Here is a 47081-nt window from a genome sequence, read left to right as displayed (position 1 = left end):
TGCGCTCAGACATGGGCTGCTCTTCGACCCCGCCGCCCTGCGATGCTCGGCTCGCTTTACGGCTCGATTGAAATCAAGAGCAAGGCGAAAAACCGAAGCAGGAGCAAGCGCGAAAGCCAAGGCCATAGCCATAGCCATAGCCAAAGCCGGAGCCCGAGACCGATCCGGATCAAGCACACCGCAAACAGCCCGCGCGACGCGACAGCGTCCGCCCAGCGGTACACGTGCGAAGAGAACGTTGAAGCAAAGCCGACTTCCGGCACCTATCCCCACCCGCGCGACACCGCCTAGACTTCGGACATGCCGGATCTGATCGCACGCATTCTGTATCTGCTCGCCACTGTCGTCGGCGCACTGCCGGCGCCGGTGTTGCGCGGCATCGCCGGCGCGGTTGCGGCGCTCGGGCGACTGACGGGCAGCCGCGAGAGCCGGGTCGCGCTGCGCAATCTCGAACTCGCCTATCCCGAATTGACCGACGACGAACGCGCGGCGCTGCAGCAGGCGATCCTGCGTACGACCGCGCTGCAGACGCTGGAAACGCTGCGCCTGTGGACCCGTCCGCATGCGCGCAATCTGCGGATGCTGCGCGAGCAGCACGGCGTCGGCCTGTTCGACGCGGCGCTGGCCGATGGCCGCGGCCTGATCGTCTGCGCGCCGCACTACGGCAACTGGGAACTGCTCAACCAGTGGCTGGCCGCGCGCACGCCGATCTCGATCCTCTACCGCGCGCCGGACTCGGCGGTCGGCGAGGCCTTCCTGCGTCGCGTGCGCGCCGGGGCGGGCGACCGGGTGCGCCAGGTGCGGGCCGAAGGCCCGGCCGTGCGACAGCTGTGGAAGACGCTCAAGGACGGCGGCGTGGTCGGCATCCTGCCCGACCAGCAGCCCAAGGCCGGCGACGGCGAGTTCGCGCCGTTCTTCGGCATGCCCGCACTGACGATGACGCTGGCCTCGCGCCTGGCCGAGCGCACCGGTGCGACCGTGCTGTTCGCCTATTGCGAGCGCATCGGCGACGGTCCTGACTTCGCGCTGCGCATCGAGCCCGCGCATCCCGCGATCGCCGATGCCGATCTGGTCCGCGCGACCACCGCGCTCAACGCCGGCGTCGAACACATCGCGCGGCGCGATCCGGCGCAGTACCAGTGGACCTACAAACGCTACAAGGCCCGGCCGTCCGGCTCGGGTGACGACAATCCCTATCTCGACCTCGAACGTCGACGATGAGCAGGCGCCGATGATCTCCAGCGAAGACCCCGTGTCCACACCGCCGCCACTGCCCGTCGAGCCGGCGATGCCGGCGCCGCAGGTCGAAACCGACGTCTGGCAGCCGCTGCCGCTGCGGGCGCGCACGCTGGCGACGATCGCCACCCTGATCGGCACGTTGATTCCACTCGCGATCGCGCTGGGCGTCGGGCTGATCGCCGCCGATCGCCAGCCGCTGTCGTTCGCGATCGCCGGTGGACTGCTGCTGGTGATTCCGGCATGGACGGTGTGGATCGCGCGCCGGCGCTGGCTGCGCACGCGCTGGCGGCTCGACGACGACGGCTTCGGCGTGCGCCGCGGGCACATGTGGCGCAGCGACACGCGCGTGCCCGGCAATCGCGTGCAGCATCTCGACGTGCGCCGCGGGCCGCTGGAGCGCGCATTCGGACTGGCAACGCTGATCGTGCATACCGCCGGCACCCGCAACAGCGCGCTGTCGCTGTCGGGTCTGGACTTCGAAGAGGCCGAACGCTTGCGCGACACGCTGGCCGCGCGCGCCGCCCGCGACGACGACCATGACGACGCCTGAGCCGGCCGCGCCGCAGGCGCTGCTGCCCGAGGACCACGAACGCCGCCTGCATCCGGGCTCGTGGCTGTTCGTGCTACTGCAGAACCTGCGGCAGTTCATCGTGCCGCTGGCGGCGCTGCTGTTCGCCGGCGGTCGCCGCGACGACGGCTATCCGTGGTGGCTGCCGATGATCGGCGTCGGCGCGCTGGTCGTCGTATCGGTGTGGCAATACCTGACGTTCCGCTACCGCATCGACGACGACCGGCTGATCGTGCGCAGCGGCCTGCTCGAGCGCAGCGTCCGGCAGATTCCGTACTCGCGCATCCACAACGTCGCCATCCACCAGACCCTGCTGCATCGTCTGATGGGTGTGGCCGAGGTCCGGCTGGAATCGGCCGGGGGTACCAAACCCGAGGCACAGATGCGCGTGCTGCGCATGCCCGAGGCGCTGGCACTGGAACAGCTGATCCGCGATCGCGGCCGCGCCGATGCCGTCGCCGCGACACCCGTCGCCGCGCCCGAGGGCACCACGCTGCTGGCGCTGTCGACCTGGGAAGTGGTCAAGCTCGGCCTGATCTCGAACCGCGGCCTGATCGTCGTCGCCGGTGCGCTCGCGCTGTCGTTCCAGGTCATGCCCGAGCGCGCGATGGGCCGCCTGCTGGTCGAGTACGGCCGCGAGGCCTTCGGTTACGCCAGCGGCTTCGCGACGACGTGGATGGCCAAGGGCCTGGTCCTGATGGGGGTGCTCGCGACGGCGCTGGTGCTGATCCGCGCGTTCTCGGTCCTGCTGTCGCTGCTGCGCTATCACGGCTTCCGGCTGCAGCGGCAGGGTCGGCGCCTGACCGTCGAGCGCGGCCTGCTGGGCCGCTCGCGCAGCAGCGTGCCCCGCCGGCGCATCCAGGCATGGACGCAACAAGAAGGCGTCCTGCACCGCCTCTTCGCGCGGCGCACGCTGGAGATCGACACCGCCAGCGCGCGCACCGGCGACGGCCAAGGCAACGCGAACGCGCAGCGCGGACTCGATGCCCTCGCGCCGATTGCGCGGCCGGACACCTGCGATGCGATCGTGCGCGACATCGCCCTGCTGCCGTCATGGCCGCCGCAGCACTGGCAGCCCCTGCATCCGCGCGCCTGGCAGCGGCTGATGCTCGGCGATCTGTTCGTGACCGTCGGCCTGTGCGCCGCGCTGGCCTGGTTCTTCCAGTGGTGGGGGGCGCTGGGCCTGCTGTGGCTGCCGTGGTCGATGTTCGTCGCCCGCCGTCATGCCGCGCGTGCCGGCTACGCGGTCGACGATGCCCTGGTCGCGGTGCGCGAAGGCTGGTGGTCGCGCACCTGGCGCTTCGCCGAACTCGGCAAGCTGCAGGCCGTCGAACTGCGCCAGTCGCCGCTCGACCGTCGCTTCGGCATGGCCTCGGTGTGGCTCGACACCGCCGGTGCCAATCCGCTGACCACACCGCTGCGGCTGCGCTTCCTGTCGCTCGACGATGCCGAGCGCATCCACGCGACGCTCGCGCATGCGATCGCGAGGCGACCGCTGCGCTGGTGAGTCAATGCGCCGCGATCAGCGGCGCGACTTGAAGTAGTGCGAGACCATGCCGACCCAGTGCTCGATGCGCTTGGACAGCGGCATCGGCGCCTGGAACAGCAGCCAGCTGTAGGCGCGCAGCTCCCAGAACGTCGGCGCGGGCTTGGTGCGGAATTCGGCCTTGGCCATGCGCAACCAGCGCGGCGTGACGCCGGCCTGCTGGCGATAGAACTCGAGCATGCGTTCGCTGCCGACGACGTGGCGATACACACGCAGCGGCGATGGCCCGAAGGATTTGAGCGCATTGCTGCCGTGCTCGCGATGGCCGACCAGGGTGTCGGACAGATAGACCTTGTGCGCGCCGAGGATGTCGGCGCCGTAAACGATGCAGTCGTCCGGCCGCGACAGCCAGTCGGCGGCGCGCTCGGGCGGCAGCGTGAGCAATCGCGCCATCAGGGTGCTGCGCAGGCTCACCGCCGACGTCGCCGCGCCCTGGAAGCGGTGATAGTAGGCGTTGAGCAGGATCGACAAACCGAGGTCGCGATCCGGACCGGGCTTGAACATCGGTTCGTCGAGATCGCCGAACAGCTGCATGTTCGTGTAGACGAAATCGACTTCCGGCCGCGCGGCGTAGACGTCGACGATGCGTTGCAGGTAGTCGGGATTCCAGCGGTCGTCGGAATCGAGCAGCGCGACGATGTCGCCGCGCGCCTGCGCGAAGCCGGTGATCCACGCCTGCAGCTGTCCGCCGTTGGCCTGCTCGATCACCGTGACCGTTGGATGCGTGCCGTAGTGCTGGCGCAGCAGCTCGGGCGAGCCGTCGCGGGACCCGTCGTCGACGATGATGAGTTCCAGCGCGGGTTCCGTCTGCGCGAGCACCGACTCGATCGCCTCGACGACGAACGCGGCGTAGTTGTAGCTCGAGACGAGCACGCTGACGGTGGGACGGGCGGAAGCGGTCATGGGCATCGGGGCGACGCCGCGCATGCGGCGCCGGCATCATAACAACGCGCCCCGCCGCGCCCGGACGCAGCCGGCGCGATCGGCGACAATCGCCCCATGTCGAATCCCGCACCCGCCACCACGCCGCTGCCGATTTCCGGCGTCGTCATCGCCAAGAACGAGGGCGACCGTATCGGCCGCTGCCTCGATTCGATGCGCGGCCTGTGCGCCGAGCTGATCGTCGTCGATTCCGATTCGACCGACGACACCGTCGCCGTCGCCACCGCGCGGGGCGCCAAGGTCGTGCAGCAGGACTGGCTGGGCTACGCGGCGCAGAAGACCTTCGCCAACACACTGGCCGTGCACGACTGGCTGCTGCTGCTCGATGCCGACGAATGGCTGTCGCCGGGCACCGACGAGAAGATCCGCACGTTGTTCGCGGACGGGCGTGTCGAGACCGCCGACGCCTGGCTGCTGACGCGTCGCAACTGGTTTCTCGGCCATCGCCTGCGCGGTGGTGAACCGATGGAGCGTCTGGTGCGCGCGGGCTGGCGTTATCTGCCGTCGCAGGTGCACGAACGCCCCGACCTCGAAGGCAAGACGGTCGCGAAGCTCGACGCCGACTTCGAACACGACACCTCGCGCAGCCATGGCGAGCACGTCGCCAAGCTGTCGAAGTACGCCGCGCTGTGGGCGCAGCAGCGGCGCGATGCCGGCAAACGCGCACACGCGCTCGACGGCCCGCTGCACGCGGCCGCCTATCTGCTCAAGCAGTACCTGCTGCGCGGCGCGTTTCTCGATGGCGCGCCGGGCTGGCGCTTCCACAAGGCGCAGGCCGATTACGTGCTGGAAAAGTACCGGCGGTTGCGCGATCTGTCCTGACCAGGCGCGCGCCCACGCGGGCACGGTCGCTCAGCGCTTCGGCCCGTGCACCAGACCGAACTCGGTCCACGTCAGCCGTCCGGCGGCAACCGCATCGCGGATCGCCTGGTTGGCCGCCTTCATTTCCGGCTTCACGTAGCCACGCGCGTGATCGAGATGGATGCACACCGCCGAGAAGCGGATCTGCTTGCCGGTCACGCCGGCATTCGCGAGCCGCTCGCCGAGTTCGAGATCCTCGCCGCCGTAGGTCATGCGCTCGTCGAATCCGTTGACGCGCACGAGGTCCGCTTTCCAGCCGGACGCGTTGTTGCCCGCCCAGCGCGGCTTCGTCGGCGTGGTCGCGTTGAGCACGCGCTCCCGCCAGCCCGGGCGCGCCCAGAGTTTCAGCGAACGCTTCTTGCGCGGCAGGCCGTTGGCTTTCAGCCAGTCGAGATCGGTATGCAGGCCACGCGCGATGACGTCCCGGTCGATCTTCAGGCTCAGATCCATCGGCAGCTTGCAGTAGCCGCCGCCGAGGTAACGCCCCGGCTCGCGCAGGCGCAGATGCTGGCTGACGAAATCCGCGCGCGGCACGCAGTCGCCGTCGGAGAAGACCAGGTAATCCGACCGCGCATCCTCGATGCCGCGATTGAGGATCGTGCATTTCCGGAAGCCGGCGTCCTCGTGCCAGACGTGTCGCAGCGGATACGGCAGGTCCGGGGCGAGCGCGGCGAGCATCTCGCGCGTCGCCGGGCCGGACCCATCGTCGGCGACGATCAGTTCGAAATCCTGCCGGTCCTGCTGCGCATAGCCCCACAGACACCGCTGCAGCCAGTCGGTGTTGTTGTAGGTGCTGATGATCAGGCTGGCGGCGGGTGTCTGCATGCCGGTGATTCTAAGCGAGGGCCCGGCGGCGGGCCGGGCTCAGCGCAGGCGCTTCAGGCGCGCGTAGAAGAAGCCGTCCATGCCCGATTCGCCGGGCAGGCGCTGATGGCCGGCGCCGGTGTCGCGGCCGAAGCGCGCATCCAGCGGTTCGAGCGCGAAGTCCGGATGGCGCGCGAGGAAGGCTTCGACCTGCGCGGCGTTCTCGCGCCGCAGGATCGAACACGTCGCATACAGCAGCGTGCCGCCCGGCGCGACAACGGGGGCCAGTGCATCGAGCAGCTGCGCCTGCAGCGCGGCGAGCGCTTCGAGATCGGCAGGCCGCCGGTGCAGCAGCACATCGGGCTGCCGACGCACGATACCGGTCGCCGAACACGGCGCGTCCAGCAGCACCGCATCGAACGGGGTGCCGTCCCACCAGCGCGCGGGATCGAGCGCATCGGCGGTACGCACGCGCGCCTGCGCGTCGATGCCCAACCGCTTGAAGGTCTGCTCGATGCGCGCGACGCGCGGTGCGGCGATGTCGATCGCCAGCAGGCGCAGTGCAGGATCGCGTTCGAGCAGGTGCGCACTCTTGCCGCCGGGTGCGGCGCAGGCATCGAGCAGGCGTGCACCGGCGGCCGGCATCAGCGCATCGGCCACGCGCTGCGCGGCGCCGTCCTGGATCGACACATCGCCATCGACGAAGCCCGGCAAGGCATCGACCGGCACCGGCGTCGCGAGGCGCAAGGCGTCAGGCATGCCGTCCGGCACGTCGGCCTGCAGACCGGCCTGGATCAGCCGCGTGTAATAGGCGTCGCGCGTGCCGCGGCGGGTGTTGACCCGCAGCCACTGCGGCGCGGCGGCAGCGCTGGCGGTGAGGATCGCCTCGGCCTCCTGCGGCCAGTCGACGCGCACTTCCTGCAGCAGCCATGCGGGCCACGCGGCATCGGATGCGGCGGTCGGCAGACCGTCCTTCTGCGCGCGCCGCAGCAGCGCGTTGACGAGACCGGCTTGGTGGGCGCGGCCCAGCAGGCGCGCGGCATCGACGGTCGCGTTGAGCGCGGCGTGCGCTGGCAGGCCCATCGGATCGAGTTGGGCGAAGCCGGCATAGATCAGCGCGCGCAGCGGCGCATCGCGGGCGCCCGGCGGGCGCGGCATCCAGCGCGACAGTGCGGCCGCATAACGGCCCTGGTGTCGGATCGCGGCGAAGGCCATGGCCTCGACCAGGGCGCGGTCGCGCACGTCGTCGATGCCGGCCAGGGCCGTCGACAGTTCCGCTTTCAGCGAGCGGCCGTGATGCAGCACCGCGTCGATGACGCGGGCCGCCGCGAGCCGGGCCTGTGCGCCGTTGTCCACGTCAGGCGCCCGCGCCGCGCAGGTCGCTGCGCGCGTTGAGGAAATCGGCGACGTCGATCGCCCGGCCACCCGCCCGCTGCACGCGCTGCAGGCGCAGCGCGCCGTCGCCGCATGCGATGTCGATACCGTTGCGGCCGGCGAACAGCACGCTGCCCGGGGCCCGCCCATGCGCCAGCGGCAGCGCGGTCGCGGCGTGGATGCGCAGACGCTCGCCAGCGACTTCGGCCTCGGCCACCGGCCAGGGATCGAACGCACGCACGGTATCGGCGAGCACGCGCGCCGGCTGCGACCAGTCGAGTCGCGCTTCGGCCTTGTCGAGCTTGTGCGCGTAGGTCACGCCTACTTCCGGCTGCAACGCCGGACCGAGCTTCATGCCCGCGCGCAGCAGACCCAGACCGTCGGCCAGCACCTGCGCGCCGAGCGTGGCCAGCCGGTCGTGCAGGCGGCCGCCGGTGTCCTCGGGCGTGATCGGCGTGGTCTGACGCAGCAGCACCGGACCGGTATCGAGGCCCTTCTCCATCTGCATCAGGCACACGCCGGTCTCGGCGTCGCCGGCCTGGATCGCACGCTGGATCGGCGCGGCGCCGCGCCAGCGCGGCAGCAGCGAGGCATGCACGTTCCAGCAGCCATGGGTGGGAATGTCGAGCACCGCCTGCGGCAGCAGCAGGCCGTAGGCGACGACGATCATCAGATCGGGTTCCAGCGCGCGCAGCGTGTCGAGCACTTCGGCGCCCTTCAGGCGCTCGGGCTGGTGCACGATCAGGCCGCGCTCGACCGCCATCTGCTTGACCGGCGAGGCGGTCAGCGACCGGCCGCGGCCGGCGGGGCGATCGGGCTGGGTGTAAACGGCGACCACTTCATGGCGCGCATCGGCCGCGAGCAGCGAGGGCACGGCGAAATCCGGTGTGCCGGCGAAGACGATTTTCATGGGGCGTTGTGTCCTGGAAGGCGTCCTGCCTGGGCAGGCCGCGTAGCGCGGGGACAGCGCGCGATGACGCGGCGCGCGCAGGTCGGATCCATCGTCGCCGCGCGCGGCGGGCGGCTCAGTCTCGCTCGCCCTTGCGCAGCTTCTCGAGCTTCTTCAGCGCGCGGTCGCGCTTGAGCGGCGACAGGTAATCGATGAACAGCTTGCCGTCGAGATGATCGATCTCGTGCAGCACGCAGGTCGCCAGCAGGCCGTCGACGCTCAGTTCGAAGGGCTTGCCGTGGCGATCGAGCGCGGTGACGGTGATGCCGTCGGCGCGGGTCACGTCGGCGAACACGCCCGGAATCGACAGGCAGCCTTCGGTATGGACGCGCAGGTCCGCCGAGCGGTCGCGGATTTCCGGGTTCACGAACACCAGCGGCTGCTCGCGGCCCTCGGTCACGTCGATGACCATGAAGCGTTCGTGGGTGTCGATCTGCGTCGCCGCCAGGCCGATGCCGGGGGCTTCGTACATGGTCTGGAACATGTCGTCGAGCAGACGCTGGAACGCGGGGTCGGCGAACCGGTCGGCTGCGACCGGCTCGGCCAGCTTGCGCAGGCGGGAATGGGGGTATTCGAGGATCTCGAGCAGGGCCATGGGGTCGAAGAGCGAAGGCGGTCACAGCCGCGGGGACGAAACGACCATTGTAACGTGCCGCACACTTGCGTCCGCGCGGACCTTTCAGGCTATATTGCGCCGCTGCAAGGGGAAAAATCCAAGGGGAGCAGGTAGATGGCCGGCAAGCTTCAACGCCTTTCAAGGTCGTTCCGCACGGGCTGTGCCGTCGCGTTGCTGACCGTCACCACGTTCGCAGCTGCCCAGCAGATGCGCGGCGATCATCCCGAGACCTATGTCGTGGTCCGCGGCGACACCCTCTGGGGCATCGCAGGCCGGTTCCTCGACAAGCCGTGGCTGTGGCCGGAAATCTGGCAGGCCAACCCGCAGATCGCGAACCCGCACCTGATCTACCCGGGCGACGTGATCAGCCTGGCGTACCTCAACCGCGTGACGATGCGTCCGGGCCCGCGCCCGGTCGACGCCTCGCCGATCGGCGCGATTCCGCTGTCGGACGTCGAGCCGTTCCTCAAGAACCGCCGCATCGTGTTCGACTTCGAGACCCTGCCCTACGTGCTCGGCTACGAAGACGGCCGCCTGCGCGGCAGCGTGGACCGCAACGTCTACGTCAAGGGCTTGGACGCCGCGCGCCCGGGCGAACGCTACGCCGTGCTTCGCCCGGCCACCGAGTTCTACGGGGCGCGTCGTTCGCGTGACCTCGACTTCCGCGGCAAGCGCATCCCGGGCGAAAGCAATCTGTGGTCGCAGACCCAGCCGAAGTCGCGCCAGCAGGATGCGTTCCTCGGCTACGAGATGGTGCAGATGGGCGTCGGCACGGTCGTCCACGGCCCGACCGCGCAGAGCGACACCACCGCGCTGGCGCTGGACAACGACGGCTTCGAGGCGCGCGCCGGCGACCGTATCGTGCCGGTGAACCCGCAGCCCTACGACCTGCAGTTCTTCCCGCATCCGCCGAGCGCCGATGCGCTCGCCTCCGAGGCCCGCGTGATCGGCGTGGCCGACATGCTGGTCACCGGCGGCCCGCGCGACGTCATCGCGATCTCGGCCGGGCACCAGAACGGCGTCGACAACGGCACCGTGTTCTCGATCTGGCGCACCGGCTCGTACAACGTCGATCGCGTCGCGCACCCCAACACCTCGCGCATCACCGAGTCGCCGAACGCAGGCACCCGCCGCGACCGCCTGCCGGACGAGTACGCCGCGCACGCGATGGTCTTTCTGACCTTCGATTTCGTCAGCTACGCGCTGGTGATGGAAGGCGAGAAGCCGGCCGGCGTCGGCTACACGCTCAAGCACCCCGACGCCGAGCAGTAAGGAGCGGCCCGCTGCGCGGGCTTTCCCGACGGCATCAGACGACGGCACCTTCGGGTGCCGTTTTGATGTGCGGCCTAGGCTTCGCTCATGGACGACAATGCCGATGCGCACGCGCTGCTGCGCCTGATCCACGCCGGTGGTGCCGCGGCGCCGCGCCGCCGCCTGCTCGAACATGCCGAGGGTCCGGCCGCCGCGCTGGCAGGCGGCGCTCCGGCCTGGCGCGAGGCCGGTCTCGATGCGGCGCAGCGCGCGGCGCTGGGCGGTCCGGAAGATGCGGTCGACGACTGGCGCCGCTGGCTCGCCGGCGCCCCCGCCCGCCAGGTCATCGGCTGGCACGATCCCGATTACCCGCTGCTGCTCAAACGCATGCAGGCGCCGCCGCTGGCGTTGTTCGTCGAAGGGGATCCCTGCCGGCTGTGGCGCGCCGGCGTGGCCGTGGTCGGCAGTCGCGCGCCGACGGCAGGTGGACGCGACAACGCGGCGCAGTTCGCGCGCCGCTTCGCCCTCGATGGCCTGTCGGTGGTCAGCGGTCTGGCCAGCGGTATCGACGCGGCCGCACACATCGCGGCGCTCGATGCCGGCGGCGACACCGTCGCCGTGCTCGGCAGCGGTATCGACATGCCCTACCCGCGCTCCAATCTCCGCCTGCACGCGCGCATCGTCGAAGCCGGCACGGTCGCCAGCGAGTATCCGCCCGGCACGCCGGCGCGACGCGAGCAGTTTCCCAGCCGCAACCGCATCGTCGCCGGGCTCGCGCTCGGCACCCTCGTGGTCGAGGCCGCGCAGCGCTCGGGCGCGTTGATCACCGCGCGCCTGGCCGCAGACGCCGGGCGCGAGGTGTTCGCGATCCCCGGCTCGATCCACAACCCGATGGCGCGCGGCTGCCATCGACTGCTGCGCGACGGCGCCACTCTCGTTGAAGCGCCCGAAGAGGTGACCGGCGCCCTGTCGGCGATCGCCGGCGAACTCGCCGACGCCTTGCGCGAGCGGCTCGACGCCCCCATCCAGAGCGTCGAGACGATACTGAACACGGCTGGCGCGGGTGCCCTACCCGATCCCGACAGCGACGACCCGGACTACAACCGGTTGTGGAACGCCCTCGGGCACGACCCAACCGGTATGGATGAACTGGTCGCGCGCAGTGGATTGACGGTCGCCCGGGCGTCGGCCATGCTGCTGTCCATGGAGCTGGATGGACGTGTGGCTCTGCTGCACGGTCGGTATTCCCGAAAGTCCTGAAACGACGCGCCCAAGGGCGCAGGCCGAGGGGAAATGAAAGAAAGCATCCTGGATGTGCTGCTGTACCTGTTCGAACACTATTTCACCGAGGATGCGGACCTCGTCCGCGATCGCGACTCCCTCCAGAGCGGCTTGCTCCAGGCCGGTTTCAGCCCCGCCGAAGTCAGCAAGGCCTTCGACTGGCTCGATGCGCTGGCCGATCAGCGTCCGGCCGTGCCGGTGGTCCGCGCCAACGGTCCCACCCGTGTCTTCTCCGCGCCCGAACTCGACCGGCTGGATGTCGACTGCCGCGGGTTCCTGCTGTTCCTCGAACAGCACGGCGTGCTCGATGCCGACCAGCGCGAACTGGTCCTCGACCGGGCGATGGCGCTCGATCAGGACGAGCTGGATCTCGACGATCTGAAGTGGGTCGTGCTGATGGTGCTGTTCAATCAGCCGGGCAGCGAAGCGGCCTACGCATGGATGGAGACCCAGATGTTCGCCGACGAGCCCGAGCCGGTGCACTGACGCGGCATCCCGTCCGACGATGACACCGACAGGCGCCCACCCGGGCGCCTGTCGCGTTTCCGGCGTCTTGGGCCGCCCGCATGGCCGCTGTAGGATGAACGCGGGGAGCCGCCGGACGTCCGGCTGCAGGATCGACGATGGCGGATATCTGGTTTCATGCGACGCCCAACGGTGGGTGCAACGGCCCGATGCGCGCCGACGATCTGGTACGCCTGTTCCAGGCCGGGCGCATTCACGCTGCGACGCCGGTCTGGCACGAAGGCATGACGGAATGGGCAGCGCTGTCTTCGGTCGCGTCCACCCTGGGCGTGCCGGTCATGCCGCCACCCTTGCCGCGCGCAGCGCCTGCGTCACCGCGCCGCGGCTTGCACTGGATCTGGATCACCGTGCTCGTGCTGGCGGCACTTGCCGTACCGACACTGGCGATCATCGCGGCGATCGCCATCCCGGCCTACAACGACTACCGCACGCGTGCGGGCATCTCCGAAGTCGTGGCCGCGAGCGCGCCGCTGCGACTGGCGCTGCAGAACTCGGCAGCCCACGGGGGAACGTGTCCCATCGTCACCGGCAGCGAGGACCGAGCCGTCGTCTCGAACCCGCAGGTGGACGCCGCGATCGCCGGACTGCTCGACAGTCCCCACGTGGCGGATGTGCTGACATTGAATCGCAGCACGCTCGATCAATGCGAGTTGCTGGTGAAGCTGGAGGGTTTCGAACACGCCGCGATCGACGGAGAAGTCCTGAACTGGTCGCTCGAACCGGTCAGCGGCAACTGGACCTGCGGCACCACCGCGCCCCACCGCTATGTCCCGGAACACTGCCGGCACCGCGCCTCCCTTGCGTACGACATCCCCGCACCGCAGACAGGATCGACTCCGAAATGACCGAGTGGTACTACGCCGACACGACCAACACCCGCCAGGGCCCGATCACGACGCCGGCGCTGCTGCAGCTGCGCCAGCAGGGCACGCTCGGTGACGGGACGCTGCTGTGGCGCGACGGTCTCGATGGCTGGACGCCGCTGCATGCGCTGGCACACGAGCTGGGACTGGCGGATCCGACGACGTCGCCTATCGCGGCCACGACGACGGCGGACGGCTGGGCACTGGAGCCGGTGGCGCCTGCAGCGACAGATGTCGGAACGCCGGCAACCTCTGTCGACGACGCGTGGCACCCGGCTAGCAGTGAACGGACGTCGCCCAGCCAGCCCACAGCCGGGCCCGACGCGGCCTCACCGTACTCGCCACCGGTCGCGCCGGTCGTCCGCGCCGCGCCGGTCGTGCATGGCGGCGACGTCGTCGACGCGGGCTTCCTCAAGCGCGCGGCGGCGTTGTTCATCGATTCGCTGCTGGTCACCGCGGTCTACTACGCCATCATTCTCGCGGCGATGGTGGTGTTCGGGCTCGGCGGCACGCTCGAGCGGCTGGGATCGGACACGCCCGAGTTCGGCGTCGCCGGCATCTTCCTGGTTGCGGTGATCTATCTCGCCTGGCCGCTGGTGAGCGGGCTCTACTACGTGCTGATGGAATCCTCCGCACGCCAGGCGACGCTGGGCAAGATGGCGGTCGGCATCAAGGTCACCGGCCTCGACGGCGGCCGCATCAGCCGCGGGCGCGCGTTCGCGCGCTGGGCCTCGCACCTGCTCGCCTACGTCACGCTGTGCATCGCGTACCTGGTCGCGCTGTTCACCGAGCGCAAGCAGGGCCTGCACGACATGGTCGCCAGCACCTACGTCGTCGACCGGTGGGCCTACACCGATCATCCCGAGCTGCAGCAGCGCTCGCTGGGCACGGTGGCCATCGTGATCCTCGTGCTGTGGGCCGGCCTGCTGCTGCTCGGTGTCGGCGCGGTGGTCGTGGCCGGTATCGCCGCCTCGCTCTGACCCCACACCCCCACGCTTTCCCATCACCCGACAAGGACGTTCACCGATGATCGACTGGTATTACGCCGACGGGCGCAACACGCGCCACGGACCCGTCACCCGGCCCGCGCTATTGCAGCTCCGCCAGGACGGCATCGTCGGCGACGGCACGCTGGTCTGGCGCGACGGCTTGGCCGGTTGGCAACCGTTCCGCGAACTTTCGGACGAGCTCGGTCTCGCGCCTGCGGCCGGCATCGAAGCCTGGGCGCTGGAGCCGGTGGCGCCGGCGCTAACCGCGGCCGCGGGCGATGCGGTGGACGCGGGCTGGCGCCCGCTCACCGCCACCGGCGCCGCAGACGACGTCGGTCACACCGCTTCGCCCTACGCGCCACCGACCGCGAATGTCGCCCGGCCCGATGCCGTCACCCACGGCGGCGACGTCGTGCTGGCCGGCTTCCTCAAACGCGTCGCGGCGTATGCCATCGACGCCGTCATCGTCGGCATCGCCAGTGCCGTCATCGGCGGGCTGATCTATGAACTGCTGGGCGTCGGCGGATTCGGCCGCGGCTTCTGGATGGAACAGGCGGTCCTCAATGCGGTCTCGCTGGTGCTCTCGGCGCTGTACTTCGCGTGGTTCCACGCCGCCTACGCGATGGCGACGCCGGGCAAGATGGCCGTCGGCATCAAGGTCGTGCGCCTCGACGGGTCACGGATCTCGTTCCTGCGCGGCATCGGCCGTTACTTCGCGACCATCCTCAGCAGCCTGATCCTGATGATCGGCTTCCTGATGGCCGGCTTCACCCAGCGCAAGCAGGCGCTGCACGACATGGTCTGCGACACGCTTGTGGTCGACCGCTGGGCGTTCACCGACCGGCCCGAACTGCAGCGCCGCGAGCTGGGCACGGTGACCGTGGTGGTGCTGGTCCTGGTCGGCATCGTGACCGGCCTGGGCCTGCTGGTGCTGCTGGCGCTGGCCGGATTCGCGGCCTTTTCCTGACCGGCAGCCACGGCGGCGCTTGACACACCCCCCCGCCCGTGATTCCACTATAAAAGCAACCGACGCCCGGGGCCCGTCCCCGGGCGTCGTCATCTTCACCTTTTTTGTTGGGCCGCCCCCGGGCGTGCCCCGGATCTCGCCGCCATGGCCAAGCACCTCCTCATCGTCGAATCGCCCGCCAAGGCCAAGACGATCAACAAATATCTGGGCAAGGATTTCCACGTCCTCGCCTCCTATGGCCACGTGCGCGACCTGATTCCGAAAGAGGGCGCCGTGGACCCGTCGCAGAACTTCGCGATGCGCTACGACCTGATCGAGAAGAACGAAAAGCACGTCGAGGCGATCGCCAAGGCCGCCAAGGGCGCCGACGACATCTATCTGGCCACCGACCCGGACCGCGAGGGCGAGGCGATCAGCTGGCACATCGCGGAGATCCTGAAAGAGCGCGGCCTGCTGGAGAACAAGACCCTGCAGCGCGTGGTGTTCACCGAGATCACGCCGCGCGCGATCAAGGAAGCGATGCTCAAGCCGCGCGCGATCGCCGGCGATCTGGTCGATGCCCAGCAGGCGCGTCGCGCGCTGGACTACCTCGTCGGCTTCAACCTGTCGCCGGTGTTGTGGCGCAAGGTGCAGCGCGGGCTGTCGGCCGGCCGCGTGCAGTCGCCGGCGCTGCGCATGATCGTCGAGCGCGAGGAAGAGATCGAAGCCTTCATCGCGCGCGAGTACTGGTCGATCGACGCCGCATGCGCGCACCAGGTGCAGCCGTTTACCGCGCGCTTGACCAAGCTCGACGGACAGAAGTTCGAACAGTTCACCGTCACCGATGGCGACACCGCCGAATCGGCGCGTGCGCGCATCCAGGCCGCCGCGCAGGGCGCGCTGCACGTCACCGACGTCGGCGCGAAAGAGCGCAAGCGCCGTCCGGCCGCGCCGTTCACCACCTCGACGCTGCAGCAGGAAGGCGCGCGCAAGCTCGGCTTCACCACCCGCAAGACCATGCAGGTCGCGCAGAAGCTCTACGAGGGCGTCGCGCTCGGCGACGAAGGCACGGTCGGCCTGATCAGCTACATGCGTACCGACTCGGTGAGCCTGTCGCAGGACGCGCTCGGCGAGATCCGCGACGTCATTGCGCGCGATTACGGCACCAGCTCGCTGCCCGACCAGCCGAACGTCTACCAGACCAAATCCAAGAACGCGCAGGAAGCGCATGAAGCCGTGCGGCCGACGTCCGCGCTGCGCACGCCGACGCAGGTCGCGCGCTTCCTCAGCGACGACGAGCGCCGCCTCTACGAGCTGATCTGGAAGCGCACCGTCGCCTCGCAGATGATCCCGGCCACGCTCAACACCGTGTCGGTCGATCTGGCCGCCGGCAGCGAGCACAGCTTCCGCGCCAGCGGCACCACCGTCGTGGTCCCGGGCTTCCTCGCCGTGTACGAGGAAGGCAAGGACACCAAGGGCAAGGAAGACGAGGACGAAGGCCGCAAGCTGCCGGCGATGAAGCCCGGCGACCGCGTGCCACTGGACCGCATCATCGCCGAACAGCACTTCACCCAGCCGCCGCCGCGCTTCACCGAAGCGGCGCTGGTCAAGGCACTCGAGGAATACGGCATCGGCCGTCCGTCGACCTACGCCTCGATCATCCAGACGCTGCAGTTCCGCAAGTACGTCGAGATGGAGGGCCGCAGCTTCCGTCCGAGCGACGTCGGCCGCGCGGTGTCGAAGTTCCTGTCCAGCCACTTCACCCAGTACGTGGACTACGACTTCACCGCCAAGCTCGAAGACGAACTCGATGCGGTCAGCCGCGGCGAGGAAGACTGGATCCCGCTGATGGAGAAGTTCTGGGGTCCGTTCAAGGAACTCGTCGACGACAAGTCGGAATCGGTCGATCGCAACGAGGCCACCGGCGCGCGCGAGCTCGGCACCGATCCCAAGACCGGCAAGCCGGTCAGCGTGCGTCTGGGCCGGTTCGGACCGTACGCCGCGATCGGCAGCACCGCCGAGGACGCCGAGGACAAGCCCAAGTTCGCCTCGCTGCGTCCCGGCCAGTCCATGCACACGATCTCCCTCGAAGACGCGCTGGAGCTGTTCCTGCTGCCGCGCATCCTCGGTGAGGACAAGGACGAACAGGTCAGCGTGGGCATCGGCCGCTTCGGCGCGTTCGCCAAGCGCGGCAGTGTCTACGCGTCGCTGAAGAAGGAAGACGACCCGTACAAGGTCGACCTGGCGCGCGCGGTGTTCCTGATCGAAGAGAAGGAAGAGATCGCGCGCAACCGGATCATCAAGGAGTTCCCGGACAGCGACATCCAGGTGCTCAACGGTCGCTTCGGCCCCTACATCAGCGATGGCAAGCTCAACGGCAAGATTCCCAAGGATCGCGAGCCGGCGTCGTTGACGTTCGAGGAAGTGACCAAGCTGCTCGAAGAAACCGGCAAGCCGGTGCGCAAGGGTTTCGGCAAGAAGGCGCCGGCCAAGAAGGTCGCCGCGAAGAAGGTCGCAGCGAAGAAGGAGCCGGCCGCGAAGAAGGCCGCGACCAAGAAGGCGCCTGCGAAGAAGGCCGCCAAGAAGACCGCGAAGAAGGCGACGAAGAAGACCACGAAGTCGATCGCGCCTGCGGTCGAGCCGGCGAAGTCGCTGCTGACCGCGTCCAAGGTCGCGCCGGGCAAGAAGCGCGTGATCAAGGCAGGTGGCGACAAGCCGGTCACGGACGACGCGCCCTTCTGACCCGCCGCGCATGACCGCGCCCGTGCTCGACATTCCCGCCGCCGCCGCGTTGCTCGCGCGCGGCGGCGTGGTGGCCTATCCCACCGAAGGCGTCTGGGGTCTGGGCTGCGATCCCTTCGATCGCGACGCGGTGATGCGGCTGCTCGACATCAAGAAGCGTCCCGTCGACAAGGGCGTGATCCTGATCGCCGGCGCGCGCGCGCAGCTCGATGCAATCGTCGACTGGACACGGCTGTCCGATGACGCGCGCACGCGTGTGACCGACAGCTGGCCCGGCCCGAACACGTGGGTCGTGCCCGCGCGCGCCGACGTGCCCGCGTGGATCACCGGGGCGCACGCGAGCGTCGCGGTCCGCGTCAGTGCACATGCCGATGTCGTCGCGCTATGCGGGGGATTCGGCGGTGCGCTCGTCTCCACCAGCGCGAACCTCACCGGCGAACCCGCGGTCGCGGATCGCGAGGCGCTCGACGGGCGACTGCTCGCGCGCATCGACGGTTTGCTGGACGGCCGGACCGGCGGACGCACGGGTCCGTCGACGATCCGCGATGCATTGACCGGCGACGTGTTCCGCGCCTGAATCCGCCTTGCGGCGGCGCGTTGGTGAACGTTGCGCTGCGGTTGCATCCGCAACTGAAATCCCGCGAAAAACCGGGTTGCCGCACTGCACAAACTATGCTCTAGTCGTGACCCGGTGTGGACGCGTTGTCGCGATGCAAGGACCTTGGCGCTCCGATTCCCGCGCCGGCCATGCACCTCTCCACGGACTGCGATGACGACGATGCGGGAACTCCCGGATCGGGGCCTTTACGACCCCGCTGACGAACGCGATGCCTGCGGCTTCGGCCTGATTTCGACGATCGGCGGCGACGCCTCGCGCGAGATCGTGGACGGTGCACTGCAGGCGCTGTCCCGCATGGCCCATCGAGGCGGCATCGCCGCCGATGGCCTCTCGGGTGATGGCTGCGGCGTGCTGTTGTATGCCGCCGACGCGTTCGTCGACACGCTGGCCGCCGAAGCCGGACTCGAATTCGCAGGCACGCGCCGCGCCGCCGGCATGGTGTTCCTGCCGATCGAACCCGACGCCGCGGCGCAGTGTCGCGAGACGCTCACGCAGCTGCTGCGCGAGGTCGACGTGCGCGTCGCCGGCTGGCGCGAGGTGCCCGTCGACGAGGCCGCGCTGGGGGCACTCGCCCGCAGTTCGAAGCCGCGCGTCGAACAGGTGTTCGTGACCGCAGACGGCGACGACGCACAGGCCTTCGAGCGTGCGCTGTATCTCGCCCGCCGCCGCGCCGAACAGGCGTTGTGCGCGCACGAGAATTTCTACGTCGTCGGCCTCACCCCGGGGCTGCTCGGCTACAAGGGCATGGTGCTGCCGAGCCATCTGACCCAGCTGTTCCCGGATCTCGCACGCGCAGATCTCGCGGCCAAGACCGTCGTGTTCCATCAGCGTTTCTCGACCAATACGCTGCCGCGCTGGCCGCTGGCGCATCCGTTCCGGCGCCTGGCGCACAACGGCGAGATCAACAGCATCGAAGGCAACCGCCGCTGGGCGCAGGCGCGACGCGGCGTGTGGGCGTCGCCGCAGCTCGACATCGGCGAGTTCGAAGAAACCGTGACCATGCACGGCTCGGATTCGCAGACGCTCGACAACATGCTCGAGTGGATGCTGCTCGGCGGCATGGACCTGCTGCAGGCGATGCGCATCCTGATGCCGCCGGCCACGCAGTCGCTGGAATACAAGGACGCCGATCTCGCCGCGTTCTACGAGTACTACGCGATCAATTCCGAGCCGTGGGACGGTCCAGCCGGCGTGGTGATGTGCGACGGCCGCCATGCCGCGTGCACGCTGGACCGCAACGGCCTGCGCCCCGCGCGCTGGACGCTGTCGCAGGACGGCATCTTCGTCATCGCGTCGGAGGCCGGCGTCTGGGACGTCGCGCCCGAGCGCGTCAAGGCCAAGGGCAAGCTCGGCCCGGGCGAGATGATCGCGATCGATCTCACCACCGGCACCCTGCTCGACAACGACGCGATCGACGAGGTCAATCGCGCACGCGCGCCGTACAAGCAGTGGCTCAAGCGCGGCATGAGCTATCTGCACACCGAACTGATCGATCCCGCGCTCGCCGCCGAACCGTTCGCGCCCGACACCCTGCTCGCGTTCCAGAAACTGTTCCAGCTGACCCGCGAGGAACAGGAATCGGTGCTGCGGCCACTGGCCGAGACCGAGCAGGAAGGCATCGGCTCGATGGGCGACGACGTGCCGATGGCGGCGATCAGCCAGCGCGTGCGTCCGCTCTACGACTGTTTCCGCCAGGCGTTCGCGCAGGTCACCAATCCGCCGATCGATCCGCTGCGCGAAGGCGCGGTCATGACGCTGTCCACGCAGATCGGCCGCGAGGGCAACATCTTCCTCGACCGCGCCGAGAACGTGCACCACGTGCTGCTGAACTCGCCGGTGCTGTCGCAGCGCAAGTTGCGCCAGTTGCTGGCGCTGCCGCGGTTCGCCGAATCGAATCTGCTGCTGGATCTCTACTTCGACGCCGACACCGAAACGCTCGAAGGCGCGCTGCATCGCCTGTGCGCCGAGGCCGAGGCCGCGACCCGCGCGGGCGTCGAGATCCTGCTGCTCAGCGACCGCTATCCCAAGCGCGGCACCGTGCCCGTGCACGCGCTGCTGGCGACCGGTGCGATCCATCTGCATCTGGTGCGCGCCGGCCTGCGCTGCGACGTCAATCTGGTCATCGAAACCGGCACCGCGCGCGACCCGCACCACTTCGCGTGCCTGATCGGTTTCGGCGCGACGGCGGTCTATCCCTATCTCGCGTTCCAGACCCTGCACGCGCTCGGCCGCCGTGGGGTGCTCGCGACCAAGGTCGGCAACGAACACCTGCAGCTCGGCCGCAGCTACCGCCGTGGCATCCGCAAGGGCCTGCTGAAGATCATGTCCAAGATGGGCATCGGCAGCATCGCCAGCTATCGCGGCGCGCAGCTGTTCGAGATCGTCGGCCTGGCGCCGGAAGTCGTCGACCTGTGCTTCGAAGCGACCCCGTCGCGCATCGGCGGCGCCGGCTTCGCGCGCCTGGAAGCTGACGCGCGCCATCTCGCCGAGCAGGGCTGGGACGATGCCGCGCTGCCCGAACCCGGTGGTCTGCTGCATTACGTGCACGGCGGCGAATACCACCAGTTCAATCCGGACGTGGTGACCTCGCTGCAGCGCGCGGTGCTGACCGGCGAACGCGACGACTGGAAGCGTTATTCGGACTTCGTCGACACGCGACGGCCTGCCGCGCTGCGCGATCTGCTGCGCCCCAAGGCCGCGACGCCGATTTCGATCGACGAGGTGGAGCCGGTCGCTTCGATCGTGCGCCGCTTCGATTCGGCGGCGATGAGTCTCGGCGCGTTGTCGCCAGAAGCGCACGAAGCGCTGGCGATCGCGATGAACCGTCTCGGCGGCCGCAGCAATTCCGGCGAAGGGGGCGAGGATCCCGAGCGTTACGGCACCGATCGCCGCAGCAAGATCAAGCAGATCGCGTCGGGGCGTTTCGGCGTCACGCCGGAATACCTGATCAATGCCGAGGTGCTGCAGATCAAGGTCGCACAGGGCGCCAAGCCCGGCGAAGGCGGCCAGCTGCCCGGGAGCAAGGTCAATCCGCTGATCGCGCGTCTGCGCTACGCCAAGCCCGGCATCGGCCTGATCTCGCCGCCGCCGCATCACGACATCTACTCGATCGAGGATCTCGCGCAGCTGATCTTCGATCTGCGCCAGGTCAATCCCGACGCGCTGATCTCGGTGAAGCTGGTCAGCCATGCGGGCGTCGGCACCATCGCCGCCGGCGTGGTCAAGGCCGGCGCGGATCTGATCACGATTTCCGGCCATGACGGCGGCACCGGTGCGAGCCCGCTCGGATCGATCCGCTACGCCGGCGCGCCGTGGGAACTCGGCCTGTCGGAAGCCCGCCAGGCGCTGCAGTTCAACGACATGCGCGGCCAGGTGCTGCTGCAGACCGACGGCGGCCTGAAGACCGGTCTCGACGTCATCAAGGCCGCGATGCTGGGCGCCGACACGTTCGGCTTCGGCACCGCGCCGATGATCGCGCTGGGCTGCAAGTACCTGCGCATCTGCCATCTCAACAATTGCGCGACCGGCGTGGCCACGCAGGACGAGCGCCTGCGCGCGAACCACTACAAGGGTCTGCCCGAGCGCGTGGAGACGTTCTTCCGCAACGTCGCCGAAGACGTGCGCGAACATCTGGCCGCGCTCGGCGTGCGCTCGCTCGACGAGATCGTCGGCCGCACCGATCTGCTCGAACAGCATCTGCGCCACACCCGCGACGCGGTCGACATCGACCTGTCGATGCTGCTGCGCCGCGATCCGGACAAGCCGCTGTCGTACTGCGGCACACCGGCGCTGCAGTCACCGCCCGACGGTCTGGCCGCCGCGCTCGATGCGCGCGTGTCGAAGGCGATCGAACGCGGTGACGGCGGCGAGTTCGACTTCGAGATCCGCAACACCGACCGCAGCATCGGCACGCGTCTGTCGGGCCTGATCGCGCGTCATCATGGCAATACCGCGATGAGCGATCGCCCGGTCACGCTGCGCCTGCGCGGCACCGCCGGGCAGAGTCTCGGCGCGTTCAATGCCGGCGGCCTGCACATCGATCTCGAAGGCGAAGCCAACGACTACGTCGGCAAAGGCATGGCCGGCGGCCGCATCGTGTTGCGCCCGCCTGCGGGCAGCGTGTTCGAATCGCGCAATACGCCGATCCTCGGCAACACCTGCCTGTACGGCGCGACCGGCGGCGAGGTCTATGCCGCAGGCCGCGCAGGCGAACGCTTCGGCGTGCGCAACTCGGGCGCGGTCGCGGTCATCGAAGGCGCCGGCGATCACTGCTGCGAATACATGACCGGCGGCGCGGTCGCGGTGCTCGGCCGCATCGGCCTGAACTTCGGTGCCGGCTTCACCGGCGGCATCGCCTACGTGCTCGATCTCGATCGTGATTTCGTCGACCGCTACAACCACGAACTGATCGACATCCTGCGCGTCACGCCCGAGGCCTTCGACAACTACCGCTCGCACCTGCGCGATCTGATCGAGACCCACGCCCGCCTGACCGGCAGCGCATGGAGCGGACGCATCCTCGACGAGTTCCGCGATTTCGTCGGCAAGTTCTGGCTGGTCAAGCCGAAGGCCGCGAGCCTCGAAGCACTCGCGGAAGATCTGAGGAGAGCTGCCTGATGAAGCGCGACGTGTTCCGGTTCCTCAACGAACCGCGCGAGATGCCCGACAAGGTACCGCTCCCCCTGCGCACCGATGGCGACTGGAACGAGCTCTACGGCAGTTTCGAAGACCGCGAGGCCGCCCATCAGGCCGACCGTTGCCTCGATTGCGGCAACCCGTATTGCGAAGCCAAGTGTCCGGTGCACAACTACATTCCGAACTGGCTGAAGCTGGTGCAGGAAGGCCGCGTGCTCGAAGCCGCGGCGCTGTGCCACGAAACCAATCCGCTGCCCGAGATGTGCGGCCGCGTGTGCCCGCAGGACCGCCTGTGCGAAGGCGCGTGCACGCTCGACGACGGCTTCGGTGCGGTGACCATCGGCGCGGTCGAGAAGTACATCGTCGACACCGCGTTCGCGCAGGGCTGGCGGCCGGATCTGTCGAAGGTCGTGCCGACCGGCCAGCGCGTGGCGGTGATCGGCGCCGGGCCTGCGGGCCTGTCGTGCGCGGACCGTCTCGCGCGTGCCGGCATCGCTGCGGTGGTATTCGACCGCTACGAGCAGATCGGCGGCCTGCTGCAGTTCGGCATCCCGAGTTTCAAGCTCGACAAGTCGGTGATCGCGACGCGCCGCACGGTGCTCGAAGGCATGGGCGTCGAGTTCCGGCTCGGCGTCGAGATCGGCAAGGACGTCGTGATCGACAGCCTGCTCGAAGAATTCGATGCGGTGTTCGTCGGCACCGGCGCCTACCGCTACACCGATGGTGGCCTTCCCGGCCAGGATCTGCCCGGCGTGCTGCCGGCCCTGCCCTTCCTCGTGCACAACGGCCGTATCGTCACCGGCGGCGATACCTGGGGCCGCCCGGTCGCCGGCTGGGAAACCTCGCTGACGCTGCCGAACCTCGAAGGCAAGCGCGTCGTCGTGCTCGGCGGCGGCGATACCGGCATGGACTGCGTGCGGTCCGCGGTGCGCCTGGGCGCGGCCAGCGTGACCTGCGCGTACCGGCGCGACGAAGCCAACATGCCCGGCTCGGCGCGCGAAGTCGGCAACGCGCGCGAGGAAGGCGTGCGCTTCCTGTTCAACCGCCAGCCGCTGGGCGTCGACGCCAACGACGCCGGTGACGTCGCCGGCGTGCGCGTGGTCGAGACGAAGCTCGTTGAGCCGGATGCGAACGGCCGCCGTGCCGCGGTGCCGATCGACGGCACGGAATCGTTGCTCGACGCGGACGTCGTGATTATCGCCTTCGGCTTTTCGCCGGTGGTGCCCGAGTGGCTCACCACACACGGCGTCGAAGCCAGGGGCAACGGCCGCATCGGTGTCGGCGGTGAGCGTCGCCTGCCCTACCAGACCGCGCACCCGAAGCTGTTCGCCGGTGGCGATGCAGTGCGCGGCGCCGATCTCGTCGTCACCGCCGTGCAGGAAGGCCGCGACGCCGCAGCGAGCATCGCGCGGATGTTGCGCAAGGCCGCCCAGCCTGCCAAGGCGGCGCTCGACGCGATCTGAGGGGTCGCGGCCGCGTCAGGCTCTGGTGACCAAGCCCTCCCCCGCGTGCGGGAGAGGGTTGGGTGGGGGCAAACGGCCTGATCGCGATACACCCAGAAATAGGCGGCGTGGACGGCAAGTCCACGCCCGATGCATTCAAGCCGGCGCGCACGGTTCGCCCCCATCCCAGCCTTCCCCCGCAAGCGGGGGAAGGTGCGGATTCCGCACGCTGGCGATACGCCGTGCACGCGGGATCGGCGCGGACGGGCGCACCTCAAACGATGGAAGCGCGGATCACACCGGCGGCGTCGCCTTGCAGTGCCGATCGATGAACGCCTGGTGCGGCGGCATCGCATCCACGCAGGCGGCGAGCGTGCGGCGAACGCTGTCGATGAAGCGATGCACTTCCTCGTCGGGCACGTTGTCGACCAGCGGATGCCAGCCCTGCGGCACGATGCCCTGCCCGATCATCACCTGCACCCAGCTGATCTCGGCGAACATCTCGCTGGCATTGCGGAAGAACCGGCCGCTGTCGCGGAACAGATCGATGACGCCCTGCAGTTCCGCGGGCACGGCCATCGTGCGGCACTGGCGCCAGAACGGTGTGTCGTCGCGACGCGTCGCCTTGTAGTGCAGCACGATGAAATCGCGGATGCGCTCGAACTCGAACGCCAGCTGCGCGTTGTAGCGCTCGGCAAGCACCGGATTGAAGCCGTCGCGCGGCAGCAGTTCGAGCAGCTTCGAGATGCCCGACTGGATCAGATGGATGCTGGTCGACTCCAGCGGCTCCAGGAATCCGCTCGACAGTCCGATCGCGACGACGTTGCGGTTCCAGCACTGCTTGCGGCGCCCGGTGACGAACCGCAGCGGGCGCGGATCGCCCAGCGCCTCGCCTTCTAGATTCGCCAGCAGCGTGGCCGCGGCCTCGTCGTCGCTGACGTGCGCACTGGAATAGACGTAGCCGTTGCCGGTGCGGTGCTGCAGCGGAATGCGCCACTGCCAGCCGGCCGGACGCGCGGTCGCGCGGGTGAACGGTGCGGGCGGTCCCACGTTCGCGGTCGGTACGGCCAGCGCGCGATCGCAGGGCAGCCAGTGGGTGAAATCGTGGTATCCGGTCTCGAGCGTCTGCTCGATCAGCAGACCGCGGAAACCGGAACAGTCGACGAACAGATCGCCGTCGAGCACGGTGCCGTCCCGCAGCCGCACCGAGGTGACGAAGCCGCTCTCGGGATCCTGCGCCACGTGGTCGATCATGCCCTCGTGCCGGCGCACGCCGCGCTGTTCGGCATAGCTGCGCAGATACCGCGCGTAGAGCCCGGCATCGAAGTGGTAGGCGTAGGCGATGTTGCCGAGCGGCGAGCCCGCCGGTACGTCGGTCGCCGACACCATGAAGCGGCCGCGCTGCGCGGCCAGGGTATTGAGGGTGTAGTCGCCCAGCGGGCCCGCGCGTCCGGCGTGCCGCGCTTTGAGCCAGTACTGGTGGAACGGCAGCAGCCCGAGCGGATGTCCGATCTCGGTGCCGAAACCGTGGATGTAGCGTTCGCCGACATCGAGCCAGTCGACGAACTCGATGCCGAGCTTGAAGCTGCCCTGGGTGTTGCGCACGAAATCGGCCTCGTCGATGCGCAGCAACTGGTTGAACGCCTTGATGTGCGGCACGGTCGCTTCGCCGACACCGACGGTGCCGATCTGCTCCGACTCGACCAGCGCGATGTCGTAGGCGGGCCCGAGCACGCGCGACAGCGCGGCGGCGGTCATCCAGCCCGCGGTGCCGCCGCCGATGATGACGATGCGTTGCAGATGGTCCATTCCGGTCTCCTGTAGCGACGACGACACACAGCACGACGGGACCCGCAGGTCCCGTCGTGGTCACGCGAACGCGATGGATTGCGTCAGAACTTCGCGCCGATCTCGAACGTCACCGTACGCGGCACGTAGAGGATATCGCCGGTGCGGTTGATCGTCAGATCGGGGTTGAAGCGCCCCCCGCTGCCGAAGCCGTTGTAGGCGTAGGACGAGTAGTTCTTGAAGTCGAACGCGTTGAGCAGGTTCACGCGCGCCGACAGCTTGAAGTTGCCTGCGATGGTGAAATCCTTGCTCGCCTGGAAGTCCACCGTGCGGTAGCCCCAGATGTCGCCGCCGATGATGAACTTGCCGGCGCCCGGCGGCGTGGCCGCCACCTGCTGGCAGGTCGCGCCATCGGGATCGGTGACGCCGAAGCAGGCGATCGTGTTGATCGGCTCGGGCGTCGCCAGCACGATCTTCGCGCCGAGGGTGATGTCCCACGGACCGTCGATCGAGCCGGACGCGACGAAACGGTGCGCCGAAGCCGCATTCGACTTCACGAACGGATAGTCGTGGATCGTGGCCTTGTCGAACGCGAAGGGCTCGTCGATGTTGCGGTTCTGGCGTGCGCTGGTGTGCGTGTAGGCCAGGTTGAGGCCCCAGCCCGATTCCTCGGTGTAGGGACGCTCGGCCGACAGCAGGACCTGGCTGCTGCGCTGCTCCAGACCGTTCATGCCGATGATCGTGTTCTGGAAGCCGGGCACCGGCTCGCCCCACGGCGCGCTGCCGTTCTGGAAGTACGAGCCGTCCGGGTAGCGGTTGATCAGCGACATCGCGAAGCCGTCGTAGCTCAGCACGCGCTGGAACGTCACGTCGGTCAGCCACTCGCCGACCTGGTTGCTGATGCCCAGGCTGAACTGGTCGCTGTACGGCGTCTTGAGCTCGTTCTTGAACATGAAGAGCTCGGCGCTGCCGCTGACGCCCGGGATGCCGTTGAGCTGGTCGATCCCGTCGAGGTAGCGCTGCTCGAACGGCACGCACACGCGATCGGCGCGATAGCACTGGCCCGTCGCAGGGTTCTGGAAGTAGACGGCGACCGGCGACAGCGCGGCCTTGCTGGTCTCGAGCGCGAGCTGCTCGAACAGGTTGCGGTCGTAGGAACGCGCGGCGCCACCGTGCAGCACGGCCGTCTCGTCACCGAAGAAATCGTAGGAGAAGCCGAAGCGCGGTGCCCAGGCGTCCTTGAAGTTCTTGCGGTTGTTGCCGGTGCTGATGTAGTCGGCCACGTCGATGCCGCTGGCCAGCAGACGGTTCGCCCACGGCTGGGTGCCGGCGATATCCGGATCGTCGCCGTAGAGCGCATCGACGATGCCCTGCGAGGTCACGAAGTCGGTGTAGGCCGGGGTGTCCTCGTAGTCGTAGCGGAGACCGAGGTTGACGATCAGCTTGTCGTTGACCGCCCAGTCGTCCTGGATGAAGACGCCGTACTGCTTGGACGGCGACACCACCGTCGCACGCTGGCCGGGTGTGTTGTACGGGGCGACGAAATCCACGCGGTACGGCGTGGCCGCGACGCCGGCGGCATTGACGGCATACGAGAACTGCGGATTGATCGACGCCGCATCCTGCGAGGTCAGTTCCACATCCTTGTAGTTGAAGCCCATCTTGATGGTGTGTTCGCCACGCCATTCGAAGCTGTTGAAGGTCAACGCATTCTGCAGAAACCAGCCCTTCTGGCTCTTGTTCTGCACGCTCAGGCCGCCGGCGGGACCAGTGGCGAGGAAGGCGTATTCGTCGACGTCGGTCGAGTTCGGACGCGGCGCGAGATACTTGTAGATGATGCCGTTGCCCAGGCTCGTCGCGTTCGGATTGTTGGACGAATCCTCGGTGCCGACGATCAGCTCGTTGATCCAGTTGTCCGAGTAATGCTGCCAGCGCAGGTTGCTGCGCTTGTCGGTATTGAGCTTCTCGGTCGCCTGCTCGAGGTTGTTGATACCGCCGACGTTCGCCGTCTGGGTCTCGTCGCGGTACAGCGTGCTCAGCTCGATGCGGTCGTTGTCGCTTGCCTCGAAGGTCAGCTTGCCGAAGACCAGATCCTGTTCGAAGGGCATGTTGGCCGCGCCGTACTGGCTCGACAGGTTGGCCGGCAGCAGCCCGACGAACGGCAGCGCGTTGTTGTCGGCCTGCACGCTCTTGGGCACGATGTTCTCCTTGCCCTCGTAGGCCACGAAGAAGTGCAGGCGATCCTGCAGGATCGGGCCGCCGAACGCGAAGCCGTATTCCTTGGTCTGCGAGTCGATCTTGCCGCTGGTCCCCTCGTCGGGGCGCTCTTCGCGCAGATCCTGGTCGGTGAAGCGGTAGAACACTTCGCCTTCGAACTCGTTGGTACCGGACTTGGTCGCCGCGGTGATCGCCGCGCCGCTGATCTGGCCGTATTCGGCCTTGTAGTTTGAAGTGATGACCTTGTACTCGCCGACGGCAAGCTGCGGGAACGGATTGCCCTGCGTGTCCGCCTGGCCGGCGATGCCGCCGCTGCGCACGTAGCTCTTCTGGCCCACGCCGTCGATGTACAGGTTGCCGGCGCTCGCGTTCGATGCGCCGCCGCGGAGCTTGGTGTTTCCGTTGCCGTCGATCTCGAACACCATGCCCGGCACGACGTCCGCGAACTCGAGGAAGTTGCGCGTGGCCTGCGGCAGCTGCTGGATCTGGCGCAGGGAAATCGTGTTGCCCACTTCGGAGGTCTTGACCTCGCGCAGCACGGGCGCAGTCACGCGCACGGCGCCGATGTCGGTCACGTCACCGCCCTGGGTCGGCGTCTCGCTGGTCGTGCCGGTGAGGTTCAGCGTCGAGGTCGAAGCGACCGTCACCGTGACCGTCTGCGAGGCGCCGCCTGCGTCGACGCGGTAGGTACCCGGCGGCAGGCCCGGCAGGGTGTAGCTGCCGTTGGCATTCGTCTGCACGCGACGCGATGCACCGGTGGCGACGTTGGTCGCGGTCACCGTGGTGCCGGCTTCAGCCCCGGCCTGGGAGGAGACCTGGCCGCGCAGCGTGGCGCCGGTGGACTGGGCGAACGCAGGCGTCGCGACGACGAGACACCCCAGCAGCGCGCACGCGAGCAGACTGGGCTTGGGGGCACGCGAGGTGCGGTTGGCTTTCATGGCATCCCCTCCGAGGGATTTCCGTTACGTGATTCGAATTGTTGTTGTGGGGTCGGGACAACGGCACAGCGGCACAGCACTTGCGGCACGCCCACGCGCAACCGCGCACCGGTCTTCGCCGGCGCTTCGGTCGCGCACATGGACCTGTATGTCGACGGGACGGAGCGCGGATGCCGGGTTGCATCCACTTCCTGGCCGGATCGGCGTCCTACCGATCGCGCCTGGTCGCGGTCCATGCTGGGGCACGGGTCGCGGCGGGCGCCGGCGCCTGCGTCAACCGCGCGGCCTCGGGTCAGGAGGGGGCGTGGTGGGGCGGGTCGGCGCGCATCGTAATCCCGCGCCGCGTCGCCGTCTACGAGGACGATCATCGGGGCCGGAAAGGCCGAACCTGCCCGGCGGCCTGCTGCCGCATGGTCCCCGTATCCGACCGCCCCCGCGCTCATTCGAACGTCCGCCCTCGTCAGTGAGGCGGACGCTAACACCCATTGAAAGCGGTTACATCCCGCAATGCAGCACGGCGGAATCCGATGGCGTGCGCACGTCGTGTATGCGTCCCCTGAATTACAGGTCCCCATTCAAGAAGCTGCGGGTTTCCGCAGCGCTTTCAACGTCCCATGATGGGGCCATGCGCTCACGACTCCGCTTTCGCACATTCCTCGCGACGACGCTGCTGGCGGCCCTCGCCTGCGCGTCGGCACTGCCGGTCATGGCGGACACGCCGCCGCAGGTCACCGTCTACCGCTGCACCGACGCGAGTGGCCGCGTCGCCCTGCGCGACTCGCCCTGCGCGGACGGCGCGACGCAGGAAGTGCGCAACATGCTGCGCCCCGTCGACGGCACGCCACTGCCGCCGCGCGCGAGCGGACCCACCGCGGCCGTCGCCGATCCGCCGGCGCCGCAAGTGATCGTGATGCGTCCACCGCAGCCGATGTACCGCTGCGTGCGACCCGATGGCAGCAGCTACACCAGCGATTCGTCGGAGGGCAATCCACGCTGGGTGCCGTTGTGGACACTGGGCTACGGGCCGGCGCGACGTGGACCTTCGGCGCGTGTCGAGGCCGGCGACGGACGCGGCAGCATCGAAGTCGATTCCGGTGTCGACACACGTCCACGCGCGCGCGGCGGCTACTACGGCGCGGGCACCTGGATCCGCGACGAGTGCCGGCAGATGCCACAGGGCGAAGTCTGCAGCCTGCTGGGCAATCGTCGCGAAGAGATCCGCCGCCGCTTCTTCAACGCGCAGCCGACCGAACGCAGCCAGCTGACGAACGAAGAGCAGACCATCAACACCCGTCTGTCGCAGGATTGCGACCGGTGAACCGCAGGGCTGTGGGAGCCATCGCGCTCGCGTGCGCGCTGGCGAGTGGCGGCAGCGAGGCGGTGACCACGGTGATCTACCGCTGCACCGATCCGGCCGGCGCGGTGACGTTCCAGAACGGCACCGCCTGCCCCGCCGGCCATACGCAGGAACGTCGCGTGGTGGAAATGGCCGCGCCGATGCCCGCCTTCGTGTCGCCGCCCGCGACGCCGGTCGCCGCGCCGCAGGTGCCGCTGATCTCGCGTCTGCCCGCCGCCGAACCGGTGACGCCGCGCGAGGACGACGATGCGCCCGAGCCGCCGCCCGCACTGTTCGCCTGCCGCGTCTTCGACAACAGCACCTATTGGCGCGAGGACGACACCCCGCCCCTGCGCTGCCGACCGATGCAGACCGTCGGCATCGGCGGACTGCCCGGCATGGCAGCGGGCCAGGCCTGCGAGCAGGTCGCGGATGTCTGCGAGGCGGTCCCGGCCGACGCGCTGTGCAGCACCTGGGAAACCCGCGTGCGCGAAGCGGAGTTCCGCTGGCGCTATGCGCAGGGCCGTGCGCAGGATCCGCTGCGTCTGGAATACGAGCAGCTGTTCACCACCTGGCGCGACAGCACGTGTGGCCGGAGCGCGGGCATCGCGCCCGCAGCCGACTAGAGCCAGCGCGGGACGGACGTCCGATAGCGCTCGTAATCGGCGCCGAAACACGCGCGCAGTCGCGCTTCCTCGAACGGAATGATCGCGTACTGCAGGGCCAGCACGGGCAACGGCAGCAGCAACAGCGCCCAGGGCAGATCCAGCATCAGGGCCAGTCCGACGTAAGCCAGCACTTGGGCCAGGTAGATCGGATTGCGCGTCCACCGGAACGGGCCGCGCTCGATCAGTCGCGCCGGCGTATGCGCGGGGATGATCGTGGTCCTGCGCCGCGCGAACAGCGCGAAGGCCCAGACGGCGAGCACCAGACCGGCGTCGGCCAGCACCGTCCCCAGCAGATGCAATGCGGCGCGGCTGCCTTCCGGCGCCAACGGCAGACTGAACGCATGCTGCAGGCCGGCGCCTGCTGCGAACGCCAGGATGCACTGCACCGGCGACGTGCTGCGCACCAGCAGGGGCGCGCGCGGCGCGACGTCCATCGGCTCAGAAACCATGGCGCAGGAATCCTCCGTCGACCGCGATGCATTCGCCGGTGATGTAGGCCGAAGCCGGCAGGCACAGGAAGGCAACTGCCGCCGCGACTTCTTCCGGTTCGCCGATGCGCCCCATCGGCGTGCGCAGCAGCACGTCGTCGAGATAGTCGGGATCCGACAGCGGACCCGAGGTGCGCCGCGTGCGGATGTACCACGGCGCCACCGCGTTGACGCGGATGCCGTCCTCGGCCCATTCGACCGCGAGGTTGCGGGTCATCTGGTGCAGCGCCGCCTTGCTCATGCCGTAGGGCGCGCCGCTGCGCACGTGGGTGATGCCCGACACGCTGCCGACGTTGACGATCGCCGAGCTGCCGCGACTCGCGAGCAGCGGATGCGCGTAGCGCGCGAGTTCGAAGGCGCTGAACACGTTGACCTCGAAGATCTCGCGCCACTCGTCCTCGGCGTAGTCGTTCGCCGCGCGGCTGAGGTTGCCGCCGGCGTTGTTGACTAGGATGTCGAGGCCGTCGCCCTGGTCCTCGACCCAGTCGAGGATTTCGCGGCGCTGCTCCTCGTCGACGACGTCGGCGATCATCGCGCGCACGTCGGCCTGCGGAAATTCCTCGAGCAGTTCGTCGCGCGTCGATTCCAGCGCGTCCCCGTTGCGGCCGACGATCAGCACCGTCGCGCCGAAGCCGGTCAGTTCACGCGCGATCGCGCGGCCGATACCGGCGCTGCCGCCGGTGACGAGGGCCAGTTGTCCATCCAGGCGCCAGCGGTGCGGATCCATCGACATTCCCCCAATCTGCGTCGGCGTTAGGATAGCGCCGAGCCCGCCCGTCGGAGTGCCGCATGTCCAGTCAACGCATGGTTCCGCATCTCGTCCGTATCCATCACCGCGCCCGCGTCGGCATCGCTGCGCTGCTGCTGCTCGGCTGCGCGGCCTGTACGCCGCCGCCGAACGAGCCGACGGAAAAACCGGCCGAACCGCAGGCCACGCAGTTGCGCGACGCGATGCAGAAACCGCTCGACGACGCACGCGCGGCGCAGGCTGCGGTCGATGCCGATGCGGCGCGTCAACGCAAGGCGATCGAGGACGCCGGCGGCTGAGGCGCACCGGCGCTGCGACGGCTCACCAGTCCGTCGGCCTGTAGTCCTTGAGGAACTGACCCCAGACGTGGGTGCCGGTGTTGATGCCGTCGATGATCGGATCGACGATGCGCGCCGCACCGTCGACGATGTCGAGCGGCGGATGGAAGCGTTCCTCGACGATCTTGCGCTCGGCGATCTCCACCGGATCCTCGTCGGTCACCCAGCCGGTGTCGACGGCGTTCATGTGGATGCCGTCGCCGTGGTAATCCGCGGCCGAGGTGCGCGTCATCATGTTGAGCGCGGCCTTTGCCATGTTGGTGTGCGGATGCTTGGTGGTCTTGAAGTTGCGGTAGAACTGCCCCTCGACCGCGGACACGTTGACGATGTGCTTGTCGCGCTCGGGACTGCGCGTCATCAACGTCTTCAGACGCGCGTTGAGGATGAAGGGCGCGACCGCATTGACCAGCTGCGTTTCCAGCAGCTCGACCGCCGGCACTTCGTCCATCTGCAGGCGCCATGAGTTGCGCCCACGCAGATCGACCTGCTGCAGATCCTTGTCGACGCGGCCTTCCGGAAACAGATGCGCCTGGCCGACCAGCTCGTCGGCGAGCAGCGGCACCTGCGACAGTTCCGCGGCGCGCGCGAGCCCGGCGCGCCCCGCGCTGCTCTCGACCAGCGACTGGCTGCCGCCCGGCAGCAGATCCGCCGCGCGCAGGCCCTCGTAACCGCCGACGAGCTTGCGCACGTGTTCGGGCAGGTCGTGCAGTGCGGCGGTCTCGCCGGCCATCATGTGTGCGTAGAACGCCGGTGGGCGACGCACGGTCTGGCAGGCGTTGTTGACGATGAAGTCGAGCCGGTCGCGCGTGGCGACGAGTTCGGCGCAGAACGCCTCGACGCTGGGCGTGTGGCGCAGATCCAGGCCGAACACTTCCAGCCGATGGCCCCACTCGCCGAAATCCGGCTCCTGCGCGTAGCGCTGCGCGGAGTCGCGCGGGAAACGCGTGGTGACGATCAGCGAACAGCCCGCACGCAAAAGCTTCAGACCGGCCTGATAGCCGATCTTGACCCGGCCGCCGGTCAGCAGCGCGACACGCCCGGTGAGGTCGGCGGTCTCGGTGCGCTTGACGAAGTTCAGCGCCGCGCAGGTCGGGCACAGCTGGTCGTAGAAATGATGGATCTGCGTGTACTTCCGCTTGCAGACGTAGCAGTGCAGCAGCTCCGGCGATTCGGCGAACCGGGGTTCCTCCGGCGCGGCATTGCGCGGATCGTGCTGGCCGGGCGGCTGCGGCGGGAAATAGTTCGGCGTGGTGAACACCGGTTTGCTGCGCAGCACGCGGATGCCGGTCTGGTCGAGCAGCGCCTCGGTGCGCCGCACCTTCTCGCGGTTGGCTTCTCGCAGCGCTTCCTTGGCCTGCTTGCGACGCGCGCGCGGCTCCGGGTGATGCACCAGCGCGACCGCCTGCAGCAGGCGGATGCGGTCTTCGTCGGGCAGCGCTTCGAGCACGCGGCGGTCGTCGCGGATCGCCTCGAGCAGCTCGAATGCGATACGGGCGCGCTGCGGCAGGGAGTCGTCGGCGTCGGCGGACGGAAGCGGAGCGGAGGTCGAATTCAAGAGCGTGTCCGTGGGCGTGCGCGACGTGTCGGACGCGGGGCGCCGATGTCGAGCGGGGGAAAGCATGCGGTGCATCGGCGGGTCGGCCGTCGCGGGCGTGGAGCGGTCACGACAGTGGCGCGAGGCGCCGGGTGTGTGGCCGTGCCGCCGATCGTTCGGGATCAGCGACGGCCCTATTTTCGCCGATCAGCGGGGGCTGTGCCATCGGACCGCCGCCGCGGTCCGTTTCGTCATGCCGGTGCCCGCGGCAGGCCGCGCCCCGTCAGCGGATCGGTCAGCGCTTCACCGGCTGATACACGATGAAGATCACCAGTTCCTCGTCGCCGAGTTGCGCCAGCGCGTGGCGGTCGCCGTTGCGGGTCAGGATCGCGTCACCCGGCCCGACCTCGCGGACGGTGTCGTTCAGCGTCAAGCGACCGCGGCCCGACAGCACGTAGTAGATCTCGTCCTTGTCGTTGACGTGGTCGCCGATCGTCGCGCCGGGATGGAAGGCGCGCTTGCGGAAGATCAGATCGAAGCCGGTGGCGTCGGAGAAGAACGGGTACGCCGTCGTCGTGCCGAGCCCCTCGTGCGGGCCGGGCTGTTCGATCGCGATGTCGCGCTCCTGCACGACGACCGAGGGCGACACGGGCGCCAGAGGCGGCGCCGGCAAGGCGTTGCACTCGGCCGCGGTCACGGCCTTCACCGGCGCGCCGGCATCGATACCGCGCCAGCCGGCGGCGACGAGACAGGCGACGGCATCCGCGCCGGCCTCGCTGAAATGGGTGCCGTCGGTCTTGCCCTGCGTGAACATGAAATAGGGCTTGGCGCCGTCTTCCCCGTGCACGCGGATCCAGTCGCTGGACGTGGCGTTGAGATCGATCAGCGCAACGCCTTCGCGTTCCGCCAGGGCCTGCATCGCCAGCGTGTAGCGGCCATGCGTGTCGACCAGCGAACGGAAGTCGTAGAGCAGGCGCGCGACCGGGGTGATCAGGATCGGCGTGGCGCCGTGTGTGCGGGCGACCTCGACATAACGCTGCAGCAGCTGCGGGTAGTCGGTCGCAGGATCGGTATAGCGCGTGGCGTCCTCGCGCTTGGCATCGTTGTGGCCGAACTGGATCAGCAGGACGTCGCCTGCGCGAATCTCGCTGGCGATCGCGTCGAGCCGGCCTTCGTCGATGAAGCTGCGCGTGCTGCGCCCGCCCACCGCGTGGTTGCGGATTTCCCAGCCTTCGGCGGTCCAGTCCGGAAATTTCTGGCCCCAGCCGGCCTGTGGCGCGCGCTCGGCGCCGTAGGTCGCCGCGGTGGAATCACCGGCGATGAAGATGCGGTGCGATGCGGGCGGTGCGGCGAACGCGGTGCCCGCGGCACCCAGGAGCAGCAGCGACAACAGACGTTTCATCGTGAGTGCGCTCCGCAGGAATCCGGATGGAAGCCGCAGACCGCCGCACTCTGGCGGCGGCCTGCGTCGTGCAATGGTGTCGCGCGGGGCTTACTGGCCCAGCACACCCTTGACGTAGGCGACGATGGCCTCGTCCTGCGCATTGTCGAAGAACGCCTTCTGGAAGCGCTCGCCGCCGACGGCCTGCTTCACCAGTGTCTGGTCGATCGCCTTCAGGCCTTCGACGAAATCCTTCGACGCGCCCTTTTTGACGTCGGCCAGGATGCCGGCGTTGGTCATCTGCGATTCCTTGCGCTCGGCCGGGTAGCCCTGGCCGCGCTCGCCGTCGAATGCCTTTTCGAAGATGTAGCGGATGTTGATTTCCGCTCCCCAGCCGTAGCCCTTGGCGAACGGCAGTGCCAGCGCGTTGCCGTTGTTGACCTGCGCGAACAGGAACGCGTCGGTCGGCTCGATGCAGTAGCCGCAGTACACGCCCGGCCATGCGTTGAGCGACATCAGCGCGCCCTGGCCCGTGCCGCAGCCGGCGACGACGAAATCGACGGCCTTCGAGTTCAGCAGCAGCGAGGCACAGATGCCGAGGTGGATGTAGGTCAGGCGGTGGTCGTTGTCGCCGTCCATGCCGACGTTGAAGACCGTGTGGCCCTTGTCCGCGGCGACGGTGTTGAGCTGCTCCAGCACGACCGGGTTCTTGGCGGCCTGGCTGAATTCCTGCATCAGTGCGATTTTCATTGCGTGTCTCTCTTGCGTGTTCGAAGGGGAAAGAAACGGCAGGCCGGCCGATAGGACGGGCCTGCCGGAAAACGTGCGTGGATCAGCGCGCGAGCCAGCCGCCGTCGACCGGGATCACCGCGCCATTGACGTAATCGGACGCGCGGCTGGCGAGGAACACCGCGGTGCCGCCGAGATCCGAAGGCTCGCCCCAGCGCGCGGCCGGGATGCGATCGAGGATCGACTTGTTGCGGGCTTCGTCGGCGCGCAGCTGCGCGGTGTTGTCGGTCGCCATGTAGCCTGGCGCGATGGCGTTGATGTTGACGCCCTTGCCGGCCCACTCGTTGGCGAGCAGGCGGGTGATGCCGGCGATGCCCGACTTGCTGGCCGTGTACGACGGCACGCGGATGCCGCCCTGGAACGACAGCATCGACGCGATGTTGATGATCTTGCCGCTGCCCTGCGCGATGAAGTGGCGGCCGACGGCCTGCGACAGGAAGAACGCGGACTTGATGTTGACGTTCATGACGTCGTCCCAGTCCTGCTCGCTGAAATCGACCGCGTCGGCGCGGCGGATCAGGCCGGCGTTGTTGACCAGGATGTCGACGCCACCGAGGCCGTCGAGCGTTTCCTTGAGCAGACGCGCGACCGGCTCGATGCTGGTCAGGTTGGCTTCGATCGACACGAACCTGCGGCCCAGCGCCTTGACCTTGGCTTCGGTCTCGGTCGGCGGGCTGATGCCTGCAGCGGCGATGTCGGCGCCGGCTTCCGCCAGTGCCACTGCGATACCCTGCCCCAGGCCGGTGTTGGCGCCGGTGACCAGCGCGACCTTGCCTTCGAGACTGAACGGATTCGTCATTGCGTTGCTCCCTGTTGCGATGCGGGTGGTGGCCACGTGCGGCCGGTTACTTGAGCTGGCAGATGTCCAGCACGTGCATGTCGGTGTAGTCGAGGTTTTCGCCGCCCATCGCCCAGATGAAGCAGTAGTTCGACGTGCCGGCGCCCATGTGGATCGACCACGGCGGTGATACGACGGCCTCGTTGTTCTGGACCACGATGTGGCGCTGCGCATGCGGCTCGCCCATGAAGTGGTAGACGCGGTCGGCGTCGCCGAGATCGAAGTAGAAATAGACCTCGCTGCGCCGGTCGTGCAGATGCGGCGGCATCGTGTTCCAGACGCTGCCCGGCTTGAGGATCGTCAGGCCCAGCAGCAGCTGCGAGGACTGGCAGGTGGCCGGCACGATGCACTGGTAGATCGTGCGTTCGTTGCTGGTCTCCAGCGCGCCGCGCTCGAGCGGCACCGCGTCGGAGATCGAGATCTTCTTCGTCTCGAAACGCGCGTGCGCCGGGGTCGAAGCGAGATAGAACTTCGCCGGCGCGGACGCATCGTCGGACGCGAACACGACCTCGGCGCTGCCCATCGGCACGTAGAGGCCATCCTTCGGCGCGAGTGCATACGCGGTGCCGTCGACGGTCACCGTACCGGCACCTGCACCGACATTGACGATGCCCAGCTCGCGACGCTCGAGGAACGGACGCCCGGCAGCCGATGCGGGCTCGGTCTGCGCAGGCAGCGACAGCGGACCGGCGACCGGCGAGGCGCCGCCGATGACGAAGCGCTCGTAATGCGTGTAGCTCAGGCGGATCGCGTCGTCGACGAACAGGCCGTCGAGCAGATACAGATCGCGCAGCGCGTCGTTGTCGATGCCCTGCATCACACCGGGGTGGGTCGCGTGATAGGTCTTCTGGTACATGGCGGGCTCCGGACGGGACGGCGCACGGTCACCACGGCACGGCGCCGTGCGCTTGCGCGAGCAGCCATTCTATGATGTCCGGTAACCGGTGTCATTCCGCGGCGCGGCATGGGTCCAGACTTCCATCGGTTGCCGAGCGATGGCGGAGCTCGGCGCGCGCTGTTTCTTTCCTGTCATTCCGGCGAAGGCCGGAATCCAGTGGCTTTAACCAAGACCGCGGACGGCGCGTCCCACGCAGGACCGTCTCGGCCAACCCTCGTGCGCATCCACAAGCACTCGTAATGGTTCAGTTGGTCAAAGTCGCTGGATTCCGGCCTGCGCCGGAATGAGGGCGTTCAATTCCGGTTGGCCTCTAGCTCTGAACGCACGGCCTCAGCTCAGATACCTTGCACGAGGCTGTGGGCCGAACCGCAGCAAGAGGCCCTCAACCACCATCTGCTTCGCAGCCGGCCCTCCCCTTTCCCGGAGGAGAGGGGCACTGGCGTCTGCCGCCGTCGGCGGCAGACAGCGTCTTACTTCGGGGGCTGGCAGGAATCCCGCAGGATCAGATGCGGACGCACGCTGGCCAGTGGCCGGGGGCCGTCTTCGGGCTGGATCAGCATCGCCGCGGCGATGCGACCGGTGTCGCGGGTGTCACGGCGGACCGACGTCAGCGGCGGCCACAGACGCGTCGCCAGCGGGCTGTCGTCGTAGCCGACCACCGACAGGTCGCGCGGCACGTTGATGCCGTCGCGCATCGCCACGCGGTAGACGCCGGCGGCCATCTCGTCGTTGCCGCAGAAGATCGCGGTCGGACGCTTCTTCGCCGACAGCAGCTTTTCTGCCGCGGCGACGCCGGATTCGAAGGTGTAACCGGCTTCGACGACGCGCGACTTGGGCAGGTCGATGCCGCGCTTCTGCAGCGCCGACAGGAAGCCGCCGGTGCGTTCGATCGACGAGCGGTAATCGCGCGGGCCGGTGATCAGGGCGATGTCGCGATGGCCCAGCGACTGCAGATAATCGGCCACTTCTGCGGCGCCGTCGTGATCGTGCGTGACCACCATGCGTTCGGGCTTGTCCATCGACACGGCGGCGATGCGCACGTAACGCACGCCGATCGAATCGAGCATCGCCGCCAACGCCGGATCTTCCGACACGCGCGGCACCAGCATCACGCCGTGCAGTTTCTGCTGCTGCACGAAGCGGCGCACACCATCGACGTAATCAGGGCTGCGGCTGTCGCAGGGATGCACCACCAGCTCGAAGCCCGATCCACGCAGCGAATCCAACGCGCCGTATTGCATGTTGACGATGAACTGCGCGGTCGGGTTGTCGTAGACCATGCCGATCAGGAACGAGCGGCGGAAGGCGAGTCCGCGCGCCAGCGGATCAGGCGAGTAGCCGACCTCGCGCATCAGAGTTTCGACCTTCTCGCGCGTGTCCTGACGGACCAGCGGCGAGTGGTTGATGATCCGCGACACGGTCTTCTTCGACACACCGGCGAGCCGGGCGATGTCATTGATCGTCGCCGGGCGTTTCAGGTCGGTCGGCACCGCTGCCTTCGGGGTCTTCTTCGCTGCGGGCATCGGTCGTTCCGTCTGTCGGGTTGTCGCGCGGTTTCCATTCTAGCGGCAGATCCCGGAGCGCCGCGTCGACGACGCTCCGGTGCAGCGAAGCCCGCTCAGTCGAGCGCGCGGTACTGGAAGTTCCGGAAATGCACCTTGCCGTCGCCGGCGGCGTAGATCGCCGGCTTCACCGCGAGGAAGCGGCCGGCCACGTTGTGGTGATACCCCGAGATCTCCATCTGCACCGGGTACTTGGTCCAGCGCTCGCCGTCGGTGCTGGTGTGGATGGTGACGATGTGCCGGTCGTTCCTGACCCGCATCCACAGCTTTCCGCCAGTTGCGCTGGGCGCGATCTGGCTGGGCCGCTCTTCGCCGTAGCGATGCATGATGAAACGCTCGCCGTTGCTGCCCACGCCGACGTAGAGCTTGTCGCTATAGAACAGCAGCGCCCCGCCCTGCGCGCCCGGCTCGATCTCCATTTCCACCTGGAATTCGTAGGATTTGTCGCCGGCGATCATCGTCAGCGGCGAACTGTCACGCGGCTGCGTGCCCTTGCCCTGCAGAGACAAGGTGCCGTCCCCAAAGCCCAAGCGCGCGTACTCGGTCTGCGTCGGGTTGTAGAACGCCCACTGCGCGCCCAGGGTGCTGCCGCTGAAATCGTCCGACAGCGCCATGCCGTGCTGACCCACCGACTCGCCGGCCGGCTTGGCCAGCGGCTGGCCGAGATCGCCACCCCTGGCGACGAACCAGCCGTCGTCGGTCCACTCGATCGGTTCGAGCAGCGCCTGTCGGCCGAGCGTCCAGTACCCGTTCTCGTAGCCGTGATAGATCATCCACCAGCGGTCGTCGGTGCCTTCGACGATCGTCGCGTGGCCCCGCGACCACCACGGCTCGCTGCGATCCACGGTGCGCACGATCGGGTTGTGCGGCGAGTTCTCCCACGGGCCGTGGATCGAACGCGAGCGCGCGGTGATCACCATGTGGCCGGTCGGCGGGCCGGCCGTACCGCCGACGGCGGTGGTCATGTAATACCAGCCGTCGCGGAAATTGATCTTCGGGCCTTCCTGCGCGTAAGCCTCGACATCCCACTCTTCGGGATACTGCCAGCCGTCGTAGACGTGCTTGGGCTCGCCGACGACGCGCAGGCCGTCATCGGACAGCTGCACGTAGGCGCCGCCGCTGAGGAACAGATAGCGCTTGCCGTCCTCGCCGACCGCGTGGCCGGGATCGATGTAACGGCCGAGGCCAATGTCGACCGGCTCGCTCCACGGCCCCTTGATGTCGTCGGCCCAGACCACGTAATTGCTGCGCTCGCTGCCTTCGGTGCCGCCGGTGCGGGCGGGGAAGTAGATGTAGTAGCGCTCGCCGTACTTGATGATGTCCGGCGCCCAGATCGAGCCGACGTTCTTCGTGATCGCATGCCCCAGCGGCTGCCAGTTCACCAGATCGCGCGAATGCCACAGCGGCAGGCCGGGATAGGCGTCGAACGAGGACAGCGTGAGGTAGTAGTCGTCGCCGTCCTTGAGCACCGACGGATCGGGGCGATCGCCCGCGAACACCGGATTGAGGAAGGTGCCGTCACCCAGATCGGCCTGGCGCTGGTTTTCGATCCCGCGGGCCCAGGGAGACGATTCGGACCCGGCACTGGCGGGTGGCGCAGCGAATGCAGCCGTGGCGAACGACAGGCCGGCCACACAGCAGGCAGCGAGAACGGGGGCACGCAACATCGATCGCGACATCAGCAACTCCAGACGGAAACGGCAGGTGCATCCATGCGGATGACACCGATAGTCAACCGACCCTAACAGACGCACTCCGATCCATCATTTTGCGTCGCAGCAAGGCTTTTACGGACCGCGCCGCTACAGTCGCAACGATCCGAGCCGCCATGGTCCGCGCCAGAATGACACCGATAGCCAGCCAGTCCAGCATGCGTCAACAGGTGTCAACGTGACGCTCGTCGCCGGCATCGATGCCGGTACGCAGAGCGTCAAGCTGCTGGTCTACGATACCGGCCGCCGTCACATGGTCGCCGCCGCCAGCGCGGCATTGGCGTTGATCGAACGCGACGATGGCACCCGCGAACAGCAGGCCGACTGGTGGACGACAGCGATCGCCTACTGCTTCGCGCAGATCGCGCCCGACATCCGCCAGCGCATCCGCGCGATCGGCGTGTCCGGGCAGCAGCACGGCTTCGTGCCGGTGGATGCGGCGGGCGCGGTCGTCGCGCCGGTCAAGCTGTGGTGCGACACCAGCACGCGGGCCGAATGCGACGCGATCATGGCGGCGGTCGGCGGCGAGGCCGGCTGCATCGCCGCGACCGGTAACCCGATCCTCGCCGGCTACACCGCCTCGAAGCTCGCCTGGACGCGCACGCACCGGCCCGATGCCTGGCGCGCGATGCGGACCGTGCTGTTACCGCACGACTATCTCAATTTCTGGCTGACCGGCGAACGTTTCATGGAAGCCGGCGATGCCTCGGGCACCGGCTGGCTGGACGTGCGCACGCGGCGCTGGTCGCCCGAGCTGCTCGCGGCGATCGATCCCGACCGTGACCTGACGCTGTGCCTGCCGCCGCTGCTCGACGCGGACGCCAGCGTGCCGATCCGCGCGGCGACGGCCGAACCGCTGGGCCTGTCGCCGGACGTGCGCGTGTCGGTCGGCGGCGGCGACAACATGATGGCGGCGATCGGTACCGGCAATGTCGTGCCCGGACGTCTGACGATGAGTCTCGGCACCTCGGGCACCTTGTTCGCGCATGCCGCGCAGCCGGTGGTCGACGACGCTGCACGCTGGGCCGCGTTCTGCGCTTCGGCCGATGGCTGGCTGCCATTGATCTGCACGATGAACTGCACCGTCGCCACCGAGACCATCGGCCGGCTGCTGGGGCTATCCACCGCCGCACGCGAAGCGCTGCTGGCCGACACGTCGCCGGGCGCCGACGGTCTGCTGCTGTTGCCGTTCTTCAACGGCGAACGCACGCCGAACATGCCGGCCGGCCGCGGCTGCCTGCATGGCATGACGCCGTCGAACATGACGCCCGCACACCTGGTGCGCGCAGCGATGGAAGGCGCGACCTGCAGCCTGCGCAGCGGCTTTGATGCATTCCTCGATGCGGGCCTGCGTTTCGACACCCTGCTGCTCACCGGCGGCGGCAGCCGCAGCGCGGCCTGGCGGCAGATGGCCGCCGACATGCTCGACCTGCCGGTCTCGGTGCCCACACAACCCGAAGGTGCCGCGTTCGGCGCCGCGCTGCAGGCGCTGTGGGCATTGCAGCGCCATGCGGGCGACCGGGCTCCGCTGGTCGACCTCGTCGATGCACACGTGCAGCTCGACGACGCGGCCGCCGCGCAGCCCGATGCCGCCAGCGTCGACGCCTACCGCACGCAGTACCGCGCCTTCGAGCGCCATCTCGACGCGATCGCCCCGCTCTACCGCGCCTGATCGCCCGCCCCCACGACCGACCACGGAATCCCGACATGTCCACCCAGGTTTTCACCGGCGACACCACGTTCTTCCCCGGCATCGAGCGCATCGCGTTCGAAGGCCTGGACTCCGACAATCCGCTGGCATTCAAGGTCTACGACGCGACCAAGAAGATCGGCGACCGCACGATGGCCGAGCACCTGCGGTTCGCCGCCTGCTACTGGCACAGCTTCTGCGGCAACGGCGCCGATCCTTTCGGCCCAGGCTCGCGCGCGTATCCGTGGGACGCCGGCACCGGCACGGCGCTGCACAAGGCCGAAGCGCGTCTGGATGCGGCGTTCGAATTCTTCACCAAGCTCGGCGTGCCGTACTGGTGCTTCCACGACGTCGACCTGTCGCCGGATGCCGACGACATCGGCACGTACGAACAGAATTTGCAGCACATGGTCGCGTTGGCCAAGCAGCGCCAGCAGGCCACCGGCATGCAGCTGCTGTGGGGCACGGCGAACCTGTTCTCGCATCCGCGCTACATGAACGGTGCATCGACCAACCCGGACTTCGCCGTCGTCGCGCGCGCCGCGGTGCAGGTCAAGGCGGCGCTGGATGCGACGGTGGAGCTCGGCGGCGCGAACTACGTGTTCTGGGGCGGCCGCGAGGGCTACGCCAGCCTGCACAACACGCAGATGAAGCGCGAGCAGGATCACATGGCGCGCTTCCTGACCGCAGCGCGCGATTACGGGCGTAGCATCGGCTTCAAGGGGACCTTCCTCATCGAGCCCAAGCCGATGGAACCGATGAAGCACCAGTACGATTTCGACAGCGCGACCTGCGTCGGCTTCCTGCGCGCGCACGGCCTGGACCAGGACTTCAGGCTCAACATCGAGGCCAACCACGCCACGTTGTCGGGCCACAGCTTCGAACACGATCTGCAGGTCGCCAGCGACGCGGGTATGCTCGGCAGCATCGACGCCAACCGCGGCAATCCGCAGAACGGCTGGGACACCGACCAGTTCCCGAGCGATCTCTACGACACCGTCGGCGCGATGCTGGTCGTGCTGCGCCAGGGCGGCCTCGCGCCGGGCGGTCTGAACTTCGATGCCAAGGTGCGCCGCGAATCCACCGATGCCGAAGATCTGTTCGCCGCGCACATCGGCGGCATGGACGCGTTCGCGCGCGGCCTCGAGGTCGCGCACGCCCTGCTCGAGACCTCGCCAATGGAAGACTGGCGCCGCGCGCGCTACGCGAGCTTCGACGACGGCGACGGCCAGGCCTTCGCACGCGGCGAGCGCTCGCTGACCGACCTGCACGCGATCGCGAGCAGAAGCGGCGAGCCGCAGCAGCGCAGCGGCCGCCAGGAACTCTACGAAAACCTGATCAACCAGTACCTGCGTCGCTGATCGCGACCCGTTCCACTTCCCGGAGAAGACGCGGCATGAGCACATCCCACGCGGGCGAGAACACGCGCCTGATCATCCTGATCAGTTGCGTCGCCACGATCGGCGGCTTCCTGTTCGGTTTCGACAGCGGCGTCATCAACGGCACCCAGGACGGGCTGCATGCCGCGTTCCAGTCCGGCGAGTGGATGCATGGCTTCGAGATCGCGTCGATGCTGATCGGGTGCGCGATCGGCGCGTTCTTCGCCGGACGCCTGGCCGATCGCTGGGGCCGGCGCAGCGTCCTGCTGATCGCCGCGGTGCTGTTCCTGCTGTCCTCGCTGGGTTCGGGCGCGGCCACGGGCTCGGTGATGTTCATCGTCGCGCGCGTGCTCGGCGGCTTCGCCGTCGGCGCGGCCAGCGTGATGTCGCCGGCCTACATCGCCGAAGTCGCGCCGGCCCGCTATCGCGGCCGGCTGGCCACGGTGCAGCAGATCGCGATCATCTCCGGCCTGTTCGCGGCCTTTCTCAGCAACTATCTGCTCGCGCGTGCGGCGGGTGCGTCGACCGAGGCGCTGTGGATGGGCATGCCCGCCTGGCGCTGGATGTTCTGGATGATGGCGATTCCGTCGGTCGCGTTTCTCGTGCTGCTGCTGGTGATCCCCGAAAGCCCGCGCTACCTGGTGGTCAAGCGCCGCCGCGATGAAGCGCTGGCGGTGCTGACGCGTCTGTTCGGCACGTCGCAGGCGCAGCGCACGCTGGGCGAGATCGAGGGCTCGCTGGCCACCGAGCAGCACCGTCCGCGGCTCTCGGATCTGGTCAGCCGCACGACCGGCAAGCTGCGTCCGATCGTGTGGGTGGCTATCGGCCTGGCGACGTTCCAGCAGCTGGTCGGCATCAACGTGGTGTTCTATTACGGCGCCGTGCTGTGGCAGGCGGTGGGTTTCTCCGAGAACGACGCACTGCTGATCAACGTGCTGTCCGGCGCGCTGAGTATCGGCGCCTGCATCGTCGCGCTGCTGCTGATCGACCGCATCGGGCGCAAGCCGCTGCTGTGGGTGGGCTCGGTCGGCATGGCCGTGTCGCTGGCGCTGGTGACCTGGGCCTTCGCCACCGGCTCACTGGTCGATGGGCAGCTGCGTTTGCCCGGCCACATGGGCACGGTCGCGCTGGTGGCGGCGAACGTCTACGTGGTGTTCTTCAACATGTCCTGGGGCCCGGTGATGTGGGTAATGCTCGGCGAGATGTTCCCCAACCAGATCCGCGGCTCGGGCCTCGCGGTCGCCGGCGCCGCGCAGTGGACGTCGAACTTCGCGATCACGATGACGTTCCCGGTGCTGCTGGCCGGCATCGGTCTGGCCGGCACCTACGCCATCTACATGGTCGCCGCGATCGTCTCGGTGTTCTTCGTGCTGCGCTACGTGCACGAGACCAAGGGCCGCGCGCTCGAACAGATGGAGGGCTGATGCGCCTGGGGCTGGCCGCGAACCGGCTGCACCACGCGCGCCCGGATGCCGCGTTGTTCCGCTGGCTCAACGCCAGCGGCGCCGGCATCCGCGCACTCGACATCGGCCTGCACGCCGTGGGCCGCACCTTCGACGCGATCGTCGAACGCGATGCACTCGCTGGTCACGCCGGCCTGCGGCGCTATCCCTACGGCCGCGAGGGCGGCCTGATGACCCTGGTCGCGGAAATCGTCGGTCTCGGCCCGGAGCGCACGCTCGACGGCGTGGTCTATCTGATCGATCCGGTCGATCCGTCATCCATCTTTCCCGAAGCCGTGGCACTGAAACGCCAGTGCGTGATCCAGGGCAAGCCGTTCCTGTCGACCGTGGCCTCGGCGCGCGATTTCATCGAGAGCGAGCGCCTGCATGCAGGGTTCGCCGCCGATCCCGGCGCCGACGATCTGCACGCTTTCGAACGCCAGACCGTCGCGCTGATCGCCCACGACGCGATGAAGCCGCGGATGCTGGAATTCGCCGAACGCCACTTCGATCTGCTCTCCCGCTTCGCCGGCCGCGTCGCGACCGGCACCACGGGGCAGCTGCTCAACGATCTTGCCTGGCAACGCGGCTGGCCGGCCGATCAACCGTGGACGCAACGTTTCCAGAGCGGCCCGCTCGGCGGCGATGCCCAGATCGCCGATCTGGTGCTATCCGGCCGCTGCCAGCGCGCAGTGTTCTTCGAGGATCCCCACGTCGCGCGTCAGCACGAGGCGGATATCCAATTGCTGGAACGGGCGGTAACGACGGTGACGGATACGGTGGCGTGTCTGACATCGCCAGCGGTGGCGGATCGATGGGCGCGTGCGGCGCGGATGCGGGTGGAGATGGGTTAAGGGTTCGCTTTTTTGGCCTCGTTGCCTTGGCTTCGTCGCTTTGGTTTCTTCGCTTTGCTTTGGTTGCGTTGCTTTGCTTTGGCTTCGCTTTTAGCCTCACCGCCGTCATTCCCGCGAAAGCGGGAAACGCTTCTTCAACGGCGCGTAGCGCTGGTCATCCATTTTGACCTTGCCCTGCTTCGGCTTTGGCTTCGGCTTCGGCTTCGGCTTTCGACTTGAATCGAGCCGTAAAGCGAGCCGAGCATCGCAGGGCGGCGGGGTCGAAGAGCAGCCCATGTCTGAGCGCAGC

At 68.4% G+C, this 47081-nt stretch carries 39 protein-coding genes; 22 read left to right on the top strand and 17 right to left on the bottom strand.

Annotated features, from left to right (window positions below; genetic code table 11):
- The 4 genes from AC3A5T_RS16680 to AC3A5T_RS16665 form a co-directional block, all read left to right on the top strand.
- Positions 1-291, top strand: a 291-nt coding sequence (locus tag AC3A5T_RS16680) for a hypothetical protein (protein ID WP_487629502.1), incomplete at its 5' end; no start/stop codon positions are given.
- Positions 292-300: 9 nt separating this feature from the next.
- Positions 301-1221: a lauroyl acyltransferase gene (locus tag AC3A5T_RS16675; protein ID WP_487629501.1), complete on the top strand. Its 921-nt coding sequence runs from the start codon at positions 301-303 to the stop codon at positions 1219-1221.
- Positions 1181-1789 carry a PH domain-containing protein gene (locus AC3A5T_RS16670; protein ID WP_487629500.1) on the top strand — a complete coding sequence of 203 codons (609 nt, stop codon included), beginning with the start codon at positions 1181-1183 and terminating at the stop codon, positions 1787-1789. Before AC3A5T_RS16675 ends, AC3A5T_RS16670 begins: the two co-directional genes overlap by 41 nt.
- Complete coding sequence (locus AC3A5T_RS16665) at positions 1776-3314, top strand: PH domain-containing protein (protein ID WP_487629499.1); 1539 nt, start codon at positions 1776-1778, stop codon at positions 3312-3314. Before AC3A5T_RS16670 ends, AC3A5T_RS16665 begins: the two co-directional genes overlap by 14 nt.
- Before the next feature lie 15 nt (positions 3315-3329).
- On the opposite strand, the gene AC3A5T_RS16660 is transcribed toward AC3A5T_RS16665, so the two are convergent.
- A complete protein-coding gene (locus AC3A5T_RS16660) occupies positions 3330-4256 on the bottom strand; it encodes a glycosyltransferase family 2 protein (RefSeq protein ID WP_487629498.1) in 927 nt (308 codons plus the stop codon).
- A 96-nt stretch (positions 4257-4352) separates the two neighbouring features.
- On the opposite strand from AC3A5T_RS16660, the gene AC3A5T_RS16655 reads away from it, so the two are divergent.
- The gene (locus AC3A5T_RS16655) at positions 4353-5117 is read left to right on the top strand and encodes a glycosyltransferase family 2 protein (RefSeq protein WP_487629497.1); all 765 of its coding nucleotides are present in this window, start codon (positions 4353-4355) and stop codon (positions 5115-5117) included.
- A gap of 30 nt (positions 5118-5147) precedes the next feature.
- Here the strand turns inward: AC3A5T_RS16655 and AC3A5T_RS16650 are convergent, their stop codons facing one another.
- The 4 genes from AC3A5T_RS16650 to def all read right to left on the bottom strand — a co-directional run bounded on the left by AC3A5T_RS16650 (position 5148) and on the right by def (position 8878).
- Complete coding sequence (locus AC3A5T_RS16650) at positions 5148-5981, bottom strand: glycosyltransferase family 2 protein (protein WP_332078325.1); 834 nt, start codon at positions 5979-5981, stop codon at positions 5148-5150.
- 39 nt (positions 5982-6020) lie between these two features.
- Positions 6021-7316, bottom strand: a complete 1296-nt coding sequence (gene rsmB / locus AC3A5T_RS16645; RefSeq protein WP_487629496.1) for a 16S rRNA (cytosine(967)-C(5))-methyltransferase RsmB — start codon at positions 7314-7316, stop codon at positions 6021-6023.
- Between the two features lies 1 nt (position 7317).
- Positions 7318-8244 (bottom strand): methionyl-tRNA formyltransferase, encoded by a 927-nt coding sequence (gene fmt / locus AC3A5T_RS16640; RefSeq protein ID WP_487629495.1) that lies wholly within the window; start codon positions 8242-8244, stop codon positions 7318-7320.
- A gap of 115 nt (positions 8245-8359) precedes the next feature.
- Positions 8360-8878, bottom strand: a complete 519-nt coding sequence (gene def / locus AC3A5T_RS16635; protein WP_332078322.1) for a peptide deformylase — start codon at positions 8876-8878, stop codon at positions 8360-8362.
- A gap of 135 nt (positions 8879-9013) precedes the next feature.
- Between def and AC3A5T_RS16630 the strand changes: the two genes are divergently transcribed.
- The 10 genes from AC3A5T_RS16630 to AC3A5T_RS16585 all read left to right on the top strand — a co-directional run bounded on the left by AC3A5T_RS16630 (position 9014) and on the right by AC3A5T_RS16585 (position 24213).
- Complete coding sequence (locus tag AC3A5T_RS16630; RefSeq protein ID WP_487629494.1) at positions 9014-10171, top strand: LysM peptidoglycan-binding domain-containing protein; 1158 nt, start codon at positions 9014-9016, stop codon at positions 10169-10171.
- Between the two features lie 87 nt (positions 10172-10258).
- The gene (dprA, locus tag AC3A5T_RS16625; protein ID WP_487629493.1) at positions 10259-11410 is read left to right on the top strand and encodes a DNA-processing protein DprA; all 1152 of its coding nucleotides are present in this window, start codon (positions 10259-10261) and stop codon (positions 11408-11410) included.
- 33 nt (positions 11411-11443) lie between these two features.
- Positions 11444-11917, top strand: coding sequence for a DUF494 family protein (locus tag AC3A5T_RS16620; protein ID WP_332078319.1), 474 nt, complete (start codon positions 11444-11446; stop codon positions 11915-11917).
- Between the two features lie 137 nt (positions 11918-12054).
- Positions 12055-12801, top strand: a complete 747-nt coding sequence (locus AC3A5T_RS16615; RefSeq protein ID WP_487629492.1) for a pilin — start codon at positions 12055-12057, stop codon at positions 12799-12801.
- Positions 12798-13799: an RDD family protein gene (locus AC3A5T_RS16610; RefSeq protein WP_487629491.1), complete on the top strand. Its 1002-nt coding sequence runs from the start codon at positions 12798-12800 to the stop codon at positions 13797-13799. Before AC3A5T_RS16615 ends, AC3A5T_RS16610 begins: the two co-directional genes overlap by 4 nt.
- A 46-nt stretch (positions 13800-13845) precedes the next feature.
- A complete protein-coding gene (locus AC3A5T_RS16605) occupies positions 13846-14775 on the top strand; it encodes an RDD family protein (RefSeq protein WP_487629490.1) in 930 nt (309 codons plus the stop codon).
- 144 nt (positions 14776-14919) lie between these two features.
- Positions 14920-17496: a DNA topoisomerase I gene (locus tag AC3A5T_RS16600; RefSeq protein ID WP_487629489.1), complete on the top strand. Its 2577-nt coding sequence runs from the start codon at positions 14920-14922 to the stop codon at positions 17494-17496.
- A gap of 10 nt (positions 17497-17506) precedes the next feature.
- Entirely contained in the window at positions 17507-18073 is a 567-nt protein-coding gene (gene tsaC, locus AC3A5T_RS16595) for an L-threonylcarbamoyladenylate synthase type 1 TsaC (protein WP_487629488.1), read from the top strand.
- Between the two features lie 201 nt (positions 18074-18274).
- Positions 18275-22732, top strand: coding sequence for a glutamate synthase large subunit (gene gltB, locus AC3A5T_RS16590; protein WP_487629487.1), 4458 nt, complete (start codon positions 18275-18277; stop codon positions 22730-22732).
- Entirely contained in the window at positions 22732-24213 is a 1482-nt protein-coding gene (locus tag AC3A5T_RS16585) for an FAD-dependent oxidoreductase (RefSeq protein ID WP_487629486.1), read from the top strand. Before gltB ends, AC3A5T_RS16585 begins: the two co-directional genes overlap by 1 nt.
- A gap of 273 nt (positions 24214-24486) precedes the next feature.
- On the opposite strand, the gene AC3A5T_RS16580 is transcribed toward AC3A5T_RS16585, so the two are convergent.
- Complete coding sequence (locus AC3A5T_RS16580; protein WP_487629485.1) at positions 24487-26001, bottom strand: tryptophan halogenase family protein; 1515 nt, start codon at positions 25999-26001, stop codon at positions 24487-24489.
- Positions 26002-26084: 83 nt separating this feature from the next.
- On the bottom strand, positions 26085-29135 hold the full coding sequence (locus tag AC3A5T_RS16575) for a TonB-dependent receptor (RefSeq protein ID WP_487629484.1): 3051 nt from the start codon (positions 29133-29135) through the stop codon (positions 26085-26087).
- Between the two features lie 625 nt (positions 29136-29760).
- On the opposite strand from AC3A5T_RS16575, the gene AC3A5T_RS16570 reads away from it, so the two are divergent.
- Both AC3A5T_RS16570 and AC3A5T_RS16565 read left to right on the top strand, forming a co-directional pair.
- A complete protein-coding gene (locus AC3A5T_RS16570) occupies positions 29761-30453 on the top strand; it encodes a DUF4124 domain-containing protein (RefSeq protein ID WP_487629483.1) in 693 nt (230 codons plus the stop codon).
- Complete coding sequence (locus tag AC3A5T_RS16565) at positions 30450-31097, top strand: hypothetical protein (protein WP_487629482.1); 648 nt, start codon at positions 30450-30452, stop codon at positions 31095-31097. Before AC3A5T_RS16570 ends, AC3A5T_RS16565 begins: the two co-directional genes overlap by 4 nt.
- On the opposite strand, the gene AC3A5T_RS16560 is transcribed toward AC3A5T_RS16565, so the two are convergent.
- On the bottom strand, positions 31094-31588 hold the full coding sequence (locus AC3A5T_RS16560; protein WP_487629481.1) for a methyltransferase family protein: 495 nt from the start codon (positions 31586-31588) through the stop codon (positions 31094-31096). The genes AC3A5T_RS16565 and AC3A5T_RS16560 overlap by 4 nt on opposite strands.
- Complete coding sequence (locus AC3A5T_RS16555; RefSeq protein WP_159677844.1) at positions 31578-32354, bottom strand: SDR family oxidoreductase; 777 nt, start codon at positions 32352-32354, stop codon at positions 31578-31580. The genes AC3A5T_RS16560 and AC3A5T_RS16555 overlap by 11 nt, the downstream gene beginning before the upstream one ends.
- Before the next feature lie 62 nt (positions 32355-32416).
- On the opposite strand from AC3A5T_RS16555, the gene AC3A5T_RS16550 reads away from it, so the two are divergent.
- Positions 32417-32674, top strand: coding sequence for a hypothetical protein (locus AC3A5T_RS16550; RefSeq protein WP_332078308.1), 258 nt, complete (start codon positions 32417-32419; stop codon positions 32672-32674).
- Between the two features lie 22 nt (positions 32675-32696).
- On the opposite strand, the gene AC3A5T_RS16545 is transcribed toward AC3A5T_RS16550, so the two are convergent.
- From AC3A5T_RS16545 to AC3A5T_RS16515, 7 genes are all read right to left on the bottom strand, one after another.
- Positions 32697-34268 (bottom strand): SDR family NAD(P)-dependent oxidoreductase, encoded by a 1572-nt coding sequence (locus tag AC3A5T_RS16545; protein WP_487629480.1) that lies wholly within the window; start codon positions 34266-34268, stop codon positions 32697-32699.
- A gap of 274 nt (positions 34269-34542) precedes the next feature.
- Positions 34543-35649 (bottom strand): GDSL-type esterase/lipase family protein, encoded by a 1107-nt coding sequence (locus tag AC3A5T_RS16540; protein ID WP_487629479.1) that lies wholly within the window; start codon positions 35647-35649, stop codon positions 34543-34545.
- A gap of 90 nt (positions 35650-35739) precedes the next feature.
- Positions 35740-36378, bottom strand: a complete 639-nt coding sequence (locus AC3A5T_RS16535; protein ID WP_487629478.1) for an RpiB/LacA/LacB family sugar-phosphate isomerase — start codon at positions 36376-36378, stop codon at positions 35740-35742.
- A gap of 82 nt (positions 36379-36460) precedes the next feature.
- Entirely contained in the window at positions 36461-37216 is a 756-nt protein-coding gene (gene kduD / locus AC3A5T_RS16530; RefSeq protein WP_101925695.1) for a 2-dehydro-3-deoxy-D-gluconate 5-dehydrogenase KduD, read from the bottom strand.
- 46 nt (positions 37217-37262) lie between these two features.
- Positions 37263-38111: a 5-dehydro-4-deoxy-D-glucuronate isomerase gene (gene kduI, locus AC3A5T_RS16525; protein WP_487629477.1), complete on the bottom strand. Its 849-nt coding sequence runs from the start codon at positions 38109-38111 to the stop codon at positions 37263-37265.
- Positions 38112-38623: 512 nt separating this feature from the next.
- Positions 38624-39676 (bottom strand): LacI family DNA-binding transcriptional regulator, encoded by a 1053-nt coding sequence (locus tag AC3A5T_RS16520; protein ID WP_332078303.1) that lies wholly within the window; start codon positions 39674-39676, stop codon positions 38624-38626.
- 95 nt (positions 39677-39771) lie between these two features.
- Positions 39772-41382, bottom strand: coding sequence for a family 43 glycosylhydrolase (locus AC3A5T_RS16515; RefSeq protein ID WP_487629504.1), 1611 nt, complete (start codon positions 41380-41382; stop codon positions 39772-39774).
- 223 nt (positions 41383-41605) lie between these two features.
- Between AC3A5T_RS16515 and xylB the strand changes: the two genes are divergently transcribed.
- From xylB to AC3A5T_RS16495, 4 genes are read left to right on the top strand one after another with little or no spacing between them, the layout of a single operon-like run.
- A complete protein-coding gene (xylB, locus tag AC3A5T_RS16510; RefSeq protein WP_487629476.1) occupies positions 41606-43099 on the top strand; it encodes a xylulokinase in 1494 nt (497 codons plus the stop codon).
- A gap of 35 nt (positions 43100-43134) precedes the next feature.
- The gene (xylA, locus tag AC3A5T_RS16505; protein ID WP_487629475.1) at positions 43135-44478 is read left to right on the top strand and encodes a xylose isomerase; all 1344 of its coding nucleotides are present in this window, start codon (positions 43135-43137) and stop codon (positions 44476-44478) included.
- Positions 44478-45920 (top strand): sugar porter family MFS transporter, encoded by a 1443-nt coding sequence (locus tag AC3A5T_RS16500; protein ID WP_487629503.1) that lies wholly within the window; start codon positions 44478-44480, stop codon positions 45918-45920. Before xylA ends, AC3A5T_RS16500 begins: the two co-directional genes overlap by 1 nt.
- The gene (locus AC3A5T_RS16495) at positions 45920-46792 is read left to right on the top strand and encodes a methylglyoxal synthase (protein WP_487629474.1); all 873 of its coding nucleotides are present in this window, start codon (positions 45920-45922) and stop codon (positions 46790-46792) included. The genes AC3A5T_RS16500 and AC3A5T_RS16495 overlap by 1 nt, the downstream gene beginning before the upstream one ends.
- A gap of 105 nt (positions 46793-46897) precedes the next feature.
- On the opposite strand, the gene AC3A5T_RS16490 is transcribed toward AC3A5T_RS16495, so the two are convergent.
- Positions 46898-47081: hypothetical protein (locus tag AC3A5T_RS16490; protein ID WP_487629473.1), on the bottom strand; the 184-nt coding region annotated here is incomplete at its 5' end.

The organism is Luteimonas sp. Soil_C_16, from assembly GCF_057657295.1.
The sequence above is the reverse complement of the archived record's forward strand: the minus strand, read 5'-3'. Positions and strand labels throughout refer to the sequence as shown.

What these genes read in the sequence shown, in the direction of transcription:
- AC3A5T_RS16675 (WP_487629501.1), top strand. Translation starts at nt 301, where the DNA reads ATGCCGGATCTGATCGCACGCATTCTGTATCTGCTCGCCACTGTCGTC.
- AC3A5T_RS16665 (WP_487629499.1), top strand. Translation starts at nt 1,776, where the DNA reads ATGACGACGCCTGAGCCGGCCGCGCCGCAGGCGCTGCTGCCCGAGGAC.
- AC3A5T_RS16660 (WP_487629498.1), bottom strand. Translation starts at nt 4,256, where the DNA reads ATGACCGCTTCCGCCCGTCCCACCGTCAGCGTGCTCGTCTCGAGCTAC.
- AC3A5T_RS16655 (WP_487629497.1), top strand. Translation starts at nt 4,353, where the DNA reads ATGTCGAATCCCGCACCCGCCACCACGCCGCTGCCGATTTCCGGCGTC.
- AC3A5T_RS16650 (WP_332078325.1), bottom strand. Translation starts at nt 5,981, where the DNA reads ATGCAGACACCCGCCGCCAGCCTGATCATCAGCACCTACAACAACACC.
- fmt (WP_487629495.1), bottom strand. Translation starts at nt 8,244, where the DNA reads ATGAAAATCGTCTTCGCCGGCACACCGGATTTCGCCGTGCCCTCGCTG.
- def (WP_332078322.1), bottom strand. Translation starts at nt 8,878, where the DNA reads ATGGCCCTGCTCGAGATCCTCGAATACCCCCATTCCCGCCTGCGCAAG.
- AC3A5T_RS16630 (WP_487629494.1), top strand. Translation starts at nt 9,014, where the DNA reads ATGGCCGGCAAGCTTCAACGCCTTTCAAGGTCGTTCCGCACGGGCTGT.
- dprA (WP_487629493.1), top strand. Translation starts at nt 10,259, where the DNA reads ATGGACGACAATGCCGATGCGCACGCGCTGCTGCGCCTGATCCACGCC.
- AC3A5T_RS16620 (WP_332078319.1), top strand. Translation starts at nt 11,444, where the DNA reads ATGAAAGAAAGCATCCTGGATGTGCTGCTGTACCTGTTCGAACACTAT.
- AC3A5T_RS16615 (WP_487629492.1), top strand. Translation starts at nt 12,055, where the DNA reads ATGGCGGATATCTGGTTTCATGCGACGCCCAACGGTGGGTGCAACGGC.
- AC3A5T_RS16610 (WP_487629491.1), top strand. Translation starts at nt 12,798, where the DNA reads ATGACCGAGTGGTACTACGCCGACACGACCAACACCCGCCAGGGCCCG.
- AC3A5T_RS16605 (WP_487629490.1), top strand. Translation starts at nt 13,846, where the DNA reads ATGATCGACTGGTATTACGCCGACGGGCGCAACACGCGCCACGGACCC.
- AC3A5T_RS16600 (WP_487629489.1), top strand. Translation starts at nt 14,920, where the DNA reads ATGGCCAAGCACCTCCTCATCGTCGAATCGCCCGCCAAGGCCAAGACG.
- tsaC (WP_487629488.1), top strand. Translation starts at nt 17,507, where the DNA reads ATGACCGCGCCCGTGCTCGACATTCCCGCCGCCGCCGCGTTGCTCGCG.
- gltB (WP_487629487.1), top strand. Translation starts at nt 18,275, where the DNA reads ATGCGGGAACTCCCGGATCGGGGCCTTTACGACCCCGCTGACGAACGC.
- AC3A5T_RS16585 (WP_487629486.1), top strand. Translation starts at nt 22,732, where the DNA reads ATGAAGCGCGACGTGTTCCGGTTCCTCAACGAACCGCGCGAGATGCCC.
- AC3A5T_RS16580 (WP_487629485.1), bottom strand. Translation starts at nt 26,001, where the DNA reads ATGGACCATCTGCAACGCATCGTCATCATCGGCGGCGGCACCGCGGGC.
- AC3A5T_RS16575 (WP_487629484.1), bottom strand. Translation starts at nt 29,135, where the DNA reads ATGAAAGCCAACCGCACCTCGCGTGCCCCCAAGCCCAGTCTGCTCGCG.
- AC3A5T_RS16570 (WP_487629483.1), top strand. Translation starts at nt 29,761, where the DNA reads ATGCGCTCACGACTCCGCTTTCGCACATTCCTCGCGACGACGCTGCTG.
- AC3A5T_RS16560 (WP_487629481.1), bottom strand. Translation starts at nt 31,588, where the DNA reads ATGGTTTCTGAGCCGATGGACGTCGCGCCGCGCGCGCCCCTGCTGGTG.
- AC3A5T_RS16555 (WP_159677844.1), bottom strand. Translation starts at nt 32,354, where the DNA reads ATGGATCCGCACCGCTGGCGCCTGGATGGACAACTGGCCCTCGTCACC.
- AC3A5T_RS16550 (WP_332078308.1), top strand. Translation starts at nt 32,417, where the DNA reads ATGTCCAGTCAACGCATGGTTCCGCATCTCGTCCGTATCCATCACCGC.
- AC3A5T_RS16540 (WP_487629479.1), bottom strand. Translation starts at nt 35,649, where the DNA reads ATGAAACGTCTGTTGTCGCTGCTGCTCCTGGGTGCCGCGGGCACCGCG.
- AC3A5T_RS16535 (WP_487629478.1), bottom strand. Translation starts at nt 36,378, where the DNA reads ATGAAAATCGCACTGATGCAGGAATTCAGCCAGGCCGCCAAGAACCCG.
- kduD (WP_101925695.1), bottom strand. Translation starts at nt 37,216, where the DNA reads ATGACGAATCCGTTCAGTCTCGAAGGCAAGGTCGCGCTGGTCACCGGC.
- kduI (WP_487629477.1), bottom strand. Translation starts at nt 38,111, where the DNA reads ATGTACCAGAAGACCTATCACGCGACCCACCCCGGTGTGATGCAGGGC.
- AC3A5T_RS16520 (WP_332078303.1), bottom strand. Translation starts at nt 39,676, where the DNA reads ATGCCCGCAGCGAAGAAGACCCCGAAGGCAGCGGTGCCGACCGACCTG.
- AC3A5T_RS16515 (WP_487629504.1), bottom strand. Translation starts at nt 41,382, where the DNA reads ATGTTGCGTGCCCCCGTTCTCGCTGCCTGCTGTGTGGCCGGCCTGTCG.
- xylA (WP_487629475.1), top strand. Translation starts at nt 43,135, where the DNA reads ATGTCCACCCAGGTTTTCACCGGCGACACCACGTTCTTCCCCGGCATC.
- AC3A5T_RS16495 (WP_487629474.1), top strand. Translation starts at nt 45,920, where the DNA reads ATGCGCCTGGGGCTGGCCGCGAACCGGCTGCACCACGCGCGCCCGGAT.